Origin of the sequence: Streptomyces chumphonensis, from assembly GCF_014779715.1 — a bacterium.
In the GTDB taxonomy this organism is placed as follows: Bacteria; Actinomycetota; Actinomycetes; order Streptomycetales; family Streptomycetaceae; genus Streptomyces; species Streptomyces chumphonensis.
The window spans coordinates 115,343-172,432 of sequence record NZ_JACXYU010000006.1 but is presented as its reverse complement, the minus strand read 5'-3'; the positions used below and the strand labels follow the sequence as shown (position 1 = coordinate 172,432).

The following is a 57,090-nucleotide window of genomic DNA, read 5'->3' as shown; positions in this document are numbered from 1 at the left end:
TGCTGGCCTGCGCGGGCGACCGGGGGCAGCTGACCTACAAGCGGAGCCGACGCGGCGACGCCGGGATCGACCGGGTGCTGCGGCACGTACTGGACACCTCCGAACGTCCGTACCGCATCACCGAGTTCACGCCCTACGGCTACGACGAGCGGCAGTTCTGCTCCCCCGGTTTCGACCTCGGCGTCGGCTCACTCAGCCGGACCCCGTACGCCGGGTACCCCGAGTACCACACCTCCGCGGACGACCTGGACTTCGTCTCCCCCGAGGCGATGGCGGACACCCTCGCGGTCTGCCGCGAGGCGTTCTCCGTGCTGGACCGCGACCGGCGCTACGTCAACCTCAGCCCCTACGGCGAACCTCAGCTCGGGCGCCGGGGGTTGTACGACGCCCTGGGCGGCCGCAGCGACGCCAAGCAGGCGCAGCTGGCCCTGCTGTGGGTGCTCAACCTCTCCGACGGCGAGCACGGTCTGCTGGACATCGCCGAGCGCTCCGGGCTGCCGTTCGACACCGTCGCCGCCGCGGCCGACGCCCTGTGCGACGCCGGACTGATCAAGGCGTGACGCCGATGACCACCGGGAAGGAGACGGAGACGACGACGGCCGGCCCGGCCGGACGCACCCGGCGGGCCCTCGTCGGCCGGCTGTCCTGGGGCCTGGCCGACCAGGCGGCCTCCAGCATGACCAACTTCGCGGTGGGGATCTTCGTGGCCCGCTCGCTCGGGCTGGCCGCCTTCGGCGTGTTCAGCCTGGCCTGGGTGACGTACGGGGTCGTCCTCAGCGTCTCGCGCGGCCTGGCCACCGACCCGCTCGTGGTGCGCTTCAGCGGCGTGCCGACGGCGGCCTGGCGCGGGGCGGTTGCCCGGTCCTCGGGGACCGCGCTCGCGGTGGGGGCCGCCATCGGAGCGCTGTGCCTGGTGGCGGGGCTGGGCTTCGGCGGCGTGGTCGGGTCCGCGTTCGCCTGCCTCGGCGTCATGCTGCCCGGACTGCTGCTCCAGGACGCCTGGCGGTACGCGTTCTTCGCCGCCGGAACCGGGCGGAAGGCGTTCGTCAACGACGTCGTGTGGGGCGTCACGCTGATCCCGGCCATGATCGTCGCCGCCCGCGTGGGGACCGTCGCCGCGTTCGTCCTCGCCTGGGGCGCCTCGGCCGCGGTGGCCGCCGTCTACGGCTGCTTCCAGACCGGTCTGCGACCCGCCCTGACCACCGTGCGGGCCTGGGTCACCGCACACCGCGACCTCGGCTACCGCTACCTCGTCGAGAACACCGGCGTCAGCGGCGCGAGCCAGCTGCGGGCCTACGGCCTCGGGGCGATCGTCGGGGTCGACGCCGTCGGGGTGATCCGGGGCGCCGAGCTGCTCCTCGGCCCGTTCCTGGCCGTGCTGATGGGGCTCTCCCTGGTCACCGTCGCGGAGGCGGCCCGGGTGCTGCGCCGTGCCCCGCACCGGCTGGGCCCCTTCTGCCTGGCACTGGGCGGCGCCCAGGCCGCCGCCGCGCTGCTGTGGGGCGCGGCCCTGCTGCTCGTGCCGGACCGGTTCGGCGAGCTCCTGCTCGGCGGCGTCTGGCACGCCGCGTCGGAGCTCATCGTCCCGGCCACGCTCGGCGTCGCGGGCGCCGGGCTCGGAACCGGCGCGGCGGCCGGGCTGCGCGCGCTCGGCGCGGCCCGGCGCAGCCTGCGCTGCCAGCTGTTCGCCTCCGCCTGCTACGTCGGCGGCGGCCTCGGCGGAGCGGCCGCGGCCGGCACGGTCGGCTCCGCCTGGGGCGTCGCCGCGGCGACCCTGTGCGGCTCGGCCGTGTGGTGGCTGCACCTGCGGTCCGCCCTGCGCGAGCACCACCCGAACCACCTTCGCGAAGTGAGGACACCATGACCGCCCAGCCCAGGCTGAGCATCGGCCTGCCCGTCTACAACGGCGAGGAGTACCTCGCCGAATCGCTCGACGCGCTGCTCGGCCAGACCTACGAGGACTTCGAGCTCGTCATCTCCGACAACGCCTCGACCGACGGGACCGCCGACATCTGCCGCCGGTACGCCGCCCGGGACCCACGCGTCCGCTACCTGCGGCTGCCCCGGAACATCGGTGCCGCGCCGAACCACACCCACGTCTTCACCCGGTGCCGGGGCGAGCTGTTCAAGTGGGCCTCCCACGACGACCTGTACGCCCGGACCCTGCTGGAGCGGTGCGTCCAGGCGCTGGACGAGCGGCCGGAGGTGATCCTCGCGCACAGCGGACAGGCCGTCATCGACGGCGACGGCCGGGTGAAGGTGCCCTACGCCTACGGCCTCGCCACCGACTCCCCGCACGCGCCGGAGCGCTTCCGCAGCCTGCTGTTCGAGCCCGGTGGCGACGACTTCTACGGAGTGATGCGGGCCGACGTCCTGCGCCGGGTGAAGCCGCACGACAGCTACCACCACGCGGACCGGACGTTCGTCGCCGAGCTGACCCTGCACGGGCCCTTCCACCAGGTGCCGGAGCTGCTGTACTTCCGCCGCGACCACCCCGCCCGCGCCGAGCGGGCGAACCCGGGCAAGCGCGCCCGGTGCGTCAACCTGGACCCGCGCCGGGCGGGCCCGCTCCACCCGACGCCCCGGCTCCTCGCCGAGTACGTCTGGGGCTTCGTCGCGGCGGTGCGGCGGGCGCCGCTGTCCCCGGCGGACCGGCGCGCCTGCTACCGCCACCTGGCCGCGTGGCTCACCAGCCGGGCCCGGCCGGGCGCCGGTGAACGGGTCGAGGACCGCGCCCCGGTCGACCCGGAGCGGCTCGGCGTCTCCGTCGACGCCCTCGTGGCGGGCCGCGAGGGACGGTCGTGACGCGCACCCGCACGTCCCCGGTGCGCGTCGGGGTGTTCGGGCTGCTCGGCTCCGGCAACCTCGGTAACGACGGGTCGCTGGAGGCCGTCCTCGGCCACCTGCGGGAACGGCACCCGGAGGCGGTCGTCGACGCCCTGTGCGGCGGGCCCGAGGTCGTCACGGCACGGTACGGGATTCCCGCGACACGGCTGCACTGGTACCGGGGCGAGTACCGGACCGCTTCGCGCGCCACGTCGATCGCCGCGAAGGGGCTGGGCAAACTCGTCGACGCCGTCCGCACCGCCGCCTGGGTCCGGCGGCACGACGTGGTGATCGTGCCGGGGATGGGCGTGCTGGAGGCCACGCTGCCGCTGCGGCCGTGGGGCTTCCCGTACGCGCTGTTCCTGCTCTGCGCGAGCGGCCGGCTGTTCGGCACCCGCGTCGCCCTGGTCAGCGTCGGCGCCGGCGCGATCGGCAGCCCGGCGACCCGTGCCCTGGTGCGCTGGTCGGCCCGGCTGGCCGCCTACCGTTCCTACCGGGACCCGCAGTCCCGCCGCGCCCTGCGGGCGATGGGCGTGGACACCACGCGCGACGAGGTCTACCCGGACCTCGCCTTCGCCCTGCCGACCCCGCCCCCGACCCCGGGCGCCCCCCGGACCCGACCGGGCACGGTCTGCCTGGGCGTCATGGACTTCCACGGCAGCGACGACGAACGCGACCGTGCCGAGGAGATCCACCGCCGCTACCTGGCCGGCACCACCCGCTTCACGCGCGCGCTCGTCGAGGAGGGCAGGCCGGTCCGGCTGCTCACCGGGGACGGCGCCGACACGGCCGTGGTCGAAGCGATCCTCGCCGCCGTGGACTCCCCCCTGGTGACGGCGGCCGAAGCGGGCTCGCTGGCCGACCTGATGCGGGAGACCGCGGCCGCCGACGCCGTCGTCGCGACCCGGTACCACAACCTGGTCTGCGCGCTGAAGGTCGGCACCCCGACGCTCGCCCTCAGCTACGCGGCCAAGAGCGACGCGCTCATGGCCCGGATGGGACTCGACGCGTACTGCCACCCGGCCCGCGCGGTCGACGCCGACCGGTTGCTCACGCAGTTCCGGGAGCTGGAGGCCGCGTCGGCGGGGCTGCGGCGGACCCTCGCCGAGCGCAACCGCACCGCCGTCCGGCAGTTGGAGCACCAGTTCACCGTCCTCAGCACCACCGTCTTCCCGACGACCGACCACGCCCGAGCCCTGCGGGAGATCCGATGAACGCGCCCGGCATGACAGCGACCGAGGTCCCGGCCATCGCCGGGGCCCACCTCTTCGAGCCGACCCCGCACGCCGACGAACGCGGCTTCTTCTGCCGCACCTTCGACGCCGACGTGGTCCGCTCCGTGGGGCTCGACCCGGACGCCTTCGTCCAGGACAGCCTCTCCCGCTCCGTCCGCGGCGTGCTGCGCGGCCTCCACCTGCGCTCGGGTGCGGGCGAGGCGAAGCTGGTGCGGTGCTCCTACGGGAGGGTCTTCGACGTCGTCGTGGACCTGCGGCCGCACTCGCCGACCTACCGCAACCGGGCCTTCTTCGAACTGTCCGACCAGACACAGGCGACCCTGTACGTCCCGGCCGGTTGCGCGCACGGCTTCCAGGCCCTGACCGGGACCGCCGACGTCTCCTACCGCATCGACCGCCCGCACGACCCCGCCGAGGACGTGACGATCGCCTTCGACGACCCGGAGCTCGCCATCCCCTGGCCGCTCCCCGTCTCCGCCATGTCCCGCCGGGACCGCGAGGCGCCGCTCCTCGCCGAGGCCCTGCGCCCGCAGGGGAGTTGAGAGGCCGCCATGCACAGTGACGTCACCGGAGCGCCCCGGTCCACCGAGGAGCCCTCCCTGCCCAGGTCGCGGACCGCGAACGAGCGGCTGCACGCCCTGATCCCCGGGGGCGCGCACACCTACGCCAAGGGCGACGACCAGTATCCCGAGCACCTGGCCCCCGTCATCAGCCACGGCCACGGCGCCCACGTGTGGGACGTCGACGGCAACCGCTACGTCGAGTACGGCGCCGGGCTGCGGTCCGTCAGCCTCGGCCACGCCCACCCCCGGGTGACCGAGGCGGTACGGCGCGAACTCGACCGCGGCAGCAACTTCGTCCGGCCGTCCATCGTGGAACTCGACGCCGCCGAACGCTTCCTGGCCACGGTGCCCACGGCCGAGATGGTCAAGTTCGCCAAGAACGGCTCCGACGCCACCACCGCCGCCGTACGGCTCGCCCGCGCCGCCACCGGACGTCCCCGGGTGGCCCTCTGCGCCGACCACCCGTTCTTCTCCGTCGACGACTGGTTCATCGGCACCACGCCGATGTCCGCCGGTGTCCCTGCCGCGACCGACGAGCTCACCGTGACGTTCCCCTACGGGGACCTGACCGCGACGGAGGAACTGCTCACCCGGTACCGGGGCGAGGTCGCCTGCCTGATCCTGGAGCCCGCCACCCACACCGAGCCCCCGCCCGGCTACCTCGCGGGGCTGCGCGCGCTGGCCGACCGGCACGGCTGCGTGCTCGTCTTCGACGAGATGATCACCGGCCTGCGCTGGTCGGAGGCCGGTGCCCAGGGCCTGTACGGGGTCGTCCCCGACCTCTCCACGTTCGGCAAGGCGCTCGGCAACGGGTTCGCCGTCTCCGCCCTCGCCGGACGCCGTGCGCTGATGGAGCTCGGCGGGCTGCGGCACGGCGGCGACCGGGTCTTCCTGCTGTCCACCACCCACGGCGCGGAGACGCACGCCCTGGCGGCCGCGATGGCCGTGCTGACCACCTACGTGGACGAGGGCGTCACCGCGCGGCTGCACGCCCTCGGCGACCGGCTCGCCGCCGGGGTCCGCGACGCGGCGGGGGCCATGGGCGTCGGCGACCACCTCCTCGTCCGGGGTCGGGCCAGCAACCTGGTCTTCGCCACCCTCGACGAGCACGGGCGGCCGTCCCAGGAGTACCGCACCCTGTTCCTGCGGCGCCTCCTCGCGGGCGGGGTGCTGGCCCCGTCGTTCGTGGTGAGCAGCGCCCTCACCGACGCCGACATCGAGCACACCCTCGACGTGGTGGCCCAGGCGTGCGCGGTGTACCGCAAGGCCCTCGACGGTGGAGACCCCACCCCCTGGCTGGGCGGACGCCCGGTGCGTCCGGTCTTCCGCCGCCGCGCCTGACGCCTCGTCACCGGGTGGGCCCGCGCGGGGCGTCGGCCACCCGGTCCACCAGCCACGCGGTCGTCGGGACCACCACCAGCGCGGCGCACCAGCCCCCCACGGCATCCGTCGGGTAGTGCGCCCCCAGCGCCACCTGCGCCCAGCCCATGGCGGCCCCGGCGGCCAGCGCCGCACCGAACACGAGCGCGGTACCGGCCGCCCGGCCCGTGCCGAGCCGACCGGCCGCGAGCAGCGCCACCACGAGGGCGAGCGCGGTCAGGAAGGCGGTGTGCCCGCTCGGGAAGGCCAGGTGCCCGTCATGGATGGTCCGCCCGACCGCCGGCTTGAGCAGCTTCGTCACCCCGACGCTCAGGCCGGCGCCGAGGACCGCCAGCACCGCCGCGCGCGGCGCCCGCAGCAGCAGACAGCCCGCCACGGTGACCACGACGAGCACCGCCGCTCCCACCGGCTCCCCCAGGAAGTCCGTGGCCAGCGCGACACCCCGCCACGGGGGCCCCGGCTCGTACGCCGCCGCCCAGATCGCCGCGTCCACCCCGCCGGCCTCCTCCGCACCGGCGTACCGCACCCCCAGCACACCGAGCAGCAGCGCCGCGAGGACCGCTCCCCCCCACACGCCCCGCGACACCACCGGCGCCCCCGGCAGAGCCCGGCTCACGGCCGTCCGCCGCCGGACCCGAAGCGGCTCGTCGACCCGGGCGCCTTCGTTCGCATCCACGACGTCTCCCCCGGCGTTCGCGCTCGTCCCTCCCGCCCTGTCGGCCGAGCCCTACGGGGACGGGGCCGCCCTTCCCACGGGCGGGCCACGGGGACCCGCGCGTGCGTCGTGCGATGACCGTCAGCGTAGTCGAGGGTGCCCGGAACACTCAGGGGCGTGACGGCTTCCGAGGGGGCGCACGGATTGTGTGCTCACGACTGCGCATCGTCGGCATCCTCTGATAAGACTGCTCACCAGCACACTGAACGGTGCGAGACAAGGCAGTGGTGACCCACACGGGAGGTGGGTCCCGTCGGGCTTTCGACCAGCTGCCCCTGCGCGGAGCACCGGAACGCGAGGGGGCTCGGCGATGCATTCCGTTTCTGGATTCCGGCAGTGGCTCCTGGGGCAGCCGCACCTGGTGGCCCGGCTCATGCGTCACGTCGAGAAGACGCACGGTCCGGCGGTGCTGAACTACCCGGGCGCCCCCGCCCCGGCGGCACGGCGACGGGCGCCGGGCGCCCGGCTCTGGATCAGCCGGGCGCCGGACGCGATGCTGCACGTCCTGGGCCACTGCGGTCTGAACGTCGGTTGCCGGCAGCTCGCGGAGTTGGGGCTGGAGGACTCCCTCGCCGATCCTGACCTGGATCAGCTGGTGACGATGCTCGACATGCTGCCGCCCGAACTCGCGCACCTGGTCGTTCACGGACTGTCGGTCGCCTCCCATCTGCCCGCTCACCGGTTCACGGTGAGCCACTCCGAGCAGTTGTGGAGGGCGGCGGCCACGGACGGAGAACCGCCCGCGGTCGACGTCTGGGAGCGTCCGTGCCTGTGGGCGATGGCACGTGACGAGGCGGGGAGCGGGGGCGGGGACGAGGCGGCGCTCGACGAGAGCGCCGGTTCGACCGCGGAGGCCGAGGCGGAGGCAGCGGACCCTGACACCCTGTCCTCGCAGGTCTCCACGCTTCGCGCCAGGGCCGCCGAACTCGCCGTCGCGCTGGAGAGGTTGGCCGCTGCCGTCCGGGAAGGAGAACAGCCCGACGACCACGAGGCCCTGCTGGACTCCGTCACCGCGTGGATGCGGGACAGGAACCTCCTGGCCACCGCCCTCGCCGAAGCGGTACCACCGGGGGAAACGGATGCGGAGCCCGCAGAACCCTGGAGTGGGGATGCCGGCTGGGCCGGGGCCGAAGCCCTGATCGAGCGGCTGTACGAGGAGGAGCGGGAACGGGCACGGATCGCCCGGGAGATCGCCGAGGTCGAGAGGGCGCGCGACGAGGTGGTGCGGCTACTCGAGCAGACCACCAACGACCTCGTGCGTCAGAACCTCGTTGACCAGATCGCGCGGTACGACGAGCGGATCCACGGGCTCCACGGGAGCCCGGTGACCCTCCGCACGGCCCCCGCCGCGCGGACCCCCGTCCAGCCGGACCCCGGCCCGGACGGGAGGACTCCGGACGCGGACCAGGACGCCGCGGACGAGGAGCAGCCTCCTGGACATGTCGCTGAACCCCTCACCCCGGACGAGGCGCTGAGCCCGGAGAGCGAGGCCGTTGCGGACGGCACGGACTCCGAGGTGCCGCCGCAGGACGACAGCCCGGCGTCTCGGCGCGAGGGAGCCGGGGAAGCGGCCGGCATCGGGAGTGCCCCGGACGGGGGCGAGGCGGCGACGACGGCGTCCGCCACGTCCGGGCACGAGGCCGCAGCACGCGCACGCGACGACCGGACGGCGGAGCTCGTCACCGCCGACCCCGGCGAGTCCCGCCATGAGGACCGGACCGGCGGTGCTTTGCGCGACGACGCTCCCCCCGGCCACCACGAAAGCCCGGAGCAGGACCGCGTCGAGCCCGCCGCCGAGGAGCCGGCCCCCGCCCCGACGGACGGCTGGGGCGGCACGGAGGCCACCGTCGAGGCGCTCGTCGCCGAGGGGCGGCTCGCCGAGGCGTACTGGCTGAGCCGCGCAGCCGGCGCGTCGGAGCACCGCACGCTCGCCCTCGCCTTCGCGGACGCGGCGTTCCACAACCCGCCCGCCGCTGCCTCCGACCTGCAGGTGAGGGCCGAGGAGTTGTTGGACGCCGCTTCGCGCGGCCGTCCCCTGGAGGACGACCGCGAAGCCCAGCTCATGCTCCTCACGGCAGGCGTACGCAGCGGCATCGCGGCCCGCTGGGCGAGCAGCTTCCTCACCGGCGACCACACGTCCGTGCCCGGTCTCCACGACCCCTGGGCGAAGGCGCTGGACGGCTTGGTGCTCGCCGTGCGCAAGGGAACGGAGATCACACCCGGTGGTCTGCGCGCCGGTGCCGCGACCGCCGAGGCCAACCGCTTCGGACGCATCGCCGAACAGGCCCGTCAGCTGGCGGTCGACCTGCCGCAACGGAAGATCCGGTACCAGCGGGCCACCGTCGTCCTCCAGACCCTCGCCGCGCCCGACGGCGTGCTCGGCAGGACCCTGCACGCGATCGAGGACTGGGCGAAGAAGGACGGCAAGAGCGGCGCGCAGGCCCTGTCCGCGTTGATGGAGGAGCACTTCCGGCGGGCCGACGCGGCGGACCGGCTGATCGACGACACCGACCGGATCAAGCGCACCACCAAGCAGGCCAAGAACGACATCCACTCCGGGGCCCGACTCCAACTCCGCGCGCACGTCAAGAGCGTCCAGGACCTGCTGAAGACCGCCCTGCGCGCCGCGGAGACGCCGACGGCGTCGCGGAGCAGCCTCATCGACCCGGACCTGCCGGTGGCGCTGGAGGCCGCCCGCGGGGCGGAGCGCCCCCCGGGCGTGGGTGGCGCCCTGTTCGACCTGCTGATGCGTTGGCTCGACCGGTCCTACAGCCCCGAGCCCAGGAGCGAGGACGTGCGGTTCCCGCCTCCCGCGGACGCGCTGCTGATGGTGCCGGGGCTCTCCTGGCGCTCGCAGGACGGCCGGTACCTGCCCGACCTGACCGTCCCGCAGGACTTCACGGCGCTCGCGGACCTGCTGGGCCCGAACGACCCGGCCCGCGCGCTCGCCGGGCACCGCGACCGCGGCGACCTTCACCTCGCCCGGCACCTGCTGGAGCGGATCTCCCGGGGCGAGGTGGCCGGCGTCGAGTTGGCCGTGGCCCAACTCGCCGAGCAGCGGCAGTCGCTCTCCGACGCGGCCGACCGTTGGAGGGACAGGTGCACCGAGGGGCACCGGCGTGCCCAGCTCGCGCTGGCCCGGGTGCGTGCGCAGAACCTGCTGACCGACAAGGTCGAGCGCGGGTTCACCGGCCGCCTGCTGGACCTGGAGGGGGAGAGCGACGGTGGCGGCTTCGGAGAGCGGCTGCGCGCAGTCGAGCAGGTCGCCGAGGACCTGCGCCTCCTGGAGCGGGAGCGTAGCGACGACCTGCGACGCCAACTGGGGGAGGTACGACTGGCGGAGCAGGACGTGCGCCGGATCCGCGACCTCCTGGACCGCGGTGAAACGGTGGCGGCTGAGGAGCTTCTCTCGTTCGCCCGCCGGGGGCAGCCGCTGCCGGAGCCGGCCGAGGCCGCCGGAGAGGTCCTCACCCGCTTCCTGGCGGGGGTCGCCCACCCGGACGCGCCCAGGCCCGACGCCTCCGGCGGCAGCGCCCGTTGGTGGGCGGACCACTACGCGTCGGGCGATCCGCTGGTGCAGAACGCCGTCTCCGGTCTCGACGCCTGGGATCGGCTCGGTCAGTCGAGGGACGCCCGGAAAGTCGGCAAGTCGGTCGTCAGCGCGCTGCGGCTGCTCGGGCTCAACGCCTCGCAGCCGAACATGGAGGAAGCCCGGTGGGGGGTCACGCGGCTGAGCGTCCGGGCCGACATCACGGAGAGCACGCCGGGCTACGTCGCCGCCCTCGGGTCGCACGCCCGCCGCATGTACAAGGTCGTCGTGATCACCGACGAGTTGCGCGGTGAAGGGCCCCTGCGCCATCTGCCAGCCTCGGCGATCGAGGCCAACATCATCCTGTACACGCAGCCGCTGGGCGTCGAAGGCCGACGCAGGCTGGCCCAGGAGTCACGGGGCAGGAGCCACCAGGCGCTGGTCGTCGACCCGGCCGTCGTCGGATGGGTCGCGGCGCACGCGCCGCGCTCCTTCCGTGCCGTTCAGGAGGTCACCCTGCCCTGGACGGGCTACACCCCGTACACGCCGCACGTCGCGGGTCTGGTGCCCCCCGAGGTCTTCAAGGGCCGCACCGACGAGATGCGCGCCGTCCTCGACCCGCAGGGGCCGATCTTCCTCTTCGGAGGGCGCCAGCTGGGGAAGTCGTCGCTGCTCAGGCAGGCGGTGGAGGTCTTCCAGAAGGACGACCGGGAGAACCGGGTCGCCGTGTACCTCGACCTGATGAAGGCCGACATCGGCCACGCCGAGCCACCGGAGGGCATCTGGCGGATGCTCCTGGCGGAGCTGAAGCGGCGCGGCGTGATCAGTGAGAGCGTCGCCGACCGCGCACCGGGCAACGTGATCGCCAACGAGGTCCAGCAGTGGATCTCCGAGCGGCCCGAGCGCCGTCTGCTGCTGCTCGCCGACGAGGCCGACGCCTTCCTCACGGCGGACGCCCAGGCCGTCTACACCGGCGGAGGCCAGTCCACCTTCCCCACCGTGAAGCGGCTGCAGCGCCTGATGGAGGACACCGGTCGGGACTTCAAGGTCGTGTTCGCCGGCCTCCACCAGGTCCAGAGGTTCAACCGGCTCATCAACGTGGTCACCGCGCACGGTGGCCGCGACGTGCCGGTCGGCCCGCTGAAGCCGCAGGACGCGGTGGAACTGGTGGAGGAACCCATGGCCGCGGTGGGTCTCACCTTCGAGACGCGGGACCTCGTCTGGCACATCCTCGGCCTGACGAACTACCAGGCCAACCTCTTGCAGATCTTCTGCGACCGCCTGGTCACCCACCTGCAGCAGCGTGCCATGCCCGCAGAAGGGCGGCACGCCCCCATCACCTGGGAGGACGTCCAGCAGGTGGCCGGCATGGAGGAGGTGCGGGGGCTGATCGCGGAGCGTCTGCGCTACACGATCAACCTGGAGGACCGGTACCGCGTCCTCGCCCTCCTCATCGCCCTGCGTAGCCTGGAACTGGGCCACGGACACGGCTACCGGCCCGCTGAGCTCCTCGAACGGGCCCACGAGCGCTGGCCGGACGGCTTCCCGCTCCATTCCGAGCGGCAGCTGACCATCTACCTGGACGAGATGGTCAACCTGGGGCTGCTCATCCGGCTCCCCGGCGACGAGCGCGCGTACGCGATGCGCAGCCCCAACGTGGTGAACATGCTCGGCACCCAGGCGGAGCTGGAGAACGAACTCCGCGACACCCAGTTCGACCTGCCCTACGACTACAACCCGAACGTCGCCCGGCGCTCCCTCGGTACCGACCGGCGCACCGGCGCGCAGCGGATGAACCCCCTGACCGACGGTCAGCTGAGCGAGATCCTGGCCCACCCGGCCCGCACCACGCTGGTGCCCTGCACGTCGGCGCTCAGCGCCGAACTGGTGGAGCGCGGTGTCCAGCTGCACACCGACGGCCACGGCCTGACGGTGGTGCGCATCGGACCAGATGACGACCTGACCGAACACATCACGGCCAACTCCCGCCGGAAGAGCGGCTCCCGGCTGCTCTTCGTCGATCTCAGGGGGCAGGGGACCGCCCGGCTCCAAGAGGCCACGGACCGGCTCCTGGACCACACCCGCGTCACCCGGAACCGCTCGGAGAGGGCGTCGTCCGTGCCGCGCCGCTACGCCGTCGTCCTGTGCGACCCGGACACCGCCGCAGGGGTGGCGTCGGCCGCCGGGCTGGTGCGTCCCGAGCGGTGGACGCTGGACAGCGTGCGTGCCTGGCCCGAGTCACCGTTCAGCTCCCCACCGGAGCGGCGGAGCCTGATCGAGGTGACCGGCGGCTGGCCGACGCTGGTGGAACTGGCCATGCACCACGTCCGTTCCGGGATGCGTCAGCAGGAGGTGTTCGACGCCCTGCGCGCCAAGATGGCCGAGCAGGAGCAGGCCAAGGCCCATCTGCAGCTGGCGGGCCTGAGCTCCGACGACGTCGACCGACTCGCCGTCTGGGCCCAGTTCTACTCCGAGGAGGAGCATCGGGCCGGGGGTGCGGTCGCCACCGCGGGGGTTCTCCAGGCCGCCTTCCACGCAGCGGGTCTGTACGAGGAGAGCGACGCCGAGGGCGCGCTGGCCGCTGCGGAGCGACTGTTGGAGCACCTCGACCACCTCGGCGTCCTCGACGCCACCGACGGAGGAGAAACCCTCGACCCGGTCACGTTCCGCGCCATCAAGGCGATCGGCGACGACCTTTGACCGCCGCCCCGGCCCGGCCGGCCTCCGAGCGCGACCTGGTGCGCCTGCCCGGCCCCCGCCGGCATCTGGACCGACTGGAGCGGGACCTGCGGTCAGGCCGCAGCTGCGTCTGGTACTTCCCGGACACGATGGTCGGCTCCGGCCGTGCCGAGCTGTTTCTGCGGGAGCTGTACGTCCGGTTCGTGGAGCCCATACCGGTCCCCGGCGCCGTCACCGTACCCACCGACGACCGTGCGGGCGAAGCCGCAGTGGGACACCGCGGCTTCGCCGCACCGGAGCCGGAGGACCGGTCACCGGGGGGCGACGACGGCCCCGGGCTCTGGCCCGACGACAACTCCTTCGACGCCGACGACGCCTATGGAGCACTGCTGGGCTCACTGGCCGGCGTCTCGGCCGCCCCGCCGCCGTCCTTCCCACGTCTCGGCGCGAGCCCAGGGCCTCCCACGTCCGCCCCGACGTCGCTCAGTGAACGGCTGGCCAGGGAACTCGGCGTCGAGGGAGACCCGTTGAGCGAGCTCGTCCGACGAACGGACCATCGCCGGCATCCCCGTTCCGATGACGGCACGCGGGACGGTACGCCGTCGGGCACCCCGCCGCTGATCGTGGTGCGCGGCTGGGTCGAGAACTCACCCGAGGAGTTGGCACGCCTGCTCCGCACCGCGCACGCGGTCTTCCGCGACGAGGGCATCGGCGCGGAAGACCGCCCCCGCTTCCTCGTCGCCGCCCGCTCGGGCGACCTGCCCCACACCGCCTTCGGCATCGGTCCACGCCACGACCACGTCACCCTCCACTGGTGGTGGCGGGTATGGACCCGCCTGGACAGCGAGGTCCTGCTCGCCTGGCGGCCCCGTCCGCACGCCGGAGCCGCCGAGGCGCTGTTCCACCGGGTCACCGACGCGGTGGTGGCCGAGGTCTGCGGGCCCGACCTGGACAGCGCGCTCGCGCTCCGGGAAGCGTGGTCGGGCGGCGACCTGGACTCCCTGCGCAGCGCCCTGGCCGGTGTCCTGCCCCGCGCGTCGTCGGCCGTGGAGCGGGCCCGGCTGCGCCGCATGTCCACGGCCCACGCCTCCGCCCCCTCGGCGGAACTGCGCGACGCCTGGTCGAGCGGTGCCGTCGACAGTTGGGACGGGCACGTCCGCCCCGTTCTCGGTCACCACCTCCTCGACCCCGGCTCCACGGAACTGCGCACCCTCGTCTGCCACGCGCAGAACCGCGTCCTGCTGCCGCTCATAGACGAGGGCCGCGCGGCTTTCATCGACCTGGTCCCGGGCCTCCTGCGCAAGGAGGTCAGCCTGGACCACTTCCGCGAACAGGCCCGCTCCCAGTACCAGATCACCAGGCGACTCCCCGCCGCGCCGCTGGTCGAGCTGGAAGTGGCCGACCTCCAGCGGGCTTCCCGGCTCCTCGACCTCACGACCGATCAGCGACACCGCCTGAGCACGCTCAGCGACGCACGCAACCACCTGTCCCATCTCCGGCCGCTGACCCACCGACAGCTCGAAGACCTCGCTCAGGCACTGACCAACGACTGGCTGGCGGACGGGTCGGGCTGACCCGGGCGCTCTCGCGGGACGACGGCGTCACGGGCCGAGTCGGCGGGGTGCGGCCGCGTCGGGCCGCAGAAACGATCTCTCGCCGCCTCCCCCGGCGTCCGGGGCGCACCCGGGCCGGCTCCCGAAGCCGTCACGCGCGGGTGTGGTGGGTGAGCCCGGCGGCTCCGTCGCCCAGCAGCCGTCGTGCGCGCGGGAAGTCGTGCAGCTGCTCCCCGAGCGAGTCCAGGGCCGGCAGGAGGGAGAGCGCGGGGACGCGCCGGGCGGTCAGGATGTCGGCCGACCAGGTGAGGAAGCCGGTGAAGACGTCGGAGTCGTCCACGTAGAGGGCCGCGGCGAGGAAGTCCACGATGTGGGCCAGGGTCTCGGCGGTGCGTTCACGCTGCTCGTCGTCATCGCGACGTACGGCCGGATGCCGGTCGGACAGGTCGGCGAGCGTCTGTTTGATCAGCCGGGGGCGCGCCCGGACGACGAGGGTGTACTCCTGGTCGGCCAGGTGCGGCAGGTCGTCCACGGGATGCCGGGTCGCGCCGGACGCGGAGGTCTCCACGCCGGTCGCCAGGACGTCGGCGGCTTCGCGGGCACCGGGCGCCCAGGCGTCCGCACCGAGCCGCCCGGCGTAGCGGCCGTCCGGGCCGAAGGCTGCGCCACCGGCCAGCACGGAGGTTCCGACGGCGTGGCAGGCACTGATCGCGGCGTGCGCCGCCGGCAACCGCGTGGGGAGCGAGGAGGAGAGCAGCACCGTGTCGGCGGTGGTCCGATGCAGGTGGTTGACGAGGTGCCGGGTCGTCGTCTGGGCGCCGAGGAAGTCGACGTGCCAGCCGCGCAGCCGCAGCACGCCCGCGACCAGGCGGGCCGGCAGGGCGTGCCACTCCCCCTCCACACAGGCCACCACCACCCGACCGCGTCGCGGTGGCGCCGCCCCGCCCGTCTCGGGCGTGCTGAGCAGGGTGACGACCCGGTCGTTGATCGCCGTCGCGGCGTGCTCCTGCGCCACGGACAGCCGGTCCTCGGCCCAGGCCGCGCCGATCCGCCCCTGCAGGTCGGCCACGACGGCCACCAGCAGCGTCTCGGCGTCGGCGACCGACCCCCGGGCTTCCCGGACCAGCTCCAGTGCCGCGGCCTCGTCGCCGTCGGCCACCGCCCGCCACAGATCGTCCCGCAGCGTGTCGAGCGCCGGCCGGCTCACGGCCCGTCCCCGGACGGTGCGGCCGGTGCTCCGTGGACCCGGGGCGCTCCGACGGCGACGGTGGCGATGTCGTCGTGCCGCCCCCCACCGACCCACTCCCCCACGACCACCTGGACACGTTCCACCACGGCGTGGGGCGTCATGCCTCCACACTCGGCGAGGACCTTGGCCAGGCGTGCCTCGCCGAAGAACTCGTCCCCGAAGGGACCGCCGCGCGCCTCGGTGACGCCGTCCGTGTACAGCAGGCAGGTTTCGCCGGGTGCCAGCACCACCCCGGCCGTTCGGGAGGAGATCTCGTCGACGACGCCGACCGCCGTGCCGTGGGTCGGCACCTCCTCGACCGAGCCGTCCACCCTGACGACCAGCGGCGGCGGATGCCCGGCACTGGTCATGCGCAGGGTCACACCGTCCGGGCCGCGGCGCACGGAGGCGAGGACGAGGGTGGCGAAGCGGTGGTGGCGGGAGAGGAGCACCGACTGGTTGAGCAGGTCCAGAACCCGTCCGTGGTCCCCGGTGAAGGGCAGCAGCGCCAGCAGCGTGCTGCGGATGCGCCCGGTGAGGACGGCGGCCTCCAGGCCCTTGCCGGCCACGTCGCCCAGGACCACGAACGTCTCGTCCCCGTCACCGGCTCCCGGATGGACGTCGTAGAAGTCACCGCCGACCTGGTCGGCGTCCTGCGCCGACCGGTAGGCACCGGCGTACTCGACGCCGTCGAGGGGGCCGAGGACCGGTGGCAGCAGATCCCGTGTGAGCACGGTGGAGATCTCCGCCTGCTCGGCGAAGGTGCGCGCGGAGGACAGCGCCGCCCCCGCCCGCACGGCGAAGGAGCGGACGAAGACCTCCTCGGCCGGCCCGAACGCCGTCCGGGCGGCGGTCCGCAGCAGGACCAACGCCCCGGACGACTCGCCGTGCCCGGGCAGCGGCATGACACTGACGGACCGCACCGGGGCGTGCGGACCGGCCGCCAGGGCCCAGTCCGGCAGGTCGCCCGGGACGATCCAGCGCGGGGTGGGGGGCGGGAAGCCCGCGAGGGCCTCCGCCAGGCCGGGCAGCTGCGCGGGGTCGAGCGTCTGCTCGTCGAGCGTGACCGGGCCGCCCCGTCCGGCCAGGGCGAGGGTGTACCGGCGGCCCTTGGCGGAGGCGATGACCACGACGGCCTCGGCCAGATGATCCGCCGCGGTGCGTGCTATCAACTCCAGACAGCGGTCCACGTTCAAGGCGGACAGCAGGGCGGTGGAGACCTGCGCGAGCACCGCCGCGCGCTCCCGCTCCAGCTGGAGCTCGCGATCGGCCCGCACCCGGTCGGTGACGTCCAGCAGCCACCACGCCACGGTTCCGTCGCGTTCCGGCATGGGGCGCGCCTCGAGATGACGGTCGCCGACCGGCCCGGCGTACCCGTCGCCCTCACCGTCGGCGGAGCTCAGCCCCCGGTGCGCCTCGGCGAGCCACCCGGGCACCGTGGCCGGCCCGGCGTCCACCGCGAGCAGACGCGCGGCCCGGGCGTTGAGACCGACGGGGGCCCCGTCGGGACCGAGCCTCAGCACGGCGTAGGGCGTCCGGTCGAGGTCACTGACCGGGTTCCGGACGACGTCGTGCGAGGGGGAAGGGGGAGAGTCCATCGCTTCGGGAGTCCCGGTGGCCCCCTACCTCCTGCCTGTCGCTGTCACTGCCTCGCGGCAACAGTTTCCCACCGTACAGGTTGACCGGCCGGGCGTCGCCGCCGCCGACGCACCGTTCACGAGCACGTCACAGACATGTCAGAGCCGACCGCCGCGGGGGGGGCTCGCGTGACGGAAGGTGGCGACGTACGCGAGGGGGTGGGCGTCCGAGGGACAGCCGGGCGGCTGCCGCGTCAGATCGGAAGGTCGTCGGGCAGGACCCGGAACGCCTTGAACCGGCCCAGTGGGCGCACCGCTCGAAAGTCGCGACGGTCGAGCGTGAGTACGGCATCGGTGTCGTACTCGGCGGCGAGGGCAACGTTCACCGCGTCCGCGAGATCCAGATCGAGGTCGCGATACCGGGACCGCACCGACTGGGCGACACCCAGATGATCGTCCGTGATCTCCGGCAGAGCGATACGGCCCCGCCGCATCCAGTGCCGGATGTCGTCGACCGCACTGAGCGCCGCTTCACGGCCGAGCTCGCGCGTGGCGACGTGGTCGATCTCCGCGAGCAGCAGCGGGGACATCACCAGGAGCCCGGCCGACATGATCGCCTCGTTCGACGCGTGGTGCTCCGGGTGGGCGGAGTCGAGCGCCGCAAGGAGCCCGGAGGTGTCCGCGATGACGATGATCACGCGGCGGTACCCGACTCCGTCTCGCGGCCCACGGCGTCGGCGACGGCGTCACGCACCTCGACCTTGTCGGGCGTACGACCCGGCCCGCGGAAGGTGCGGGAGAAGAGGGGCTCGTCCCAGACACGGTTGGCCATGGCCGCGAGATGGATGCCCTGGCGGATGATCTCGGCCTCGCTGACACCGCGCCGCTTCGCGGCTTCCTTGATGATCGCGAGATCTTCCGGGTCAGCGTAGACGTTCGTTCGCTTCATAGACATGTACCACGAATAGCACATGTACCGCAGCGATGTACGCGTGCCGCGGTCGGCGCCTGCGCACGGTGCGCCCCTCACGGATGACGCCACGCCACTCGGTGGCGCCCGTGCTCGGGTCGACCGCGGGTTCCCGGGTCAACGAGGCCGCAGGTCAGGAGCTCTTCGTGGCCGGCTCCAGGATGGCGACGCATTCGAGGTGGTGGGTCATCGGGAAGAGGTCGAAGGCGCGGAGGAAGCGGACGCGGTAGCCGGATTCGGCGAAGTAGCCGAGGTCGCGGGCCAGGGCGGCGGGGTCGCAGGCGACGTAGGCCATGCGGCGCGGGTTCAGGGCGGTGAGGAGCCGCACCGTGTCGCGGCCCGCGCCGGAGCGGGGCGGGTCGAGGACGACGACGTCGGCCTCGGTGATGCCGGTGGCGGGCAGGACGCGGTCGACGCGGCCGTGCTCGATACGGACGCGGTCGAAGTCGGCGAGGTTGTGGCGGGCGTCCTCGACGGCGCGCTTGCCGGACTCGATCCCGAGGACGGCGCCCTCGGGGCCGATGCGGTCGGCCAGGGCGCCCGCGAAGAGGCCGACGCCGCAGTAGAGGTCGAGCGCCGTCTCGCCCTTGCGGGGGGTGAGGCCGCGCATGACGGCGTCCACCAGGAGGTCGGCGGCGGCGGTGTGGACCTGCCAGAAGCCGCCCGCGCCGACGCGCCAGGTGCGGCCGTCGGCCCGTTCGCGGACGAAGGGGCGGCCGTGCACCCGGTGGACGGCGCGGCTGCCGCTGCGGCCCCGGGGCTCCTCGGCCCGCAGGACGGAGACGGGCCGGTCGAGCTCGACGAGCGGCAGTCGACCGCCGGGTTCGGGGGTGAGGATGACCTGCCGGTCGGCGGAGCCGCTGGCGGCGATCGCGTCGATGGAGGCGATCTGCGGCCAGGTGCGCCGCTCGATGCCCAGTTCGGCGATGCCTTCGGCGGCGATGAGGCAGTGGTCGACGGGCTCGACCTCGTGGGAGCGGTGCCGGCGGAACCCGGCGCGCCCGTCGGCGTCGACGGCGTACTGGACGCGGGTGCGCCAGGCGGGGACCTCCCCGGCGGGCAGCTTGTCGCCGGGGACGGGTTCGACGGTGCCGTCCCAGGAGACGTCCTCGGGCGTGAGGCCGGCCAGACGCGCCAGCTGCTCGGTGAGGACGTCGGCCTTGAGCCGGCGCTGGGCACCCGGCTTGGCGTGCTGCCAGTCGCAGCCGCCGCAGCGGCCGGGGCCGGAGAACGGGCAGGGGGCCGGGACGCGGTCCTTGGACGCCTCGATGATCTCCACGGCGTCGGCGCGCAGGAAGCGGGAGTCCTCGTGGCCCTCGGTGACGCGGGCGACGACACGCTCGCCGGGGAGGGCGTGCCGTACGAACAGGACCCGGCCCTCCTCGGTACGGGCGACGCAGTGGCCGCCGTGCGCGACCGGTCCGACCTCGACCTCGTACGCGTGGCCGGTCAGCGGTGCGGGGCTCGTCCCCCGGGAGTCTTCGGTGGGCATGGCGGTGAGAGCTCCAGGGGGCGGGGGTGGAAAGAGACGGCAGCCGTTCAGTCTAGTGCCCTGTCGGGGCCGGTGTTGCATGCGCGGCGGCGGCCGTCGAGCATGGGCCGCGTGAACGACGAACCGCGGCGGGTACTGGTGACGGGAGCGAGCGGCTACGTGGGGGGTCGGCTCGTGCCGGAGCTGCTGGCCGCCGGGTACCGGGTGCGGTGCCTGGCGCGCAGCCCGAAGAAGCTGCGCGACCACCCGTGGGCCGGTGACGTCGACGTGGTGCGCGGGGACGTGACGGACGAGGAGTCCGTACGGGCGGCCCTGTCCGACGTGGACGTGGCGTACTACCTGGTGCACGCCCTGGGGAGCGGCCGGGAGTTCGAGGAGACGGACGGCAGGGCCGCGCGAATCTTCGGACGGGCGTGCCGGGACGCGGGAGTGCGGCGCCTGGTGTATCTCGGCGGCCTGACGCCCTCCGGCGTGCCCGAGGAGGAGCTGTCGCCGCACCTGCGCTCCCGCGCCGAGGTGGGGCGCATCCTGCTGGATTCCGGGGTGCCGACGGCGGTGCTGCGCGCGGCGGTGGTGATCGGCTCCGGTTCGGCGTCGTTCGAGATGCTGCGGTACCTCACCGAGCGGCTGCCGGTGATGGTGACGCCGAGCTGGGTGGGGACGCGGGTACAGCCGATCGCCGTGGGCGACGTGCTGCGGTACCTCGTCGGCTGTGCGGCCCTCCCGCAGGACGTCAGCCGGACGTTCGACATCGGTGGGCCGGACGTGCTGACGTACCGGGACATGATGCAGCGGTACGCGGCCGTCGCCGGTTTGCCGCGGCGGTTCATCGTGCCGGTGCCGGTGCTGACGCCGCGGCTGTCGAGCCACTGGATCGGGCTGGTCACACCGGTACCGGCCTCGATCGCCAAGCCGCTGACGGAGTCGCTGAAGCACGAGGTGGTGTGCGCGGAGTCGGACCTCCGGCGGTACGTTCCGCCGCCCCCGGAGGAGCTGCTCGGTCTGGACGCGGCGCTGCGGCTGGCGCTGCAGCGGATCCGGGACGCGCGGGTGGACACCCGCTGGTCGTCGGCCGCCGTGCCGGGGGCGCCCAGTGACCCGCTGCCGACCGATCCGGGGTGGGCGGGCGGCAGCCTGTACACCGACCGGCGGGAGCGGACGGTGCACGCCCCCGCCGGGGTGCTGTGGCGGGTCGTGGAGGGCATCGGCGGCGAGAACGGCTGGTACTCCTTCCCGCTGGCGTGGGCGCTGCGGGGCTGGCTGGACCGGCTCGTGGGGGGCGTCGGACTGCGGCGGGGGCGGCGGGACGCGGAGCGGCTCCGGGCGGGTGACTCGCTGGACTTCTGGCGGGTGGAGGAGGTGGAGCGCGGACGGCTGCTGCGGCTGCGCGCCGAGATGCGGCTGCCCGGTCTGGCGTGGCTGGAACTGGAGGTGCGGGAGGACGGGCCCGGGCGCGCGCGCTACGGGCAGCGCGCCGTGTTCCACCCCCACGGGCTGGTCGGCCACCTCTACTGGTGGGCGGTGAGCCCCTTCCACGCCCTGGTGTTCGGCGGGATGGCCCGCAACATCGCCCGGGCGGCCGAGCGCGCGGCGGCCCCGGCGCACCTGGGTGGCGGAGAATCGCCTCACAGCGGGTAGCGTTACGGTGTTTACCGAGGTGATCGCAGCAGGGGAAGGTGCGGGGTAGCGGCCTCATGCACATCGTCATCATGGGGTGCGGCCGAGTGGGCGCCGCACTCTCCAGAACCCTGGAGAACCAGGGCCACACCGTCGCCATCATCGACCGCGACCCCACGGCGTTCCGCAGGCTCGGCTCCGGTTTCGGCGGTCGGCGGGTGACGGGTGTCGGCTTCGACCAGGACACCCTGCGTGACGCGGGCATCGAGGACGCGGGCGCGTTCGCGGCCGTGAGCAGCGGTGACAACTCCAACATCATCGCCGCCCGGGTGGCGCGCGAGATGTTCGGCGTGCAGAACGTCGCCGCCCGCATCTACGACCCGCGCCGGGCCGAGGTCTACCAGCGGCTGGGCATTCCGACGGTCGCCACCGTGCGGTGGACGGCCGACCAGATGCTGCGGCGGCTGCTGCCCGCCGGGGCCGAGCCGCTCTGGCTCGACCCCACGGGCGGCGTGCAGCTCGCCGAGGTGCACGTCTCCCCGGAGTGGTTCGGCCATGCCGCGGCCCGGCTGGAGGCCGAGGCGGGCGTGCGGATCGCGTTCATCACCCGGCTGGGCGAGGCCATACTGCCCGACCCGCAGGCCGTGTTGCAGGAGGGCGACCTGGTGCACGTGATGATGCGCAGCCGGCAGGTCGGCGAGGTGGAGGCCGTCTTCGACCGGGGGCCGGACGAGGCAGGGGAGCACCAGCGGTGAGAGTCGCGATTGCCGGAGCGGGCGCGGTGGGCCGATCGATCGCCGGTGAGCTGCTGGAGAACGGGCACGAGGTGCTGCTCATCGACAAGGCGCCGAGCGCCATCGCCGTGGAGCGGGTGCCGCTGGCGGAGTGGCTGCTGGCGGACGCCTGCGAGATCTCCGCGCTGGACGAGGCCGCCCTCCAGCGCTGCAACGTCGTGATCGCCGCGACGGGTGACGACAAGGTCAACCTCGTGGTCTCCCTGCTCAGCAAGACGGAGTACGGCGTGCCACGCGTGGTGGCGCGCGTCAACAACCCCAAGAACGAGTGGCTGTTCAACGAGGCGTGGGGGGTGGACGTCGCCGTCTCCACGCCGCGCCTGATGTCGGCGCTGGTGGAGGAGGCCGTCAGCGTCGGCGACCTGGTCCGGCTGCTCCGCTTCAGTCAGGGTGACGCCAACCTCGTGGAGTTGACGCTCGCCCCCGAGGCGGCTCTCGCGGGCACGCGGGTGGGCGACGTCGGATGGCCCGAGGACACGGCGCTGGTGACGATCATCCGGGGCTCGCGGGTCCTGACGCCCCGCCCGGAGGACGTGCTGGAGGCGGGCGACGAACTGCTCTTCGTGGCCGCTCCGGCGCGCGAGCAGGAGCTGGAGGAGCTGCTGTCGGTGCGCCGTGAGCCCGGGGACACCGGCGCCCCGGAGTGACCCCCGTGCCGCCGCCCCCACCGGGCCCGTCCGGGGGGCGCGGTGCGCTCAGCGTGCGGAGTCGGCCTCGGCGGCGGCTTCGGCGGCCCGCTCGCGTTCCTCCTGCGCCTCCATCTCGGCGAAGACGTCGATCGGTGCCGGGGCCTTCGCGAGGAAGATCCAGGTCAGGTACACGCACAGCAGGAACGGCGGAATGCCGAGCGCGACGCGCAGCCAGCCGAGCTGGGTGGCGTCCCCCCAGAGGTAGATCGGGAAGGTGATCGCCGACTTCGCCAGCAGGACCAGACCCCAGGCGTAGCTGGCCTTGGTGTAGGCCTTCTTACGGCCCGGGTTGCGGGTGCGCCACGACATGTTCTCCCGGAACAGCGGGCCGAGGACGATGCCCAGCAGGGGCACGCCCGCCGCCGCGGTGACCAGGTACGCGACGGCCAGGCCCAGGGTGTAGAGCATGCCGGGCAGGTAGAAGTTCTTGGCGTCGCCGGACATCATCGCGAAGACGGCGCCGAACGCGACGCCGAAGACGCCGCCGAAGGCGTGCTTGAGCGTGCCCTTGCCCAGCAGCCTCAGCACGGCCATGAGGGCGGACAGACTCAGGGCGGCGATGGCGGAGACGTGGATGTCCCGGTTGATCGTGTAGCTCAGGACGAAGACGAGCCCGGGCACCGTCGTCTCCACCATGCCGCGGGCGCCGCCGAAGGCGTCGAGCATCGCCGCCTTCGTGACGTCGTGGCTCCCGGTGTCCTGAGCGCCGGGCCCGTCGCCGGGCGCGTCTCCGTCGGCCGGTGGCTCGCCGCCCGTTGCCGCGTCGTGCGCCGCCGGCTTGTCGAGTGAGGTCACCCGTTACTCCTGTCCCAGGGTCGGAGCTCGTACTTCGGGTTGAACAGCACCCGGCGTCCGCGGTTCATGGCGATGCGGCCGGAGGCGATCAACGTACGGCCCGGCTCGATGCCCGCGATGGCCTGGCGGCCCAGCCACACGACGTCCAGCGAATCGGAACCGTCGAAGAGCTCGGCCTCCAGCGCGGGCACACCGGCCCGGGGCCGGAGTGTAACGGTACGCAGCGTCCCGGTCACCTTGACGATCTGCCGGTCGCCGCAGTCGCAGATCTTGGTGCAGCCCCGCAGGGCCTCCTCGGCGGCCTGCTCGTCCCGCTGCCGTGACACACCGTCACCGGGGGCGAACCGGTCGAGGAAGCGCCGTATACGGCCGGTGCTGCGCTTCTCGGAGTCGTGGACACCGCTCATACGGGCCAGCGTACCCGTGGTCGCGGACGGCTCCTAAGGCCCGGTGAGGAGCGTCACCGGGGCGTGTGGGAGCACGCCGGGCGGCCCGTCCCGGGGTGGTACGCGCCGGTCACCGGGCGTCACCGTTCGAAGCGGTACCCCATGCCGGGCTCGGTGATCAGGTGGCGGGGGTGCGACGGATCGGCTTCGAGTTTCCGGCGCAGCTGGGCCATGTAGACGCGGAGGTAGTTCGTCTCCTTCCCGTACGCGGGACCCCAGACCTCCTGGAGCAGTTCGCGCCGGCCCACCAGGCGCCCGGGGTTGCGGACGAGGACCTCCAGCAGGTGCCACTCGGTGGGGGTGAGGCGGACGTCGCGGTCGCTGCGGTGCACCTTCTTCCCGACGAGGTCGATGGTGAACGTCGCGGTCTCCACGAGCCCGACGTCGCCCCCGGCCGGCTCGGCCCGGCGTACGGCGGCCCGCAGCCGGGCGAGGAGTTCGTCCATGCCGAAGGGCTTGGTGACGTAGTCGTCGGCGCCGGCGTCCAGGACGGCCACCTTCTCGTCGGAGGTGTGCCGGGCGGAGAGCACGAGGATCGGCACGCGGCTCCGGCCCCGGATGCCCCGGATGACCTCCGCGCCGTCCATGTCGGGCAGGCCGAGGTCGAGGATGACGGCGTCGGGGTGCCACTCGGCCGCCAGCCGCAGCGCGCTCTCCCCGTCCGGCGCGGCCTCGGCCTCGTACCGGCGCGCCCTGAGGTTGATCAGCAGGGCGCGGACGAGGGGCGGCTCGTCGTCGACCACGAGCACACGGTGCATGAGCGGTTCCTTTCCGTTCCCGGCCGCTGCGGGCGGGGTCACGTCGTGACGTGCGCGGGCAGGTCCGCCCGCGGGTGGGGGGTGGCCTCCCCCGCGCGCAGGGTGAGCACCATGGTCATTCCGCCTCCCGGGGTGTCCTCGGCGTGCAGCGTGCCTCCCATGGCCTCGGCGAAGCCCCTTGCGACGGCGAGGCCGAGGCCGACACCCGCGCCGCGCGGGGCGTCCCCGTGGCGTTGGAACGGCTCGAAGATCCGGTCCTTGGCACTGTCGGGCACGCCCGGTCCGCGGTCGGTGACGCGCACCTCGACGCGTTCCCGCAGAGCGCTGGCGGCGACCAGCACGCGGGTCTCCGCCGGGCTGTACTTGACGGCGTTCTCGACGACGTTGGCCACGGCGCGCTCCAGCAGGCCGGGGTCGGCCGCGACGACGGGCAGCGTCTCGGGGACGTCGAGGTCGACGCTGCCCTCGGGGACGCCGCCGAGGGCGCGGGGCACGACCTCGTCCAGGTCGATGGAGCGGATCAGCGGGGTGAGCGTGCCGGTCTGCAGACGGGACATGTCCAGGAGGTTGCCGACCAGGTGGTCCAGCCGGTCGGCGCCCTGCTCGATGGCCTCCAGCAGGTCGGCCTCGTCCTCCTCGGACCAGGCGACGTCGTCGGAGCGCAGGGAGGTGACGGCGGCCTTGATCGCCGCGAGGGGGGTGCGCAGGTCGTGGCTGACCGCCGCCAGCAGGGCGGTGCGGATGCGGTTGCCCTCGGCCAGTTCGCGGGCCTGCTCGGCCTGCCCGACGAGCCGCTGACGGTCCAGGACGCCCACGGCCTGGGCGGCGAACGCGGCGAGGACGCGGCGGTCCTCGGCGGGCAGCACCCGCCCGGAGAGGACGAGCATGCGCCGGTCCCCCACCGGCATGTCGACCTCGCCGTCCTCGGGACGGCGCAACGCACCGCCGCCGCGCGGGGTGCCCACGGCCGCCGCGCAGACCCACGGGCCGTGGTCCTCCTGCCGCTCCAGCAGCGCGGCGGCCTCCATGGAGAACGTCTCCCGCACCCGGTCGAGCATGCCTTCGAGGGAGTCGTCCCCCCGCAGCACGCTGCCGGCGAGCACGGAGAGTATCTCCGACTCGGCCCGCAGTCGCGCGGCCTGCTGGGTGCGCCGGGCCGCGAGATCGACGACGGAGGCCACGGAGACGGCGACCAGCAGGTAGACCGCGATGGAGACGACGTTGTGGGGATCGGTGACGCTCCAGGTGCGCCGGGGGTCGGTGAAGAAGTAGTTCAGCAGGGCCGAGCTGACGGTGGCGGAGACCAGGGCGGGCAGCAGCCCGCCGGCCAGCCCGGCGGTGACGGTGAACGCCAGGAACAGCAGCACGGTGTTCGTGAAGCCGACGTCGAGCGGCGTTCCGGAGAGCACGAGGGTGAGGAGCAGGGGGCCGGCGAGGGCGACGAGCCAGCCGGTGACGGTGCGCAGCCGACCGAGCCGGGCACCCCGCCCGACCGGCAGTCCGCGTCCGGTCGCGACCTCGTCGTGCGTGACGATGTGCACGTCCAGGTCCGGCCCGGAGTCGCGGGCGACGGTGGCACCCACCCCGGGCCCGAAGACGTAGTGCCAGCTCCTGCGGCGGCTCGAGCCGAGGACGACCTGGGAGGCGTTCACGCCCCGCGCGAAGTCCAGGAGGGCGGCGGGGACGTCGTCACCGATGACGTGGTGGTAGGTCCCCCCGAGATCCTCGACGAGACCGCGCTGGGCGGCCAGCTCGGCGTGCGGGGCGGCGGCCAGGCCGTCGGGGCGGGCGATGTGGACGGCGAGGATCTCGCTCCCCGAACCCTTCGCCGCGACCCGCGCGGCCCGGCGGATGAGGGTCCGCCCCTCGGGGCCGCCGGTGAGACCGACGACGATGCGCTCCCGGGCCCGCCAGGTGGAGCTGATCGAGTGCTCCGCCCGGTAGCGCTGCAGGTACTCGTCGACGCGGTCGGCCGTCCACAGGAGGGCCAGTTCGCGCAGGGCGGTGAGGTTGCCGGGGCGGAAGTAGTTGGACAGCGCGGCGTCGACCTTGTCGGGGCGGTAGATGTTGCCGTGCGCCATGCGGCGGCGCAGGGCCTGCGGCGACATGTCGACGAGCTCGATCTGGTCGGCCCGGCGGACGACCTCGTCGGGCACCGTCTCCCGCTGCCGGAGTCCGGTGATGGACTCCACGACGTCCCCGAGTGATTCCAGGTGCTGGATGTTGACGGTCGAGATGACGTCGATCCCGGCCGCCAGCAGGCGGTCGACGTCCTGCCAGCGCTTCGCGTCACGGGAGCCGGGCGCGTTGGTGTGCGCCAGTTCGTCCACGACGGCGACGCGGGGCGCCCGGGCGAGGACCGCGTCGGTGTCCATCTCCCCGCCGCGTCGCGGGACCAGCTCCAGGCCGTGCAGCAGCGCCTCGGTACGGGGCCGGCCGTAGTGCTCGACGTGCCCCACGACGACGTCGGTACCGCGCTCCTGCCGCCGGTGGGCCTCGGAGAGCATGGCGTAGGTCTTGCCCACGCCGGGTGCCGCCCCGAGGTAGATCCGCAGCGTTCCGCGGGGTGCCTGTGCCATGACCCCATTGTCGCCACCCGAACGAGTGGTCCACACGGCGCGCGGGCACCCCGGCGTCAAGGTTGCGTAGGGATCCGCCGGACGCCGGGCGCGCCGGGGCGCACGCACCCCGGCGCGGACGCGACTCAGCGGATCTCGGTGATCTCCGGGCCGCGGGCCAGCTTGTCGATGCCGCCCGCGAAGCGGGAGCCCTGTTCGGCGTTGTCCTGCTGGACGCCGTCGGGCACCATCTCCGCGTCCTGCGGCAGCTTGAGGACGATCGGGTCGCGCGGCGCCATCGGGGCGTCCCCCCGCACGACGACGGTGTCCTTGAAGATCTGTTCCAGTAGGCCCGCCGCCTGCGGCTGGACGGCGCCCTGGCCGGAGATGACGCCGCGCAGGAACCACCGGGGCCCGTCGATGCCGATGAACCGCACGACCTGCACGCCGCCCTTGCCGTCCGGAAGCTGGACGGGAACCTGGGCCCGCAGTTCCCAGCCGAGCGGGCCCTCGGTCTCGTCGATGACGCCGCCCTGCTTGGTGATGCCGGCGGCGATCTCCTCGCGGATCTCGTCCCAGATGCCCTCCCGCTTGGGCGCGGCGAACGCCTGGAGCTGGACGGCGCTGTCGCGCAGGACGACGGTGGCGGCGACGATCGCGTCACCGGCGACCTCGACGCGCAGCTCCATGCCCTCCACGCCGGGGACGAACATGCCGCCGAGGTCGACCCGGCCCTTGCCCGGTTCACCCACCTCGGAGACGTCCCAGGGGCCGTCCGGGCGGGGTGCGGGCGGCAGCTTCACGCGGGCGGCGTTCCCCGCGTCGTCGTTCCCCGCGCCTTCCGCGTCATCGGCCACCGCCTCGTCGGCGGCTGATTCGATGTCGGCCGAGAGCTTCTCCTGCTTCTCGGCGCGCTTGCGACGACCGAACACGTCACTGTCCCTTCAGGTCGGCGGCCTCGGTGCCGTCGACCGCAACGTAGGTGTTGAATCCGCCCGTGGAGCCGAAGCCCGCTGCGGACCGCACCGACCCCGGCAGCTCCTCCACCTCGTGGAAGCGCACCTTCTCGACCTGCTGGACGACGAGTTGGGCGATGCGGTCGAACCGTTCGAAGCGCACGGTCCCGCGCGGGTCCAGGTTGACCACGATCACCTTGATCTCTCCACGGTACCCGGCGTCGACCGTTCCGGGGGAGTTCACCAGGGCGACGCCCAGGCGTGCGGCCAGACCGGAACGCGGGTGGACGAAGGCGGCGTAGCCGTCGGGCAGCGCGATGGCCACTCCGGTCGGCAGCACGGCGCGTTCCCCGGGGGCCAGCTCGCACGCCTCGGTCGTGGCCAGATCGGTGCCCGCGTCGCCGGGGTGGGCGTAGGAGGGCAGCGGAACGTCCGGGTCCAGCCTGCGGACCAGGACGTCCACCGGTGGCCGGGGCGCGCTCACGGGTTCACCTCGAAGGCACGGGCCCGACGGACCTGGTCCGGATCGTTCATGGCCGCCTGGATCTCCTCGTCGCGACCGTTGCTGATGAAGTGCTCCACCTTGACCTCGATGAACAGGCCGTCGGCACGGACGGCCACGGGCCCCTCGGGGCCGCCGACCCGACCGGTGGCGGTGCAGTAGATCTTCCGGCCGTGCACGGCCGTGACCCTGGCCTCCAGGTGCAGAACCGATCCGACGGGGACGGGCTGCCGGAAGTCCGTCTCCAGCCGACCGGTGACGGAGATGGTGTGCATGAGCCAGTTGAGGGAGCCCAGCGTCTCGTCGAGCGCGGTGGTGAGGACACCGCCGTGGGCGAGCCCCGGAGCGCCCTGGTGCTCGGGCTTGACGGTGAACTCGGCCGTGACGTCCACGCCCTCGCCGGCGCGTGCGTCCAGGTGCAGGCCGTGCGGCTGACCGGTCCCGCAACCGAAGCACTGGTCGTAGTGGGAGCCGAGGGGCTCTCCGGGCGCGGGCGCCTCCGGGTGCCGGACGGGCGCACGCGCGTCCTCCGGCGGTGTGAGCGAGGTTCTCTGAGAAGTCACGTCAGCAGACCCTACCGCCGCCCGCCCCCGGCCCCCGCAGCCGCTGTCCCGAGCGCCGGGCGGCCGTGCCAAGCTGAGGGGCATGCAGGCGTACGACGAACGACTGACCGCCCCCCGGTCGTGGTGGCTGACCGTCCCCGCTCTCTTCGGCCTCACTCTGGGGCTGGTGGTGCTTCCGCTGGGGCCGGTGCCGATGCTGGCCGCGCTGGTGACGGGGGCCGCGCTGGCCGCGGCCGGGCTGAGTGCGTACGGCGCGGTCCGGGTCCGCGTCGTGGCCGGCTCGCTGGTCGCCGGGAGCGCCCGCATCCCGCTGAGCGCCCTGGGGGAGGCGAGGGCGCTGGACGCGGAGGAGGCGCGGGCGTGGCGCTCGCACCGGGCGGACCCTCGGGCGTTCATGGTGCTGCGCGCCTACATCCCGACGGCGGTGCGCGTCGAGGTCGTCGACCCGCAGGACCCGACGCCGTACGTGTACCTGTCCACGCGACGCCCTCAGCGGCTCGTGTCGGCGCTGGGCGCCGCCGGGGGCTCCGGGGACTGAGCGCCGTGCGGGAGGACGTCCCAGGGCACCTGCCGCTCGCGCAGGTCCGCGCGGACGCGCTCGGCGAGCTTCCTGGTGTCGCGCCGGTTCATCGCCGCGCCCACCACGGCGCCGATCATGAACGGCGTGAGGTTGGGGAGGTTGCGCAGGGAGCGCTTCAGCAGGTGCTGGCGCAGTTCGCGGCGCAGCTGACCGCCGAGGGCCGCGTTGACGGTGGCGGGGCTGAGAGGGTCGATGCCCCGCTGGTGGATCCAGGAGCTGAGGTAGGCGGAGCCGCGCCGGGCGGGGCCGCCGGGCGGGCGGAGCCCGTAGACCTCGTGCAGTTCGGCGAGGAGCTTGATCTCCACGGAGGCCACGCCGACGATCTCGGTGGCCAGCTCGGTCGGCATCGCGGGCGGTACGGGGAGCATGGCGGCCGCGCCCACGCCCGCGCCGACGGTGGCCGACCCGCGCAGGGCCCCGGCGATCAGCGCGTCGGCGATCTCCTCGGGCCCCTTGCCGGGGAACTGCTCCCGGAGGGTCGCGAGCCCGCGCACGGGGATGCGGGGCGCGGTCTCGATGAGCCGGTCGGCGACGGCCCCCGCGAAGGCACGGAGCCTGCCGCGGTCCGTGCGCCGTGGTGGGCGCTCGGTGGCCGCGGCGGTACCCGTCGCGTCGGCCGGGTCGGCCGGCTCGGCCCGACGGGCCGGTTCGGGCAGGGCGTCGCGGGGTGCGAGCGAGGCTTCGCCTTCCGGGCCGCCTCGCTCGGCATCACGTGCGTCGTCACCGGTCACGAACGCGGAGCTCCCGTCAGGCCGCGCAGTCGCGGCAGATGGGGTGGCCGTTCTTCTCCGCCGCCAGCTGCGAGCGGTGGTGGACGAGGAAGCAGCTCATGCAGGTGAACTCGTCCTGCTGCTTGGGCATGACCCGGACGGCCAGCTCCTCGTTGGAGAGGTCCGCTCCGGGCAGTTCCAGCCCTTCGGCCTGCTCGAACTCGTCGACGTCGACGTTCGACGCCGACTTGTCGTTCCGCCGGGCCTTCAGTTCCTCGATGCTGTCCTCGTTGAGGTCGTCATCGGTCTTGCGTGGAGTGTCGTAGTCCGTAGCCATGTCGTTCTCCCCCTCTGGGTTCTGTGACGTCTCAGCGCACGTAACGCGTGAGGGGCCGGTCTTGTGCCCGACCCGAGGCGGAGATTTTGCCTCACATCAAGGTCTGTTACTCGATCGACACCCGACCGGGCCCCTGAAGAGGTGACCAGGCCGGACGCCGGAGAAGGGTACTGCGGCGGAGGCGTGCTCCGTCACGCAGGCCGTTTCCGGTATTTCCCGCAGCCTGGAGCTGCGGAAACCTCTGATTTATCGTGTTTTCCGCCGAGTCGTCGAAGACGCAGCGTACCGAACCAAATCTGCCCCTGTGTGTTCGGTCACAAAGGGCTCCGCGACCGGACGCAACGCCACGAAGAGGTCGATACTCGCGGTATTGCGCTCACAGCGAACACCCCGCGGGCGGGTGGCGCAACCGGGCGGCTGCGTTCCGGACCGCCGCACGTTCACGCCACATCCTTCCCGTGGTCCCCACGGTCCACTGCTGCCGCCTCCGTCACGGACCTCCTCATCAGACGGGCAGCACCACGCGCATCAGGAGACCGCCGTCCTCACGGGGCGTGGCCGTGATCGTGCCGCCGTGGGCGCGGGCGACGGACCGCACGATCGACAGCCCGAGCCCCACGCCCTTGTCGCTGCCGGTCCGCTCGGTCCGCAGCCGCCGGAACGGTTCGAACAGGTTGTCCACCTCGTAGGCGGGGATCTGCGGGCCGGGGTTCTCCACGGTCAGCACCGCCTGGCCCGCCACGGCCTCCGTGTCCACCGCCACCCAGCCGTCCTCGGGAAGGTTGTAGCGGACGGCGTTCTGCAGCAGGTTCAGCGCGATGCGCTCCAGCAGCACCCCGTTGCCCTGGAGATAGACCGGCTGCCGCACCCCGCGGATCTCCACGCCCTTCGCGACCGCTTCGGACCGGACCTGCTCCACGGCCTGTCCCGCGACCTCGGCGAGGTCCACGGGCTTGCGGTCGACGATCTCGTTCTCGCTGCGGGCCAGCAGCAGCAGCCCTTCCACCAGCTGCTCACTGCGCTCGTTCGTCGCCAGCAGGGTCTTCCCGAGCTGCTGCACCTCCACCGAGGCGGCCGGGTCCGAGAGCTGCACCTCCAGCAGCGTGCGGTTGATCGCCAACGGCGTGCGCAGCTCGTGGGAGGCGTTCGCGACGAACCGCCGCTGGGCGGTGAAGGCGCGGTCCAGCCGGTCGAGCATGTCGTCGAAGGTGTCGGCCAGCTCCTTGAGCTCGTCGTCCGGCCCGTCCAGCTCGATCCGCCGGTGGAGGTCGGACCCGGCGACCCGGCGCGCGGTACGCATGATCCGGCCGAGCGGCGCCAGCACGCGTCCGGCCATGACGTACCCGAGCCCGAAGGCGACGACGGCCAGGCCCAGCAGCGCCAGCAGGGAGCTCTGCAGCAGGGAGTCCAGGGCGGCTTCCCGCTGCCTCGCCAGGCAGGCGTCGACCTCGGCGTTCAGATCGTTCAGCCCCGTGATGTCACAGGCGGTGGAGGTGACGTCCACCTTGCCGCTGAGAATGCGGATCGGCATCGCCGCGCCGTCCTGGAGGGCCTGGGCGGCGAGCAGGTAGATGATCGCCAGCAGCGTCATCCCGGCGATGAGGAACATCCCGCCGTACAGCAGCGTGAGCCGTATGCGGATCGTGGGCCGCAGCCAGGGGTAGGACGGCGGCGGGACCGGCGGGTCCCAGGTCGGCCGGGGCGGCGTGGCGGGCGGGGGGCCGGCGGGGGAAGGAGCGGAGTTCGGCATGGCGGCTCAGATGCGGTAGCCGGCGCCGGGCACGGTGACGATGACGGGCGGCTCCCCCAGCTTGCGGCGCAGCGTCATGACCGTGACCCGGACGACGTTGGTGAACGGGTCGGTGTTCTCGTCCCAGGCCTTCTCCAGCAGCTGCTCGGCCGAGACGACGGCGCCCTCGCTGCGCATCAGCACCTCCAGCACCGCGAACTCCTTGGGCGCGAGCTGGATCTGCCGGCCGTCCCGGAAGACCTCGCGGCGGTTGGGATCGAGCCGGATGCCGGCCCGCTCCAGGACGGGCGGCAACGCGACCGTCGTCCGGCGCCCGAGGGCCCGCACGCGGGCGGTCAGCTCGCTGAAGGCGAAGGGCTTCGGCAGGTAGTCGTCGGCGCCGATCTCCAGCCCCTCCACGCGGTCGTCCACGTCGCCGGAGGCGGTGAGCATCAGGACGCGCGTCGGCAGGCCGAGCTCGACCAGCCTGCGGCACACGTCGTCCCCGTGGACGAGGGGCAGGTCCCGGTCCAGGACGACGACGTCGTAGTCGTTGAGGTCGATCCGGTCGAGCGCGGCGGCGCCATCGTAGACGACGTCCACCGCCATGGCCTCCCGTCGCAGCCCGGTGGCCACGGCATCGGCCAGCAGTTGCTCGTCCTCGACGACGAGTACGCGCACGGCGTCCTCTCCTTCGGTCAGGTGGTGGCGCGCCGTCCGGCGGGACGGTGCGGTCTCCATCGTGCCCCGAACGCTGTTAAACCGGCCGTAAGGGGGCGCGATCCCGGCTGCCGGGGGAATTTTGCGGGACTTGAGGTTTCCCTGAGGATCGGCCCGGGGAGGAACGATGCACACCCTCGATCACGCCCAGTAGGCGGCACGCCACTGCGGAGGCCCGTACCGGCGCAGCCCGGACGGTTCCCGGCTACCGCTCGCCCCAGGGACCACGCCGTGATCACCTCACCCCCGGCACCCTGTGTGCCGCCGACCCACGACGAGGGGGCGCACCATGGACGCGTTCACCGCAGGGCTCCTGCAGCGCATAAGGAGTACGGAACACGACTTGAACCGCGCTCGCGAGGCCGGCGACGACTTCCTGGCGGAGGTCGAGCAGTCCGAGCTGGAGGACCTGCACCGGCTCGCCAGCGAGTACGGCGTCGAGGTCTCGGCCCTGACCAGCCGCTGACCCACCGGCCGCACCCGGCGTGACGACGGCGGCCCCGCCCCGAGGACGGGCGGGGTCGCCGACGTCCGTGTTCAGCCGCGTGCGGCGCCCAGCTCCGCGAGCAGTGGCCGGAGGACGCCGAAGACCTCGGGGGAGGCCGCGACCAGGAGCTCCCGACCGGGCGGCGCGCCGGGCGGTCCGCCGGTCAGCGCACCGGCCTCGCGGGCGATCAGGTCGCCCGCCGCGTAGTCCCACGGGTGCGTGCCGCGCTCGTAGTAGCCGTCCAGCCGCCCGCTCGCCACGTCGCACAGGTCCAGCGCCGCCGAGCCGGAGCGTCGGATGTCGCGGACCCGCGGCAGGAGCGCCCGGACGACCTCGCCCTGCGCGCCACGTGTCGCCTGCACGTAGTTGAAGCCCGTCGCCACCAGCGCCTGGTCGAGCGTGGTGCCCGGCCGGCAGCGCACCGGCACGCCGTCACGCCGGGCACCCTGGCCGAGGACCGCGTGGTGGGTCTCCCGCCGGGCCGGTGCGTGGACGACGCCGACCACCGTCTCGCCGTCCAGTTCGGCGGCGACGGAGACGGCCCAGTCCGCTCGCCCGTACAGGTAGTTCACCGTGCCGTCGATGGGGTCGATGATCCAGCGGACGCCGCTGCGGCCGGTGACGCTCGCGCCCTCCTCCCCCAGCAGGCCGTCGTCCGGGCGCCGCTCGCCCAGGAAGCCGGTGATCAGCTTCTCGGCCTTCAGGTCCATCTCCGTGACGACGTCGATGGGGCTCGACTTCGTCGCGGCGACGCCCAGGTCGGCAGGACGGCCGTCCCGCAGGAGGTCGCCCGCGCGGCGGGCGGCCTCCAGGGCGACGTCCAGCAGTTCGGCGTACGGCGCCGGACCGGTCGGCTCGGTCATGTCTCTCCCTCGTCGGATGGCGTCGGGCGCGCGGTCCACGCCGCGCGGCGCGCTGAGCCGCCGCGCGGCGGCTCAGCGGTAAGGGCTGCCGGTACCGGCGGCGGCGGGGCGGGGGGCGCGCGCCGGACAGCAGCCGGCTGGGCACACGTCGTGGGAGGGCCCCAACGCGCCGAGGGCACACCGCTGCGGCACCTCCCCGCGTTCGGTGGCGGCCCGCTCCAGCACCAGCTCCCGTAGCCCGGCCACGAACCGGGGGTCGGTGCCCACCGTCGCCGACCGGACGACCGGCAGGCCGAGCTCCCGGGCCTTGGCCAACGCCTCGGTGTCTAGGTCGTACAGGACCTCCATGTGGTCGGAGACGAAGCCGATCGGGACCATGACGACGGCCGGGGCGCCGTCGGCGTGCACGGCCTCCAGGTGGTCGCAGATGTCGGGCTCCAGCCACGGGATGTGCGGCGCGCCGCTGCGCGACTGGTAGACGAGCTCCCAGGGGCGGTCGGTCCCCGTGCTCTCCCGGACCGCGTCGGCGATCAGCCGTGCCACGTCCAGGTGCTCGGCCACGTAGGCGCCGCCGTCCCCGTGCCCCTCGGCGGGGCCGGAGGTGTCCGCCGAGGCGGTCGGGATGGAGTGGGTGGTGAAGGCCAGCCGGGCCCCGTCCCGCACCGCCTCGGGCAGCTGGGCGAGCGCGGTGAGCACCCCCTCGGTCATGGGCTCCACGAACCCCGGGTGGTTGAAGTAGTGCCGCAGTTTGTCGACGCGGGGCAGCGGCAGCCCCTCGGCCTCCACGGTGGCGAGGGCGTCGGCCAGGTTCTCCCGGTACTGGCGGCAGCCGGAGTACGAGGCGTACGCGCTGGTGACCAGGGTGAGGATGCGGCGGCGGCCGTCCTGGACCATCTCCCGGAGCGTGTCGGTGAGGTAGGGGCCCCAGTTGCGGTTGCCCCAGTAGACGGGCAGGTCGACGCCGTGGTCGGCGAAGTCGTCGCGGAGCGCGGCCAGCAGCTCGCGGTTCTGGGCGTTGATCGGTGAGACGCCGTCGAAGAGGAAGTAGTGCTGGCCGACCTCTTCGAGCCGTTCTCTCGGGATCCCCCGGCCCCGGGTCACGTTCTCCAGGAAGGGCACCACGTCCTTCGGCCCCTCGGGGCCGCCGAAGGAGAGGAGCAGCAGGGCGTCATACGGGTGCGGACGTTCGTCGGGCATGGTCCCGATCCTGCCATCCGGGACGGCGCGAACGGTTCAGGCCCCGCAGCCGTAAGCTGTCTGGGTCAGAACGTCCCTTACTCCCTGTCAGGCGGGATGGCCGTGCCGAGTCCCTACCGCGTGATCTTCACGGCGCCCGGCGCCCGCGGCTTCTCCGCCGCGGGCCTGCTGGGCCGGATGCCCGTCGCCATGCTCGGCATCGGCATCGTCACGATGGTCGCGCAGCTGACGGGCGCCTACGGGCTGGCGGGAGCGCTGGCCGCGACGGTCGCCCTGTCGGCGGCCGCCATCGGCCCGCAGGTGTCCCGGACCGTGGACCGCTACGGACAGCGCCGGGTGCTGCGCCCGGCCGCAGTGGTCACGGCCCTGGCGGTGGCGGGCGTGACGGCGGGGACGGTGTGGGAGTGGCCGGTGTGGACCCTCTTCGTCTGCGCGGCGTTCGCCGGCTGCGTGCCGAGCCTCGGCTCGATGGTGCGGTCGCGCTGGGTGGCGATCTACCGCGACCGTCCGCGCGAGCTGCACGCCGCGTACGCGTGGGAGTCCATCGTCGACGAGCTGTGCTTCATCTTCGGGCCGATCCTGTCGATCGGGCTCTCCACCACCTGGTTCCCGCAGGCCGGCCCCCTGGCCGCCGCCTGCTTCCTCCTGGTGGGTGTCCTCTGGCTGACGTCCCAGCGCGCCACGGAGCCGCCGGTGATCCCGCACGAGGAGGGGCAGCGGCGCGGTTCGGCGCTGCGCACCCCCGGAATCACCGTCGTCCTCGGCACGCTGCTGGCCGTCGGTGTGATCTTCGGGGCCATCGACGTGGTGACCGTCGCGTTCGCCGAGGAGCACGGACACCCGGCGGCGGCCAGCCTGCTGCTGGCCGCCTACGCCGCCGGTTCGTGTCTGGCCGGGGCCGTCTTCGGCCTGCTGCGGCCGGCCGGACCGGCGAGCCGACGCTGGTTGACCGGGGTGTGCGCGGTGACCGCCGGGATGGTGCCGCTGCCGTTCGTGACCGGCCTGCCCCTCCTCGCCGTCCTCCTGTTCGTGGCGGGACTGGCGATCGCCCCGACCCTGGTGACGTCGGTCTCCCTCGTCCAGCACATGGTGCCGCGCTCCCGGCTGACGGAGGGCATGACCTGGGTCAGCAGCAGCATCGCCGTGGGCGTGGCGCTCGGCGCGGCGGTGGCGGGGCGGACGGTGGACGCCCTCGGCGCGGAGCGCGCGTACACCGTCCCGGCCCTGGCCGGAGTCCTGGCCGCCGTGGTCGCGCTGCTCGGCCACCGGCGCCTGTCCCCCACACCGCCGGGGCCGCCCCTGACCGGGCAGGCTCCCGGTGGACGGGCCGCCACCGTCGACGCGGAGGTCTGACGGTCGGCCCTCGACGGGGTGGAGCGACCCCGCCGGGGCCCGCCGTCAGAGCGCGGTCCGGCCCTCCCGGGCCACGAGCGCGAAGGGGTGGCCGCCGGGGTCGGAGTAGAGCCGGGTGTCGTGCGCGCCGCCGTTGTCCTTCGTGTCCAGGGGACGTCCGCCGAGGCTGATGATCTCGCGCTCCGCCTCGTCCATGTCCTCCTGTGCCACCAGCAGGTGCAGGTGGGACTGCTGCGACTCCTCGGGGCGGGGCCAGGTCGGCGGGGCGAACCCGTGGTCGCGCTGGATGGTCAGCGCGGTGCCGTCCGGGCCGACGATCTCGATGAAGTCGGGATGGCGCCCCAGGCGTGCCTCGCCGCCCAGCAGTTTGGCGTAGAACTCGGCCAGCACCTCCGGATCCGTACTGTCCAGCACGAGCACGCAGGTCTTCGCGACGGCCATGAACGTCCCCTCTCCCCGTCGTCCGGGCCCCTGTTGGCCCCGGCTGCCGCCCGTCTACCCGGAAAAGCCGTTCGCACGCCGAGCGTGAGTATGATCGCCCCACCGCCGCGGCAGGAGGGACGACGACCATGAGCACGTTGTACAGCAGGGCCGGCAGGGCGGGATCGTGGCAGAACTGGGCGGGGTGCGCCTCCGCCCACCCCCGGCGCACCGTGGCACCCTCCACCACCCACGCGCTCGCCGCCGCCGTCCGGCGGGCCGCCGAGGACGGTCTGCCGGTGAAGGCCGTCGGGTCGGGCCACTCGTTCACCGCCGTCGCCGTGACGAGTGGCCTGCTCGTCCGGCCCGAGCGGCTCAGCGGGGTGCGGACCATAGACCGGGCCGCCGGAACCGTGACGGTCGCGGCCGGCACCCGGCTCAGGCAGCTCAACGAGGTGCTGGCCGGCGAGGGGCTCTCGCTGGCCAACATGGGCGACATCATGGAGCAGACCGTCTCGGGTGCCGTGAGCACGGGGACGCACGGCACCGGCCGCGTGTCGGCCTCCCTGGCCGCGCAGGTGGTCGCGCTGGAGATGGTGCTCGCCGACGGTTCGGTGCTGCGGTGCTCCCCCACGGAGAACGCCGACGTCTTCGCCGCCGCGCGGATCGGGCTCGGGGCGCTCGGCGTCATCACGGAGTTGACGTTCCGTGTGGAGCCGCTCTTCCTGCTGCACGCCCGCGAGGAACCGATGTCCTTCGAAAGGGTGACGGCCGAGTTCGACCGGCTGACCGCCGAGAACGAGCACTTCGAGTTCTACTGGTTCCCGCACACCGACAACTGCAACACCAAGCGCAACAACCGTTCGGCGGGTCCGGCGCGCCCCCTGCCGCACGTGCGCGGCTGGGTGGACGACGAGCTGCTGTCCAACGGCGTCTTCGGGGCGGCGTGCGCGTTCGGCAAGGCCGTCCCGGCGGCGGTGCCGTTCATCGCCCGGACGGCCAGCCGGGCGCTGTCGGCCCGCCGCTACACCGACGTCGCGTACAAGGTCTTCACGAGCCCCCGCAGGGTGCGCTTCCTGGAGATGGAGTACGCGCTGCCGCGCGCCGCCGCGATGCCGGCGCTGCGCGAACTGCGCGCCCTGATCGAACGGTCGGACCTGCGCGTCAACTTCCCCGTCGAAGTGCGGACCGCGCCCGCCGACGACATCGCCCTCTCCACGGCCGAGGGCCGCGACTCGGCCTACCTCGCCCTGCACGTCTACCGCGGGACGCCGCACTCGGCCTACTTCAGCGCCGCCGAACGCATCATGACGGCGCACGGAGGACGGCCGCACTGGGGGAAGCTGCACAGTCGGGACGCGGCGTACCTGGCGGACGTCTACCCGCGCTTCGCCGAATTCACCTCCGTGCGCGATCGGCTGGACCCGGACCGGGTCTTCGGCAACGACTACCTGCGGCGCGTCCTCGGCGACTGACGCACCGGCACCGCCCCCATCTCGGGACCAACCGGCCCCATACGGTCAACTCCCCTGCATCGCCAGAACATAGGCGGCGCGCCGGTCCTTCCGGCGTGGCCCTAATGGAGTAGTGTCGAAGCCCTGGCCTCGGCCCTGTCCGGTCGATGTGGCGGAGAGTGAGCGAATCGGTCACTCTGGGTGTCCAATCGGTCACCGTGCCACAGCGACGGATCGGATTGCGGGCCCGACACGCCGGGCAAGTCGGCAAAAGGTTGTGGCAGCCTGCACCCCGGGCCGTCACACTCGTCTAGCGGGAGCAGCGACGCACGTGACGTCGGCAGGCACCACCCGGGAGGTCCCCATGCCCGAACTGCGTGTCGTGGCCGTCAGCAACGACGGCACACGGCTGGTGCTCAAGGCTGCCGACAACACGGAGTACACCCTCGCCATCGACGAGCGGCTGCGCGCCGCCGTCCGCAACGACCGGGCCCGGCTGGGGCAGATCGAGATCGAGGTCGAGAACCACCTCCGTCCCCGGGACATCCAGGCGCGGATACGAGCCGGTGCGACGGCCGAGGAAGTGGCCCAGCTCGCCGGCATCCCCGTCGAGCGGGTGCGCCGGTTCGAGGGCCCGGTGCTGGCCGAGCGCGCGTTCATGGCGGAGCGGGCCCGCAAGACCCCGGTGCGCCGTCCCGGGGAGAACACCGGTCCGCAGCTCGGCGACACCGTGGCCGAGCGGCTCCTCGTCCGCGGCGCGGACAAGGACACCGTCCGCTGGGACTCCTGGCGGCGGGACGACGGCACGTGGGAGGTCCTGCTCGTCTACCGTGTCGCCGGCGAGCTGCACTCGGCGAGCTGGAGCTACGACCCGCCCCGGCGTCTGGTGCAGTGCATGGACGACGAGGCGCGGACGCTCGTGGGCGAGAGCAGCGAGCCGCCCGAGCCGAGCTTCCCGTTCGTGCCCCGCATCGCGCGCCTGCCCAGGGAGCGCGGCGAGGACGGCGGGCAGGCCCGGCCCGATCCGGTCGCCCGCCCCGAGCGGGAGGAGCGGGACTCCCTGACCAGCCTGCTGGAGGCGGTACCGAGCTTCCGGGGCGACATGGTCGTGCCCGAACAGCCTCCCGTGGACGACGACGGGATCGAGGCGCCGGCGGCGGAGCTGGCCGAGCAGGCGGAGCCGACCGCCGCGAGCGCGGGCGCCGCCTACGCGGACGTGCTGATGCCCCGTTCGGTGGCCAGCCACCGGGACCGTCTCACCGGCACGACCGACCGTCAGGCGGAGGCGGACGGCGTCCGGCCGGGCCGCCGGGCCGCCGTACCGAGCTGGGACGAGATCGTCTTCGGCACGCGCCGCAAGAAGCAGGAGTGACCGCGGGGTGCGGGCGGCCCGGCGCCGCGCGCACCCCCCTCGTCGCCTCGTCGCCCGCCCGGCGCTACGCGTGGTGGAACGTCGTCTCGGTCTTCCGGTCGTCGACCATCGGACGCGGCTGCCGCCGCAGTTCCGGCACGAGGCGCCGGAGGTCGTCGACCAGCCGGGCCGCGAGGTCGGCGGAGAAGCCGCCCCGGCACACCACCCGGCAGACCGCCAGGTCCTGCCGGTCGGGGGGAAGCGTGTACGCGGGCACCAGCCAGCCGAACTCGCGCAGGCGCCGGGAGACGTCGAACACGTCGTAGGCCCGGACGTGCGGCGCGGTGGTGAACGTCAGCACGGGTAGCTCGTCGCCCCGGGTGAGCAGCCGGAAGTCACCGATCGAGGCGATGTTCCCGGCCAGTTCCCGGGCCACGTCCCGGGCGGCCTGCTGGACCTGCCGGAAGCCCTCGCGGCCGAGCCGCAGGAAGGTGTAGTACTGGGCGGCGACCTGCGCGCCGGGCCGGGAGAAGTTGAGGGCGAAGGTCGGCATGTCGCCGCCGAGGTAGTTGACCCGGAAGACCAGCTCTTCGGGCAGCGCCTCCTCGTCGCGCCACAGTGCCCAGCCGACGCCGGGGTAGACGAGTCCGTACTTGTGCCCGGAGGTGTTGATCGACGCGACGCGGGGCAGCCGGAAGTCCCAGGTCAGGTCCGGGTCGAGGAAGGGGGCGACCATGGCCCCCGACGCTCCGTCGACGTGCACGGGCACGTCGAGCCCGGTGCGTTCCCGCAGGGCGTCGAGGGCGGCGCAGAGCTCCGCGATCGGCTCGTAGGACCCGTCGAAGGTGGAGCCGAGGATGCCGACGACCCCGATGGTGTTCTCGTCGCACAGGGCGACGGCCGCGGCCGGGTCGATGTGGAAGCGCTCGCCTTCCAGGGGCACCTTGCGCGGCTCCACCTCCCAGTAGGTGCAGAACTTCTCCCAGCACACCTGCACGTTGCCGCCCATCACGAGATTGGGCCGGGCCTCGCGCGAGGGGTAGCGGTCGGCGTTGGAGCGGGCCCACCGCCGCTTCAGGGCCATCCCGCACAGCATGCACGCCTCGCTGGAGCCCGTCGTCGAGCAGCCCACGGCCACGCGCGGGTCCGGTGCGTGCCAGAGGTCGGCGAGCATCGCCACGCACCGCCGTTCCAGCTCGGCGGTGCGCGGGTACTCGTCCTTGTCGACGATGTTCTTGTCCCTGCACTCCCCCATCAGCGTGTCGGCCTGCGGCTCCATCCACGTCGTGACGAACGTGGCCAGGTTCAGGCGCGCGTTGCCGTCCAGCATGAGCTCGTCGTGGACGAGGCGGTAGGCCGTCTCGGGGTCGAGAGGCGCTTCGGGGAGACGATGCTCGGGCGTGGCCAGGGTGAGCCCCGCGGCGACGGTGTGGAGGGGGTCGACCGCCAGGGTGCGCTCGGCTTCCTGCCGCGAACGGCCGTGGGACAGAGGTGACATGGCGCCCCCGTTCTCGCGTCGACGCCCGGAGTGACCGGAAGCGGTGGCCGGGACCGGCTCCGCCCCCACCATGGTGCGCCAGATCCCCGTGGCGCGCTCGGCCACCGCCGGCCCCGCCCACCTCACCGCGCTGAAGTGGTCCATGTGAGCCGCCGCGAAGTGGACCATTCAGCGGCGTTCGGCGGACCTAGCGTGAGCGACGGCCCCACCTCCCCCACTCGTGAGGAGCACGTCTTGGCTGCCATCAGACCTCTGTCGGTCGCTCTCGTCGGTGTCGGTCCGCGCGGTCTCGCCGTGCTGGAACGCCTGTGTGCCAACGCCCGTCGGCGCCCGCCGGCCGAGGGCGTCCACCTGCACCTCATCGACCCGTGGCCCGCCGGCGCGGGGGCCGTGTGGCGCACCGACCAGTCCCGCGAGCTGCTCATGAACACCGTGGCCTCGCAGATCACCGCCTTCACGGACCCCACCGTGACGATGGAGGGCCCCGTCGAGCCGGGCCCGAGCCTGTACGCGTGGGTGGAGGAGCTGCGCCTCGCGACGCCCGGGAGCGGACGGGAGGCGCACGACGAGCGGACGCTGGCGGAAGCCCGGTCACTCGGCCCCGACGACTACCCCACGCGGGCGTTCTTCGGCGCCTACCTGCGGGCGATGTTCACACGCATCCGCGACGCCGCTCCCGACCACGTGGAGATCACCGCGCACCGGTGCCGGGCCGTGGAGCTGACCGGCGGGGACGAGGAGACACCGGAGCAGACCCTGCGGCTGGAGAACGGGCTGCTGATCGAGGGACTGGACGCGGTCGTGCTGTCCCAGGGACACGTGGCGGCCGAACCCGGTCCGGCGGAACGGCTGCTGGGGCAGCGCGCGGAACGCCTCGGGCTGCACTATCTTCCGCCGGTGAACCCGGCCGACGTCGACCTCGACGCCGTCGGACCGCACGAGACCGTGCTGCTGCGCGGGCTCGGGCTGAACTTCTTCGACTACATGGCCCTGCTCACCAGTGGGCGCGGGGGCACCTTCACGCGGCGTGACGGCGAGCTGTGCTACGAACCCTCCGGGCTGGAGCCGCTGATGTACGCCGCTTCACGGCGGGGCATCCCGTACCACGCGAGGGGCGAGAACGAGAAGGGACCGCACGGGAGGTACATCCCCCGGCTGCTGACGGCCGACCGCATCGCGCGGCTGCGTCGCCGTGCGCGGGACGGCGAGCGCCTCTACTTCGGCACGGACGTGTGGCCGCTTGTCGCGCGGGAGGTCGAGAGTGTCTACTACGCGGCGCTCTTGGCGCGTCGGGACCGGGCGGCGGACCGGGAGGCGTTCACCGAGCGGTACCTGGCGGCCGCGTGCGAGACGGACCGGACCGCCGTGCTGGACGCCTTCGGGTTACCGGAGGAGGACCGCTGGGACTGGGACACCCTCGCCCGCCCCTACACCGGCCGCGACTTCGCCGACCGGGACGCGTTCCACACCTGGCTGATCGCCCACCTGCAACGGGACGTCCGGCAGGCGCGCGGCGGAAACGTCAGCGATCCGGTCAAGGCCGCCCTCGACGTGCTGCGTGACCTGCGCAACGAGGTCCGGCTCGCCGTGGACCACGGCGGGCTGGACGGGAACTCCCACCGTGACGAACTGGACGGCTGGTACACGCCGCTCAACGCGTTCGCGTCCATCGGCCCGCCCGCCTTCCGCATCGAGCAGATGATCGCACTGATACGGGCCGGTCTTCTCCACGTCACCGGACCCGGTACGGAGATCCAGGTCGACTCGGACGATCCGGCCTTCGTGCTGGTCTCCCAGCGCATCCCGGCGCCGCCCGTGCGAGCCCGCATCCTGATCGAGGCCCGGCTGCCCGAGCCCGATCTGCGACGCACGGCCGACCCGCTGATGCGCCGGCTGCGGGAGGATGGCCGGGCCGTACCGTTCCGGATCGACGGTGCCTGCGGCGTCCGGTACGAGACGGGCGGCATGACGGTGACGCCCCGCCCGAGCCGCCTCGTCGACGCACAGGGCCGCCCCCATCCCCGTCGCTTCGCGCACGGTGTGCCGACCGAGTCCGTGCACTGGGTGACGGCCGCGGCGGCGCGTCCCGGTGTCGACTCCGTGAGCCTGGGAGACGCCGACGCCATCGCCCGGGCCGTGCTCGACCAGGGCGTGGCGAGCCACCGGCCCGCGTCCCGACGCTTGGAGGTGGGATCGTGACGACGTTCGACGACCGGGCCGCCGACTCCGCTCTGCTCTCCCCGGTGCGCGCGGGCACCCCGGTCGAGGCCGCGGTCGGCGACACGGCCTGGCTGCAGGGCATGCTCGACGCCGAGGCGGCCCTGGCCCGGGCGCAGGCCGCCCTCGGGGCCGTACCCGCGGCCCACGCCGAGACCATCACGGCGGCGGCGCGTGCCGAGCGGTTCGACGTCCGGGCCCTGGCCCTGGCCTCCCGGGAGACCGCCAACCCGGTGGTCGCCCTGGTGCGGGCGCTGACCCGGGCCGTGGCGGAGGACGACCCGGCGGCGGCCGAGTACGTGCACCGGGGTTCGACCAGCCAGGACGTCTTCGACACCGGTGCCATGCTCGTCGCGGGGCGGGCCCTCGGACTGGTCCTGGACGACCTGGGGCGTGCGGCCGAGGCGCTCGCCCGCCTCGCGCACGACCACCGGGACACGGTGATGGCGGGCCGCACCCTGGCGCTCCAGGCGGTTCCGACCACCTTCGGCCTGAAGGCGGCCGGCTGGCGACAGCTGCTCCTCGACGCGCACGAGCGCGTCGCCCGGGTCCGTGCGGGCGGTCTCCCCGTCTCCCTCGGCGGGGCCGCCGGGACCCTGGCGGGGTACGTGGAGTACGCCCGGGTGGACGGGGTCGGCGCGGCGGCGTCCGGGGAGTACGCCGACCGCCTGCTGGACGCCTTCGCCGCCGAGACGGGGCTGGCCCGGCCGGCCCTGCCCTGGCACGCGCTGCGGACCCCGATCGCCGATCTCGCGTCCGCCTTGGCCTTCACCGCCGGAGCCCTCGGCAAACTGGCCCTGGACGTCCAGAACCTGTCACGCACCGAGATCGCGGAGGTGGCGGAGCCGACCGGGGAGGGTCGGGGCGCCTCGTCCGCCATGCCGCACAAGCGGAACCCGGTGCTGGCCACGCTGATCCGCTCGGCGGCACTGCAGGTGCCCGCGCTGTCCACGGGCCTGACCCAGTGCCTGATGGCCGAGGACGAACGCTCGGGCGGTGCCTGGCACGCGGAGTGGCTGCTGCTCCGCGAGTGCCTGCGACTGACCGGAGGAGCCGCGCACACGGTGGTGGAGCTGGTCGAGGGGCTGAGCGTGCACCCCGACCGGATGGCGGCCAACCTGGACCTCACCGGCGGTCACCTCGTCTCCGAGCGCGTGACCGCGCACCTGGCGCCGCTCCTCGGCCGGAACGCGGCGAAGGCGCTGCTGACCGAGGCGTCGGCGCGGGCCGCCCGCACCGGCGTGCCGCTGGCCCGGGTCCTCAGCACGTATCCCGAGGTCGTCGACGCGCTGGGCGGCGAGCGGGTCGCGGCGCTGTGCGATCCCCCGGGGTACGTCGGCGCGGCCGGAGTCCTGGTCGACCGGGCCGTGTCGTAGCCGGACCGGCCGACCGGTCGCCTCCGGTGCCGCGGCCGGTCAGCCGGGCCGACCGAAGCACCGGGCCAGGACCCGGCTCAGTGCCTCCAGCGCCCCGGTGAACGCGTGCCGGGGCGGTGTGCCGTACCCGATGACCAGTCCCGGGGCGTGCGGGCCCGGCGTGCCCCAGTAGTCGCCGAGCCCGACGACCAGGACGGACTCCCGGCGGGCGGCCCGGATCACCTCCTCCTCGGCGGGGCCGTCCGGGGACCAGCGGATGAGCGCGTGCAGACCGGCGCTCTCCCCGGCCAGCCACGCCGTCGGGGCGTGCTCGGCCAGCGCCCTGCCGAGTTGGTCCCGCCGTCTGCGGTAGTGGTCCCGGCACTGCCGGACGTGCCGGTCGTAGGCCCCCGAGAGCAGCAGGTCCGCCAGGACCATCTGGGTCAGGGCGGCGGTGTGCCGGTCCGCGACGCGTTTGGCGGTCGTGATCCGCTCGACCCAGTCGGGCGGGACCACGAGCCAGGACAGCCGGATGCCGGGAGCGAGGGTCTTGCTCGTGGTCCCGGCGTAGACGACCCGGTCCGGGGCCATGGGCTGCAACGTGCCGACCCGCTGCCGTCCGTACTGGAACTCGCTGTCGTAGTCGTCCTCCACGATCACCGCGTCCGTGTCCCTGGCCCAGTCGACGAGGGCCCTGCGGCGTTCGGCGGACAGGTTGACGCCCGACGGGTACTGGTGGATCGGGGTGACGACGGCGGCTCCGCCGCGCAGATCGGCCGGGAGCAGCCCGTTCCCGTCCACGTCGACGGGGTGGACGCGGAGTCCGGCGAGCTCGATGACGTCCCGGAAGAGCGGATAGCACGGGTTCTCGACGGACACTCCGGCCACCCCGTGCTCCGCCAGCACGGTGGCGATGAGCCCGAGTGCCTGGGTGAAGCCGTGGCAGACCACGATCCGATCGGGATGCGCGCTGACGCCCCTGCTCCGGGCCAGGTAGTCGGCCAGGGCCCGGCGCAGCTCGATGCGGCCCCGGGGGTCGCCGTAGCCCAGCGCCTCGGCCGGGACCGTCTTGAGCACGTGCTGCGTCGACCTGGTCCAGGCGCCGCGTGGGAACAGCGTCACGTCCGGCATACCCGGCCGGAAGGTGTACCGCAACGGGGTCCGGGACTCGGGCGGTGCGGCCGGCCCCCGCACGTGCCGGGGCGTCGGGCGCGCGGGACCGACGACGCGGGTTCCCGAGCCCTGCACCGTCTCCAGGTGGCCTTCGGCGATGAGCAGGTGGTAGGCGGCGACGACGGTCCCCCGGGCGATGCCGAACTCGACCGCGACGCTGCGGGAGGAGGGGAGCCGGGCGCCGGGCGGCAGCCGGCCGGTCTCGATCGCCCGCCGCAGGGCCGCCGCGAGCTGCTCCCTGCGCCCGCGACGCTGCCGCAGGTCGAGATCCAGGTGCAGGTCGAGCGTGTGGGCCCGCGGGAGGGTGCTCAGGACGCCTCCGTGGGACCGGCCCCGGTGGCCACCGGCCGGGCCGGGTCGGCGCACCACTGCGACCACGACCCGACGTACAGGGCGGCGCTGACGCCCGCCTCCTGAAGGGCCAGGACCTGCTGCGCGGCCGAGACCCCGGACCCGCAGTAGACCCCGACCTCGGCGTCGCGGTGCGCGCCGAGGGCGGCGAACCGCTCACGGAGCTCGGCCGCGGGACGCAGCCTGCCGTCGGGCGCGACGTTGTGCGTCGTCGGCGCCGAGAGCGCGCCGGGGATGTGCCCGGCCACGGGGTCGATGGGCTCGACCTCGCCCCGGTAGCGCTCGGCGGCGCGGGCGTCGAGCAGCACCCCGCGCCGGGCCAGTGCGGCGGCCCCGTCGGCGTCGAGGAGCGGCATCCCACCGGGCTCGGGGAGGAAGTCACCCGGCTTCACCTCGGGCGGCTCGGTGGTCACCGGGCCGTCCCAGGCCGCGAAGCCGCCGTCGAGGACGCGCACGTCGCCGTGGCCGGTGTAGCGCAGCAGCCACCAGGCGCGGGCGGCGGCCCATCCCTGCCCGCCGTCGTAGACGACCACGGGCCGGGCCGCGGTGACCCCCGCCCGCCGCATCGCGGCCCCGAACACGTCGAGGTCCGGCAGCGGGTGACGTCCGCCGGGGCCGGGCGGCGCGGCGAGTTCCGTCTCCAGGTCCACGTAGACGGCGCCCGGCAGGTGGCCGGCCTCGTACACCGAACGGCCCGTGGGGCCGCCCATCTCGTAACGGACGTCGAGCAGCACCGGTCCGGCGGCCGGGTCGGCCGGGGCCGGGTCGCCCGCGAGCGCGGACGCGGAGATCAGGGCAGTCATGGGCGCATTGTCGCGCACACCGGCGGGAATTCACCCCACGGACCGGGACACGGGCCCCGGAGAGTGCGAGCATGACTACACACCGCACGCAGCGCCCTCGCCGGGCCGCAACGGCTCCGGCCCGGGCGATCACGGTGGCGCACCGGATTGACGCCCGCCCCCGGCGGGCACCCGCGACGTTTGGCCCCGTGTCCGCCCGCGTGCCCTCGTCCGAGGGGGCACCGCACGGCACGGCCCGACCGCCACGACGAGACACCACGACGACGATGGTTCCGAGGAGACGACGCAGATGACCGAGGGCACGACTCGGTTCACCCCGGGCACACCCTGCTGGGCGAGCCTGATGGTGCACGACCTGGCCGCCAGCGAGAAGTTCTACCGCGACCTGTTCGGCTGGGAGTTCGAGGAGGGGCCGGCACAGCTCGGCCCCTACACCCGCGCGCACCTCGACGGCCGGCGGGTCGCCGGGCTGGGCGAGATGCGCGACGGCAGCGCCGTACCGGTGGCCTGGCTGCCGTATCTGGCGGCCGACGACGCCGACGCCGTCTGCGACCTCGTGCGCGACTGCGGCGGCACCGTGGGCGTGGGGCCGCTGGACTCCGGGGAGGCCGGCCGGATGGCGATCGCGGCGGACCCGGGCGGCGCCACCTTCGGGATCTGGCAGGCCGGCGCCGATGTCGGCGTCCCGGCCGACGGCGCGATCGGCACACCGGTGTGGAACGAACTGGTCACCGCCGACGGCTTCGCGGTGAGCCCCTTCTACTCCCGGGTCTTCGGCTACACGACCGAGCCCGCCGCGGCCACCGACACCGACTACCTGACGCTCCGGCTGGACGGGCGCGCCGTCGGGGGCGTCCGCGGGGTGGGGCGGTCGCTTCCCCGTGACCGGGGCTCGCACTGGACGACGTACTTCGCCGTGGCGGACGCCGACGAGGCCGCCCGGCAGGTCACCGAACTGGGCGGCCACCTCGTCCGGGAGCCGCGCGAGTCGCCCTACGGCCGGATCGCACACGTCACCGACCCGGAGGGCGCGCACTTCGCCGTGATCCGCATGACCGACCCGCAGGACGCCGTGACCCGCCGCGAGCGCGGCTGACCGGCCTCAGCGGCGGGGCGCGGGCAGCGCCGCCCCGTCGACGGGGAGCACGTCGGGCGAGAGGGCGCCCGCCCGGGCCGCCGCCGCGGTGAGCCGGCGCCGGTGGTGGCGGCGGCACAGGACCTCGTAGCCGACGTCGCGGGGCTGCCCGCCGTCCTCGGCACCGCCCGCGACGTCGCCCACGACGACCTGCGCACCCTCCACCACCATGCGCCCGGCCACGGTGCGGGCGTTGTGGGTGGCCCGGGCACCGCACCAGCACAGGCCCTCGACCTGGAGCACCTCCACCCGGTCGGCGAGCTCGACGAGCCGCTGGGAGCCGGGGAAGAGGCGGGTGCGGAAGTCGGTGGTGATGCCGAACGCGAACACGTCGATGCCCAGGTCGTCCACCACCCGCGCGAGCTGGTCGATCTGGCCGGGCGTCAGGAACTGCGCCTCGTCGGCGATGACGTAGTCCGCCCGCCCGCCCGCGGTGAGGTGGCGGACGAGGCAGGCATGGAAGTCGAACTCCTCGTCGGCCTCCACGGCGTCGGTGACCAGCCCCAGCCGGGAGGAGAGCCGGCCGGCGCCCGCCCGGTCGTTGCGGGTGAAGATCATGCCCTGGAGCCCCCGGGCGGCCCGGTTGTGCTGGATCTGCAGGGCGAGTGTGCTCTTGCCGCAGTCCATCGTGCCGCTGAAGAAGACGAGTTCGGGCATGGCAGGTGCGGCCCCCCTTCGCTGTGGTCGCCGGGTCGTCGGGTTTCGGACGTGTCGTGCGGGTCGGCGCGGGGCGCCGGACGTCAGGTACGGACCTCCAGCAACGGCACGAGCTGCTCGGCCGGGGTCACCGAACCGTGCATGCCGATCAGCGCCGACTCGTTGGGCTCCGTCCGGGTGGCGACGACGGCCGCGGTGCCGTTCATCGCGACGACGACGTCCCCGATGCGCCGGTGGACCCGCTCGTCCACGCCCCGCCCGGGCGGGCCGAACCAGCCCAGCTCGATCGCCTCGTCCCGGGTGGCGACCCAGGCCTCGTCGGCCAGGACCTCCCGCCAGACGGTGTGCACGTCGGCGGCGGCGCCGGGCACGGCGTACAGGTGACGGGCCCGGCCCTCTCCGCCGAGGAGGGCCACCCCGGCGCTCAGCTCCCAGTCCTCGTCGAAGTCGAAGCGCGAGGGCGAGCCGGGCGGGACGTCGACCATGCCGTGGTCGGCGGTGACGTAGAGCACGCTGCGCGGCGGGAGCTGCTCGGCCAGGCGCTGCGCGAGCCGGTCGACGTAGGCCAGCTGTTCGCGCCAGGCGTCGGAGTCGACGCCGTGGCGGTGACCGTTGCCGTCGAGGTCGGCGTAGTAGGTGTAGACGAGGGAGCGGTCGGCGGCGGCCAGCCGCCGGGCGGCGAGGTCCATGCGGTCCTCACCGGAGAGCCGGCCGAGGAACGTCCCACCGGACAGGGCGATCTTGGTGAGCGGCGTGTGCTCGAAGTGCGGCGCGGAGACCTGGCTGGTCTCGACGCCCGCCGCGTGGGCCAGCTGGAAGACCGTGGGGTAGGGCTGCCAGACGTGCGGGTCCGTCCACGGCTGCCAGCGCAGCTGGTTCATCAGCGAACCCGCGTCGGGATCGAGCACGGCGTAGCCGGGAAGTCCGTGTGCGCCGGGAACCTGGCCGGTGCCCACGGAGGCCAGGGAAGTGGCCGTCGTCGAGGGGAAACCGGAGGTGATGGGCTCCCCCGTGCCGTTCGTCGAGCCGGGCAGCAGCGAGGTCAGGAAGGGCGCCTGGGCCGGGTGGGACCGCAGCGCGTCCCAGCCGAGGCCGTCGACGAGGAAGACGCAGACGCGGTCGGCCGGCTCCAGCGCGAGCCCGGACCGCAGTCCGGGCACGCCGAGGCCCGCCGCGGCGGCGGGCAGGACGTCGGCGAGCGACGCCGTGCCGTAGCGGGGCACGGGCGCGGTGCGCGGGTCGAGCGGTACGGGTTCGGCCCAGGCCGGGTCCGCGGGGGTCGCCTGGATCATCAGCGGGCAGCCACCGTGGCCTCGGACAGGCTCTGCGCGAAGTCGAGCGCCTGCCGGACGGTGTCGGGCCCGTCGCCCGCCTCGCTCACCCGCAGGGACAGGTCGTCCGCCGTGGTGGAGCCGGTGTAGCCGTGGTCGGCCTCGCAGTTGGGGTCGCCGCAGGCGGCGGGCTCCAGGTCGATCCGGTTGACGGCGCCCCAGCCGATGGTGAGGACGACCTCGCGCGGCAGCGTGCCCGGCCGGTACGCCTCCGGGTTGGCCACCACCCGGCTCAGCACGACCGAGGAGATCCGCTCCAGCCGCACCGACTCGGTGGAGGTCGTGGCGTACGGCACGGGCGAACCGCTGTCGGCGGCCTGCTCGTCGGTGTGGCTGACGATGAACCGGGTGCCGGTCAGGACGAGCACGGTCACATGGCGCCGCACCTCGTTGGCGTCGAACGTCGTCTCCTGGTGCACGACGAAGGAGGTGACCGGCTCGCCGCCGACCGCGGCCTCCACTGCCTCGGCCACGAGGGCCGGGTAGTAGCCGCTGCGTTCGATCGCCGTCCGCAGCCCCTGCGTCGTCGTTCCGGTCTTCGCCATGCGGCCCATCCTAAGGCCCGTCCGGCGGGGGCCCTCCGTTCGAGGCGGACCGCCGGGCGGGCGTCACCACGCGGAGAGCCGCCGGGGCCCGAGGTCGGTGGTGGCGGGGGGCGGGGCGAGCCGGACGACGGCGTCGAGGGCGGTCAGCCCCCGGGCGGCGACGACCACCGGTTCCAGGTCGACGGAGACGATCTCGGGATGGTCGTCGACGAGCCGGGAGACGCGCAGCAGCAGGTCCTCCAGCGCGGCGGTGTCCACCGGTGCGGCACCGCGCCAGCCGAAGAGCATGGGCGCCGTCCGCAGGGACCGCACGAGCTGGGCCGCCTCGCGGTCGGTGACGGGCACGAGGCGGTGCGCCACGTCCCCCAGCAGCTCCGAGGGCGGACCTGCCAGCCCGAACGACAGGACGGTCCCGATGGCCGGGTCCACAGCGGCCCGCACGACGGTGTCCACACCGCGCGGCACCATCGTCTGCACGACCGGGCGCAGCTCGGCGGGTGAGCCGAGGGCGTCGGTGAACTCGCCGTACACGCGGCGCAACTGCGACTCCGAGACGATGTCCAGCCGCACCCCGCCGAGATCCGCCCGGTGCCGCAGGTGCGGGGCCGTCGTCTTGAGCGCCACGGGGTACCCCACCCCGGCGGCCGCCGCCACGGCGGCGTCGGGGTCCGGCGCCGGGCGCACCGGCAGCACCGGGACGCCGTAGCAGGCCAGCAACGCGGCGGCGTCGGGGGCCGGCAGGGTGACGCCGCGCGGGCGCGCGGACCGCCCGTCGGACTCCGGGGCGGCACCGTACAGGACGCGGGAGACGGCCGCGGCCGCTCCGGCCTCGTCGACGTCCTCCTCCGGCACCCGGCCGGGCCGCTCGGCGTCCCGCCGCCACTGCGCGTAGCGGACCGCCTCGGCGAGCGCCCGGACGGCCCGCTCGGGGGCGGGATAGGCGGGGATGCGGCGCGCGCTCAGGGCGTCGTCGAGGCCCTCGATGGCCAGATGGACGACGGCCACGGGCTTTCCGGATCCGGCCGCCGCGTGCTGCAACGCGTCCGCCAGCTCCTCCGCGCCCCGGTCGTCCACCCAGGGGATCGCGGTGACGACCACGGCGTCCGTGCCCGGATCGGCGAGCGCTTCGGCCAGCGCCCGGTGGAAGTCCCCGGGGGTGGCGGAGGAGGTGAGATCGACCGGGTCGCGCGGGCGCAGGCCCTGGGCGAGGCACGCGTCGTAGGTGAGCAGGCACAGCGACTCCGCGTTGCCCAGCATCGCGATCCGCGGCCCGGCCGGAAGCGGTTGGAAGGCGAGCTGGAGCCCGGTGTCCACCAACTCGGTGACGGTGTCCACGAGCAGGACGCCGGCCTGCCGCAGCAGCACCGAGACGGTGGCGTCCGGGGTGCGGATGGCGGGCACCGCGTGTCCGGGCGGCGGTGCGCTGCCGCTGTGCCGCGCCCCGCGCACCACCACGACGGGCTTGCGTGCGGCGGTGCGGCGGACCAGGCGGGTGAACTTGCGCGGGTTGCCGAAGGACTCCAGGTACATCAGGACGACGTCGGTGTCCGGGTCGTCGTCCCAGAACTGCAGGACGTCGTTGCCGGAGACGTCGGCCCGGTTCCCGGCCGAGACGAAGGACGACGGCCCGGTCCCGCGCCGGTGGAGCCCGCCGAGGAGGGCGATGCCGATCGCGCCGGACTGGGTGAACAGCCCGATCCGGCCGCGCTCGGGCGTGCGGCTGGCCAGGGTGGCGTTCAGCCGTACGTCGGGGGCGGTGTTGACGAGGCCGAAGGCGTTCGGGCCGATGAGGCGCATGCCGTAGGAGCGGGCCTTGCGGACCAGTTCGCGCTGGGCGGCCCGGTCGAAGTCGGCGGAGAGGACCACGACGCCCTGCACCCCGTGCTCGCCGCACTCGGTGACCACGGCGTCGACGGCGGACGCGGGCACGGCCACGACGGCCAGGTCGACCGGGTCCGGGATGTCGCGCACCGAGCGGTGCGCGCTCACCCCCTCCAGCGCCTCCAGCACCGAAGCGCCCTCGGGCAGCCCCGCGTTCACGGCGTGCACGCGCCCGGTGTAGCCCGCGCCGCGCAGGGACTCCAGGACGGTGCGTCCCGCTCCGCCCGGCCGCCGCCGGACACCGACGACGGCGACCGACGAGGGCGCCAGGAGCCGCTGGACCGACCGCGCCTCGGCCCGCTGTTCACGGGCCCGCATGACGGCCACCGAGCGCTCGGTGGGTTCGAGGTCGAGCGTGAGGTGGACGGAGCCGTCCTCGAAGCTGCGCTGCTGGGAGTAGCCGGCGTCGGTGAAGACCTTCGCCATCTTGGTGTTGGCGGGCAGGACCTCGGCGGTGAAGCGGCGCACGCCGCGCTCCCTGGCACAGGCGGCGATGTGCTCCAGCAGCGCGGAGGCGACGCCGCGCCCCTGGTGGGCGTCCTGCACGAGGAAGGCGACCTCGGCCCGGTCGGCCGGGGCGGAGGCCGGACGGCCCGTGGCGTCGGTCCGGTCGTACCGGACGGTGGCGATGAACTCACCGCCCACGATGGCGGCCAGGCCCACCCGGTCCACGTAGTCGTGCTGGGTGAACCGGCGCACGTCACGGGCGGACAGGCGCGGGTACGGGGCGAAGAACCGGTAGTACTTCGACTCGTCCGAGACCTGCTCGTAGAAGCTGACCAGGCGGTCGGCGTCGTCCTCGGTGATGGGCCGGACGCGGGCCGTCCCGCCGTCGCGCAGCACCACGTCGGCTTCCCAGTGGGTCGGGTACGCGCGCTCCGGGGGCGTCTGCATGCGCCCCAGCGTACGGCGCGCCGGTGCCGCCGCGCTCGCCTCCGCCCCGTCCCGGGCGATCGCCGCGCACGACGGCCGGGGGCGGGGCGGTGGACCGGCCGTCCGCGCCCCCGCGTGCGAAGCTGGTCCGGCAGGCTCCGAGCGAAGGGCATCACCATGGCTGAGCGTCGCGTCACCGTCGGCTGGGCTGAGGGGCTGCACGCCCGCCCCGCCGCGATCTTCGTCCGGGCCGCGACGGCCACGGGCGTCCCGATCACCGTCGCCAAGGGTGACGGGCCCCCGGTGAACGCCGCCTCCATGCTCGGCGTGCTGGGCCTCGGCGCGGAGAAGGGCGATGAGGTGCTGCTGACCTCTGACGCGGAGGGTGCCGACGCGGCACTGGACCGGCTGGCGAAACTGGTCGGTGAAGGACTGGAGGACATGCCGGAGACGGTGTGAACCGGGGCAGGATCGACGAGCCGTACCGGACGCCGGGAAAAGCACGGCACGGAATGGACTTTCCGGTTCCGGCGCCGTGCACGGGAAATGGCGCAGCCGGGCGAAACGCCTCGAAGAAAGGGAGCGCGCATTCCCGAGTATTTTTGTATACGGCTTGTGTTAAAGGGGGCCGCGCGCCGTGTTGACGGCAGGTTTCGTTGTCCTCACCGTCACCGGCCGCTGGGCGCGGCGTATCGCACCCGCCCGCTCGACATGTGCGGCCGCGAGGCCCCTGGCCCGTTCGGCGTCCCGCCGGGCGACGGCGTCGACGATGGCACCGTGCTCGTGCCACACTGCGGTGGCGCGGTCCGCCGCCGACGGGTCGTCCTGCTGGTCGACCGCGTAGAGCCAGGCGATCTTGCGGCGCAGTTGCACCAGCACCGCGGCCAGGGTGGGGGTGCCGGACGCCTGGGCGAGGGTCTCGTGGAACCAGTCCCCCAGGGGTCGCAGGTCGGAGAGGTGTCCGTGCTCGGCCCGCTCCCGACCCAGCCGTACCAGACCGCGCAGCACCTTCAGGTGGGCCTCCGTCCGGCGGTGCGCCGCGCGGGCCGTGCCGAGGGGCTCCAGCAGCGCACGCATGTCCAGCAGATCGGCCGCCTCCTGCTCGGTCGGCCGGGCCACGCAGGCTCCCACGTGCCGCCGGCTGGTGACGAACCCCTCGGACTCCAGGGCTCGCAGGGCCTCCCGCACCGGCACCCGGGAAACGCCGTAGCGGCGCGCGAGTAGTTCCTCGGTCAGCCGGAAACCCGGCGGGAAGGCACCGCTCACGATGTCGTCCCGAACCGCCGTGCACACCGTGTGCGCGGAAATGCGCATACCCCGACCTCCGCCGTTATCCCCACGTTTTCCAGGTACCGCTTCCCCGCACTGTATTCCACTCTTCGCTTTCTGCGGACGGCTCCGGGTGAGGAGACGGAAAAACGACGGACCCCCGACCGGATGGCCGGGGGTCCGCGTCGGGTGGGGCACCGCGTCAGGAGAGCGGCACGCCCTTGCCCCGGAGGTAGTTCACCGGGTCCATGTCCGAGCCGTAGGCGGCGGTCGAGCGGGCCTCGAAGTGCAGGTGCGGGCCGGTGGAGTTACCGGTCGAGCCGACCTTGCCTATCTCGGCACCGGCGGAGACGCTCTGGCCCACGCTGACACCGATGGCGGAGAGGTGACCGTACTGGGTGAACGTCCCGTCGTTGTGCTTGACGACGATGTTGTTGCCGTAGGCGCCGCCCCAGCCGGCGGTGACGACGGTGCCGGCGGCGACGGAGTTGACCGGCGTGCCGGTGGCGGCGGCGAAGTCGATGCCGCTGTGCTTGCCGGACGACCACATCTGACCGCCGCTCTTGTAGGGCGTGGTCACGTCGCCGCCCTTGACGGGCGCCACGAAGGCGGGGCGGGCCGCGGACCGGTCGGCGCGCTTGGCGTCGTCGCGCTCGGCGGCGGCCTTCTTCTCGGCCGCCTTCTTCGCCTCGGCCTTCTCCTCGGCCGCCTTCTTGGCCTCGGCCTTCTCCGCCTCGGCCTGCTCGGCCGCTGCACTCTTCTGCGCGGCGGCCTGGTCGGCCACGTGGCCCGCGATGGACGGGCTCAGCGCGAGGGCCTCGCTGAAGGTGTTCTGGTGCTCGGCCGCCGCGGCGGGCGCGGCGAGGGTTCCGGCGACGCCTACGGCGACGGCGGCGACCGCGGTGCCCAGACGGACGGCGCGGGCGGGACGGTTCAGCTTGCCGGTGGCACGGTTGAACGCCATGAAGGTCGTGATCCTTTCCTTCCTTCTCGCCTACCGGGTTAGCTGACGGGTTCGGAGCAGGAAGGTCTCCTACGGGCGCAGGCCCGATTCACCCCAGAGGACATGTGGGTCCCCGGCTCCCCTCACGGGGACTCGGCGATCGCTGCACGTCGGCCACAGGGCGTGGTCGCTTCAGACGGGCAACGCGAACGACGCTAAACCGGACATCCCGCCCGGACCAAGAAAATCGGCCACTTTGTCGCCCATGCCACATTCGCAGGTCAGGAGGGTGACGCGGGCCACTGGGAGCCCGGGAACACGCTGCGGCCCCCGTCCGCCCGAAGCGTCCGGGGGCCGCACAGTGGATGCACGGAGAGTGACCGAAAAGGACTTACGGCCGCTCAGTCACCGCGCACGACGGTGACCTCCCCGA

50 protein-coding genes and 1 riboswitch (2 of these 51 only partly in view) are annotated in these 57,090 nt (G+C 73.8%); of the genes, 20 read left to right on the top strand and 30 right to left on the bottom strand.

Annotated elements, in window-relative coordinates; genetic code table 11:
• The 6 genes in view from IF129_RS14275 to IF129_RS14250 are tightly spaced (at most 11 nt apart) and all read left to right on the top strand, a layout consistent with a single transcriptional unit that may run on beyond the window.
• A protein-coding gene (locus tag IF129_RS14275) for a DUF4910 domain-containing protein (protein ID WP_191210005.1) crosses the window boundary here: on the top strand, positions 1-560 show its 3' portion. 727 nt of this gene lie to the left of the window's left edge; the window shows 560 of its 1,287 coding nt (coding positions 728-1,287); its start codon lies off the left edge, out of view; it ends in the stop codon at positions 558-560.
• A gap of 5 nt (positions 561-565) precedes the next feature.
• Entirely contained in the window at positions 566-1,864 is a 1,299-nt protein-coding gene (locus tag IF129_RS14270; protein ID WP_191210004.1) for an MATE family efflux transporter, read from the top strand.
• Positions 1,861-2,805, top strand: a complete 945-nt coding sequence (locus IF129_RS14265) for a glycosyltransferase family 2 protein (RefSeq protein ID WP_191210003.1) — start codon at positions 1,861-1,863, stop codon at positions 2,803-2,805. The genes IF129_RS14270 and IF129_RS14265 overlap by 4 nt, the downstream gene beginning before the upstream one ends.
• Positions 2,802-4,040: a polysaccharide pyruvyl transferase family protein gene (locus IF129_RS14260; RefSeq protein ID WP_318153742.1), complete on the top strand. Its 1,239-nt coding sequence runs from the start codon at positions 2,802-2,804 to the stop codon at positions 4,038-4,040. The genes IF129_RS14265 and IF129_RS14260 overlap by 4 nt, the downstream gene beginning before the upstream one ends.
• Positions 4,041-4,051: 11 nt before the next feature.
• Positions 4,052-4,603, top strand: coding sequence for a dTDP-4-dehydrorhamnose 3,5-epimerase family protein (locus IF129_RS14255; protein ID WP_191210002.1), 552 nt, complete (start codon positions 4,052-4,054; stop codon positions 4,601-4,603).
• 9 nt (positions 4,604-4,612) lie between these two features.
• Positions 4,613-5,965, top strand: coding sequence for a glutamate-1-semialdehyde 2,1-aminomutase (locus IF129_RS14250; RefSeq protein WP_191210001.1), 1,353 nt, complete (start codon positions 4,613-4,615; stop codon positions 5,963-5,965).
• Between the two features lie 7 nt (positions 5,966-5,972).
• Here IF129_RS14250 and IF129_RS14245 read toward each other — a convergent pair whose 3' ends face one another.
• Positions 5,973-6,620, bottom strand: a complete 648-nt coding sequence (locus tag IF129_RS14245; protein WP_318153749.1) for a phosphatase PAP2 family protein — start codon at positions 6,618-6,620, stop codon at positions 5,973-5,975.
• Positions 6,621-7,029: 409 nt separating this feature from the next.
• Here IF129_RS14245 and IF129_RS14240 point away from each other — a divergent pair, with 409 nt between their 5' ends.
• Together IF129_RS14240 and IF129_RS14235 are read left to right on the top strand one after the other, a co-directional pair.
• The gene (locus IF129_RS14240) at positions 7,030-12,948 is read left to right on the top strand and encodes a hypothetical protein (protein WP_191209999.1); all 5,919 of its coding nucleotides are present in this window, start codon (positions 7,030-7,032) and stop codon (positions 12,946-12,948) included.
• A complete protein-coding gene (locus IF129_RS14235; RefSeq protein WP_191209998.1) occupies positions 12,945-14,501 on the top strand; it encodes a hypothetical protein in 1,557 nt (518 codons plus the stop codon). Before IF129_RS14240 ends, IF129_RS14235 begins: the two co-directional genes overlap by 4 nt.
• Positions 14,502-14,631: 130 nt before the next feature.
• Here the strand turns inward: IF129_RS14235 and IF129_RS14230 are convergent, their stop codons facing one another.
• The 5 genes from IF129_RS14230 to IF129_RS14210 all read right to left on the bottom strand — a co-directional run bounded on the left by IF129_RS14230 (position 14,632) and on the right by IF129_RS14210 (position 19,747).
• Positions 14,632-15,687: a cobalamin B12-binding domain-containing protein gene (locus IF129_RS14230; RefSeq protein WP_191209997.1), complete on the bottom strand. Its 1,056-nt coding sequence runs from the start codon at positions 15,685-15,687 to the stop codon at positions 14,632-14,634.
• A complete protein-coding gene (locus IF129_RS14225; RefSeq protein ID WP_191209996.1) occupies positions 15,684-17,306 on the bottom strand; it encodes a PP2C family protein-serine/threonine phosphatase in 1,623 nt (540 codons plus the stop codon). The genes IF129_RS14230 and IF129_RS14225 overlap by 4 nt, the downstream gene beginning before the upstream one ends.
• A gap of 233 nt (positions 17,307-17,539) precedes the next feature.
• Positions 17,540-17,983 (bottom strand): PIN domain-containing protein, encoded by a 444-nt coding sequence (locus IF129_RS14220; RefSeq protein WP_191209995.1) that lies wholly within the window; start codon positions 17,981-17,983, stop codon positions 17,540-17,542.
• Positions 17,980-18,240 (bottom strand): ribbon-helix-helix domain-containing protein, encoded by a 261-nt coding sequence (locus tag IF129_RS14215; RefSeq protein WP_191209994.1) that lies wholly within the window; start codon positions 18,238-18,240, stop codon positions 17,980-17,982. Before IF129_RS14215 ends, IF129_RS14220 begins: the two co-directional genes overlap by 4 nt.
• 148 nt (positions 18,241-18,388) lie before the next feature.
• Positions 18,389-19,747, bottom strand: coding sequence for a class I SAM-dependent RNA methyltransferase (locus IF129_RS14210; RefSeq protein WP_191209993.1), 1,359 nt, complete (start codon positions 19,745-19,747; stop codon positions 18,389-18,391).
• A 111-nt stretch (positions 19,748-19,858) separates the two neighbouring features.
• Between IF129_RS14210 and IF129_RS14205 the strand changes: the two genes are divergently transcribed.
• From IF129_RS14205 to IF129_RS14195, 3 genes are read left to right on the top strand one after another with little or no spacing between them, the layout of a single operon-like run.
• Positions 19,859-21,385, top strand: coding sequence for an SDR family oxidoreductase (locus IF129_RS14205; RefSeq protein WP_318153741.1), 1,527 nt, complete (start codon positions 19,859-19,861; stop codon positions 21,383-21,385).
• A 56-nt stretch (positions 21,386-21,441) separates the two neighbouring features.
• Complete coding sequence (locus IF129_RS14200) at positions 21,442-22,119, top strand: potassium channel family protein (protein WP_191209991.1); 678 nt, start codon at positions 21,442-21,444, stop codon at positions 22,117-22,119.
• A complete protein-coding gene (locus tag IF129_RS14195) occupies positions 22,116-22,805 on the top strand; it encodes a potassium channel family protein (RefSeq protein WP_191209990.1) in 690 nt (229 codons plus the stop codon). The genes IF129_RS14200 and IF129_RS14195 overlap by 4 nt, the downstream gene beginning before the upstream one ends.
• A gap of 48 nt (positions 22,806-22,853) precedes the next feature.
• Here the strand turns inward: IF129_RS14195 and IF129_RS14190 are convergent, their stop codons facing one another.
• The 7 genes from IF129_RS14190 to IF129_RS14160 all read right to left on the bottom strand — a co-directional run bounded on the left by IF129_RS14190 (position 22,854) and on the right by IF129_RS14160 (position 29,425).
• Positions 22,854-23,642: a DUF3159 domain-containing protein gene (locus IF129_RS14190; protein WP_381479841.1), complete on the bottom strand. Its 789-nt coding sequence runs from the start codon at positions 23,640-23,642 to the stop codon at positions 22,854-22,856.
• Positions 23,639-24,049 (bottom strand): OB-fold nucleic acid binding domain-containing protein, encoded by a 411-nt coding sequence (locus tag IF129_RS14185; RefSeq protein WP_191209989.1) that lies wholly within the window; start codon positions 24,047-24,049, stop codon positions 23,639-23,641. The genes IF129_RS14190 and IF129_RS14185 overlap by 4 nt, the downstream gene beginning before the upstream one ends.
• A gap of 119 nt (positions 24,050-24,168) precedes the next feature.
• A complete protein-coding gene (locus tag IF129_RS14180; protein ID WP_191209988.1) occupies positions 24,169-24,846 on the bottom strand; it encodes a response regulator in 678 nt (225 codons plus the stop codon).
• Positions 24,847-24,884: 38 nt separating this feature from the next.
• Positions 24,885-27,425 carry a sensor histidine kinase gene (locus IF129_RS14175; RefSeq protein ID WP_191209987.1) on the bottom strand — a complete coding sequence of 847 codons (2,541 nt, stop codon included), beginning with the start codon at positions 27,423-27,425 and terminating at the stop codon, positions 24,885-24,887.
• A gap of 125 nt (positions 27,426-27,550) precedes the next feature.
• Positions 27,551-28,336: a DUF3710 domain-containing protein gene (locus IF129_RS14170; protein ID WP_191209986.1), complete on the bottom strand. Its 786-nt coding sequence runs from the start codon at positions 28,334-28,336 to the stop codon at positions 27,551-27,553.
• Position 28,337: 1 nt separating this feature from the next.
• Entirely contained in the window at positions 28,338-28,844 is a 507-nt protein-coding gene (gene dut / locus IF129_RS14165) for a dUTP diphosphatase (protein ID WP_191209985.1), read from the bottom strand.
• Positions 28,841-29,425: a PaaI family thioesterase gene (locus tag IF129_RS14160; RefSeq protein ID WP_318153738.1), complete on the bottom strand. Its 585-nt coding sequence runs from the start codon at positions 29,423-29,425 to the stop codon at positions 28,841-28,843. Before IF129_RS14160 ends, dut begins: the two co-directional genes overlap by 4 nt.
• 82 nt (positions 29,426-29,507) lie before the next feature.
• Between IF129_RS14160 and IF129_RS14155 the strand changes: the two genes are divergently transcribed.
• Positions 29,508-29,963 carry a DUF3093 domain-containing protein gene (locus IF129_RS14155; protein WP_191209983.1) on the top strand — a complete coding sequence of 152 codons (456 nt, stop codon included), beginning with the start codon at positions 29,508-29,510 and terminating at the stop codon, positions 29,961-29,963.
• Here the strand turns inward: IF129_RS14155 and IF129_RS14150 are convergent.
• From IF129_RS14150 to IF129_RS14135, 4 genes are all read right to left on the bottom strand, one after another.
• Entirely contained in the window at positions 29,915-30,736 is an 822-nt protein-coding gene (locus IF129_RS14150; RefSeq protein WP_318153736.1) for a hypothetical protein, read from the bottom strand. The two genes, IF129_RS14155 and IF129_RS14150, sit on opposite strands and share 49 nt — an antisense overlap.
• 16 nt (positions 30,737-30,752) lie before the next feature.
• Entirely contained in the window at positions 30,753-31,052 is a 300-nt protein-coding gene (locus tag IF129_RS14145) for a DUF4193 domain-containing protein (RefSeq protein ID WP_191209982.1), read from the bottom strand.
• 505 nt (positions 31,053-31,557) lie between these two features.
• On the bottom strand, positions 31,558-32,802 hold the full coding sequence (locus tag IF129_RS14140) for a sensor histidine kinase (RefSeq protein ID WP_191209981.1): 1,245 nt from the start codon (positions 32,800-32,802) through the stop codon (positions 31,558-31,560).
• A 6-nt stretch (positions 32,803-32,808) separates the two neighbouring features.
• Positions 32,809-33,462 (bottom strand): response regulator transcription factor, encoded by a 654-nt coding sequence (locus IF129_RS14135; RefSeq protein ID WP_191210113.1) that lies wholly within the window; start codon positions 33,460-33,462, stop codon positions 32,809-32,811.
• A gap of 382 nt (positions 33,463-33,844) precedes the next feature.
• Here IF129_RS14135 and IF129_RS26745 point away from each other — a divergent pair, with 382 nt between their 5' ends.
• Positions 33,845-33,967: a hypothetical protein gene (locus IF129_RS26745; protein WP_263576230.1), complete on the top strand. Its 123-nt coding sequence runs from the start codon at positions 33,845-33,847 to the stop codon at positions 33,965-33,967.
• Between the two features lie 71 nt (positions 33,968-34,038).
• Here IF129_RS26745 and IF129_RS14130 read toward each other — a convergent pair whose 3' ends face one another.
• On the bottom strand, positions 34,039-34,851 hold the full coding sequence (locus IF129_RS14130; protein WP_191209980.1) for an inositol monophosphatase family protein: 813 nt from the start codon (positions 34,849-34,851) through the stop codon (positions 34,039-34,041).
• Positions 34,852-34,923: 72 nt separating this feature from the next.
• Positions 34,924-36,048, bottom strand: a complete 1,125-nt coding sequence (locus IF129_RS14125) for a ferrochelatase (RefSeq protein ID WP_191209979.1) — start codon at positions 36,046-36,048, stop codon at positions 34,924-34,926.
• Between the two features lie 102 nt (positions 36,049-36,150).
• On the opposite strand from IF129_RS14125, the gene IF129_RS14120 reads away from it, so the two are divergent.
• A complete protein-coding gene (locus tag IF129_RS14120) occupies positions 36,151-37,401 on the top strand; it encodes an MFS transporter (RefSeq protein WP_191209978.1) in 1,251 nt (416 codons plus the stop codon).
• 45 nt (positions 37,402-37,446) lie between these two features.
• Here IF129_RS14120 and IF129_RS14115 read toward each other — a convergent pair whose 3' ends face one another.
• Positions 37,447-37,842 carry a VOC family protein gene (locus IF129_RS14115; protein WP_191209977.1) on the bottom strand — a complete coding sequence of 132 codons (396 nt, stop codon included), beginning with the start codon at positions 37,840-37,842 and terminating at the stop codon, positions 37,447-37,449.
• 128 nt (positions 37,843-37,970) lie between these two features.
• On the opposite strand from IF129_RS14115, the gene IF129_RS14110 reads away from it, so the two are divergent.
• Together IF129_RS14110 and sepH are read left to right on the top strand one after the other, a co-directional pair.
• Complete coding sequence (locus tag IF129_RS14110; RefSeq protein ID WP_191209976.1) at positions 37,971-39,296, top strand: D-arabinono-1,4-lactone oxidase; 1,326 nt, start codon at positions 37,971-37,973, stop codon at positions 39,294-39,296.
• Between the two features lie 310 nt (positions 39,297-39,606).
• Positions 39,607-40,647, top strand: coding sequence for a septation protein SepH (gene sepH, locus IF129_RS14105; RefSeq protein ID WP_191209975.1), 1,041 nt, complete (start codon positions 39,607-39,609; stop codon positions 40,645-40,647).
• 64 nt (positions 40,648-40,711) lie between these two features.
• Here the strand turns inward: sepH and IF129_RS14100 are convergent, their stop codons facing one another.
• Positions 40,712-42,124: a glutamate decarboxylase gene (locus IF129_RS14100; protein WP_191209974.1), complete on the bottom strand. Its 1,413-nt coding sequence runs from the start codon at positions 42,122-42,124 to the stop codon at positions 40,712-40,714.
• Positions 42,125-42,358: 234 nt separating this feature from the next.
• Between IF129_RS14100 and IF129_RS14095 the strand changes: the two genes are divergently transcribed.
• Positions 42,359-44,323, top strand: a complete 1,965-nt coding sequence (locus IF129_RS14095; RefSeq protein ID WP_224754942.1) for an FAD/NAD(P)-binding protein — start codon at positions 42,359-42,361, stop codon at positions 44,321-44,323.
• Positions 44,320-45,717: a 3-carboxy-cis,cis-muconate cycloisomerase gene (gene pcaB / locus IF129_RS14090; RefSeq protein ID WP_318153734.1), complete on the top strand. Its 1,398-nt coding sequence runs from the start codon at positions 44,320-44,322 to the stop codon at positions 45,715-45,717. The genes IF129_RS14095 and pcaB overlap by 4 nt, the downstream gene beginning before the upstream one ends.
• Before the next feature lie 39 nt (positions 45,718-45,756).
• On the opposite strand, the gene pdxR is transcribed toward pcaB, so the two are convergent.
• Both pdxR and IF129_RS14080 read right to left on the bottom strand, forming a co-directional pair.
• Positions 45,757-47,247, bottom strand: coding sequence for a MocR-like pyridoxine biosynthesis transcription factor PdxR (gene pdxR / locus IF129_RS14085; RefSeq protein ID WP_318153733.1), 1,491 nt, complete (start codon positions 47,245-47,247; stop codon positions 45,757-45,759).
• Entirely contained in the window at positions 47,178-48,023 is an 846-nt protein-coding gene (locus tag IF129_RS14080; RefSeq protein ID WP_191209973.1) for a sulfurtransferase, read from the bottom strand. The genes pdxR and IF129_RS14080 overlap by 70 nt, the downstream gene beginning before the upstream one ends.
• 289 nt (positions 48,024-48,312) lie before the next feature.
• Here IF129_RS14080 and IF129_RS14075 point away from each other — a divergent pair, with 289 nt between their 5' ends.
• Complete coding sequence (locus IF129_RS14075; RefSeq protein ID WP_191209972.1) at positions 48,313-49,119, top strand: VOC family protein; 807 nt, start codon at positions 48,313-48,315, stop codon at positions 49,117-49,119.
• Positions 49,120-49,125: 6 nt separating this feature from the next.
• Here the strand turns inward: IF129_RS14075 and IF129_RS14070 are convergent, their stop codons facing one another.
• From IF129_RS14070 to IF129_RS14055, 4 genes are all read right to left on the bottom strand, one after another.
• Positions 49,126-49,815 carry a thymidine kinase gene (locus IF129_RS14070; protein WP_191209971.1) on the bottom strand — a complete coding sequence of 230 codons (690 nt, stop codon included), beginning with the start codon at positions 49,813-49,815 and terminating at the stop codon, positions 49,126-49,128.
• Positions 49,816-49,898: 83 nt separating this feature from the next.
• Positions 49,899-51,107 carry an alkaline phosphatase family protein gene (locus IF129_RS14065; RefSeq protein WP_191209970.1) on the bottom strand — a complete coding sequence of 403 codons (1,209 nt, stop codon included), beginning with the start codon at positions 51,105-51,107 and terminating at the stop codon, positions 49,899-49,901.
• Entirely contained in the window at positions 51,107-51,691 is a 585-nt protein-coding gene (locus tag IF129_RS14060; protein ID WP_191209969.1) for a DUF5998 family protein, read from the bottom strand. The genes IF129_RS14065 and IF129_RS14060 overlap by 1 nt, the downstream gene beginning before the upstream one ends.
• A gap of 63 nt (positions 51,692-51,754) precedes the next feature.
• The gene (locus IF129_RS14055; RefSeq protein WP_191209968.1) at positions 51,755-54,466 is read right to left on the bottom strand and encodes a bifunctional acetate--CoA ligase family protein/GNAT family N-acetyltransferase; all 2,712 of its coding nucleotides are present in this window, start codon (positions 54,464-54,466) and stop codon (positions 51,755-51,757) included.
• A 156-nt stretch (positions 54,467-54,622) separates the two neighbouring features.
• Between IF129_RS14055 and IF129_RS14050 the strand changes: the two genes are divergently transcribed.
• Positions 54,623-54,904: an HPr family phosphocarrier protein gene (locus tag IF129_RS14050; protein ID WP_191209967.1), complete on the top strand. Its 282-nt coding sequence runs from the start codon at positions 54,623-54,625 to the stop codon at positions 54,902-54,904.
• Between the two features lie 159 nt (positions 54,905-55,063).
• Here the strand turns inward: IF129_RS14050 and IF129_RS14045 are convergent, their stop codons facing one another.
• The 3 genes from IF129_RS14045 to IF129_RS14035 all read right to left on the bottom strand — a co-directional run.
• Entirely contained in the window at positions 55,064-55,759 is a 696-nt protein-coding gene (locus tag IF129_RS14045; RefSeq protein WP_191209966.1) for a GntR family transcriptional regulator, read from the bottom strand.
• Between the two features lie 157 nt (positions 55,760-55,916).
• Positions 55,917-56,678: a M23 family metallopeptidase gene (locus IF129_RS14040; protein ID WP_191209965.1), complete on the bottom strand. Its 762-nt coding sequence runs from the start codon at positions 56,676-56,678 to the stop codon at positions 55,917-55,919.
• A 12-nt stretch (positions 56,679-56,690) separates the two neighbouring features.
• Positions 56,691-56,826: riboswitch (cyclic di-AMP (ydaO/yuaA leader) on the bottom strand.
• A gap of 232 nt (positions 56,827-57,058) precedes the next feature.
• A protein-coding gene (locus IF129_RS14035) for a M16 family metallopeptidase (RefSeq protein WP_381479849.1) crosses the window boundary here: on the bottom strand, positions 57,059-57,090 show its 3' end. 1,360 nt of this gene lie beyond the right edge of the window; 32 of the gene's 1,392 nt are visible here — the last part of the coding sequence; the start codon falls outside the window, past its right edge; its stop codon occupies positions 57,059-57,061.

Excerpts from the sequence above, each read along its gene's own strand:
- IF129_RS14175 (WP_191209987.1), bottom strand. The coding sequence starts at position 27,425 with ATGGCACAGGCACCCCGCGGAACGCTGCGGATCTACCTCGGGGCGGCA.
- IF129_RS14050 (WP_191209967.1), top strand. The coding sequence starts at position 54,623 with ATGGCTGAGCGTCGCGTCACCGTCGGCTGGGCTGAGGGGCTGCACGCC.
- IF129_RS14265 (WP_191210003.1), top strand. The coding sequence starts at position 1,861 with ATGACCGCCCAGCCCAGGCTGAGCATCGGCCTGCCCGTCTACAACGGC.
- IF129_RS14200 (WP_191209991.1), top strand. The coding sequence starts at position 21,442 with ATGCACATCGTCATCATGGGGTGCGGCCGAGTGGGCGCCGCACTCTCC.
- IF129_RS14055 (WP_191209968.1), bottom strand. The coding sequence starts at position 54,466 with ATGCAGACGCCCCCGGAGCGCGCGTACCCGACCCACTGGGAAGCCGAC.
- IF129_RS14080 (WP_191209973.1), bottom strand. The coding sequence starts at position 48,023 with ATGACTGCCCTGATCTCCGCGTCCGCGCTCGCGGGCGACCCGGCCCCG.
- IF129_RS14040 (WP_191209965.1), bottom strand. The coding sequence starts at position 56,678 with ATGGCGTTCAACCGTGCCACCGGCAAGCTGAACCGTCCCGCCCGCGCC.
- IF129_RS14270 (WP_191210004.1), top strand. The coding sequence starts at position 566 with ATGACCACCGGGAAGGAGACGGAGACGACGACGGCCGGCCCGGCCGGA.
- IF129_RS14115 (WP_191209977.1), bottom strand. The coding sequence starts at position 37,842 with ATGGCCGTCGCGAAGACCTGCGTGCTCGTGCTGGACAGTACGGATCCG.
- IF129_RS14185 (WP_191209989.1), bottom strand. The coding sequence starts at position 24,049 with ATGAGCGGTGTCCACGACTCCGAGAAGCGCAGCACCGGCCGTATACGG.
- IF129_RS14110 (WP_191209976.1), top strand. The coding sequence starts at position 37,971 with ATGAGCACGTTGTACAGCAGGGCCGGCAGGGCGGGATCGTGGCAGAAC.
- IF129_RS14070 (WP_191209971.1), bottom strand. The coding sequence starts at position 49,815 with ATGCCCGAACTCGTCTTCTTCAGCGGCACGATGGACTGCGGCAAGAGC.
- IF129_RS14140 (WP_191209981.1), bottom strand. The coding sequence starts at position 32,802 with ATGCCGAACTCCGCTCCTTCCCCCGCCGGCCCCCCGCCCGCCACGCCG.
- IF129_RS14250 (WP_191210001.1), top strand. The coding sequence starts at position 4,613 with ATGCACAGTGACGTCACCGGAGCGCCCCGGTCCACCGAGGAGCCCTCC.
- IF129_RS14075 (WP_191209972.1), top strand. The coding sequence starts at position 48,313 with ATGACCGAGGGCACGACTCGGTTCACCCCGGGCACACCCTGCTGGGCG.
- IF129_RS14045 (WP_191209966.1), bottom strand. The coding sequence starts at position 55,759 with ATGCGCATTTCCGCGCACACGGTGTGCACGGCGGTTCGGGACGACATC.
- IF129_RS14255 (WP_191210002.1), top strand. The coding sequence starts at position 4,052 with ATGACAGCGACCGAGGTCCCGGCCATCGCCGGGGCCCACCTCTTCGAG.
- IF129_RS14155 (WP_191209983.1), top strand. The coding sequence starts at position 29,508 with ATGCAGGCGTACGACGAACGACTGACCGCCCCCCGGTCGTGGTGGCTG.
- IF129_RS14130 (WP_191209980.1), bottom strand. The coding sequence starts at position 34,851 with ATGACCGAGCCGACCGGTCCGGCGCCGTACGCCGAACTGCTGGACGTC.
- IF129_RS14240 (WP_191209999.1), top strand. The coding sequence starts at position 7,030 with ATGCATTCCGTTTCTGGATTCCGGCAGTGGCTCCTGGGGCAGCCGCAC.
- IF129_RS14100 (WP_191209974.1), bottom strand. The coding sequence starts at position 42,124 with ATGTCACCTCTGTCCCACGGCCGTTCGCGGCAGGAAGCCGAGCGCACC.
- IF129_RS14180 (WP_191209988.1), bottom strand. The coding sequence starts at position 24,846 with ATGCACCGTGTGCTCGTGGTCGACGACGAGCCGCCCCTCGTCCGCGCC.
- IF129_RS14210 (WP_191209993.1), bottom strand. The coding sequence starts at position 19,747 with ATGCCCACCGAAGACTCCCGGGGGACGAGCCCCGCACCGCTGACCGGC.
- IF129_RS14125 (WP_191209979.1), bottom strand. The coding sequence starts at position 36,048 with ATGCCCGACGAACGTCCGCACCCGTATGACGCCCTGCTGCTCCTCTCC.
- IF129_RS14065 (WP_191209970.1), bottom strand. The coding sequence starts at position 51,107 with ATGATCCAGGCGACCCCCGCGGACCCGGCCTGGGCCGAACCCGTACCG.
- IF129_RS14145 (WP_191209982.1), bottom strand. The coding sequence starts at position 31,052 with ATGGCTACGGACTACGACACTCCACGCAAGACCGATGACGACCTCAAC.
- IF129_RS14225 (WP_191209996.1), bottom strand. The coding sequence starts at position 17,306 with ATGGACTCTCCCCCTTCCCCCTCGCACGACGTCGTCCGGAACCCGGTC.
- IF129_RS14215 (WP_191209994.1), bottom strand. The coding sequence starts at position 18,240 with ATGTCTATGAAGCGAACGAACGTCTACGCTGACCCGGAAGATCTCGCG.
- IF129_RS14060 (WP_191209969.1), bottom strand. The coding sequence starts at position 51,691 with ATGGCGAAGACCGGAACGACGACGCAGGGGCTGCGGACGGCGATCGAA.